This window comes from Mesorhizobium sp. M00.F.Ca.ET.216.01.1.1 (assembly GCF_004010325.2).
Classification (GTDB): domain Bacteria; phylum Pseudomonadota; class Alphaproteobacteria; order Rhizobiales; family Rhizobiaceae; genus Mesorhizobium.
Genome location: NZ_SADR02000012.1, coordinates 1 through 56,833, shown reverse-complemented (window position 1 = coordinate 56,833; position 56,833 = coordinate 1). Strand labels below are relative to the sequence as shown.

Below are 56,833 nucleotides of genomic sequence, written 5' to 3'. Positions count from 1 at the left end.
ATGAACCTGACGCCAAGGGAAAAGGACAAGCTGCTCATCGCCATGGCGGCGATCGTGGCACGCAAGCGGCTCGAACGCGGCGTCAAGCTCAACCATCCGGAGGCGATCGCGCTGATCACCGATTTCGTCGTCGAAGGCGCCCGCGATGGCCGTCCGGTCGCCGAGCTGATGGAGGCCGGCGCCCATGTCGTTACCCGCGCGCAGGTGATGGAAGGTATCGCCGAGATGATCCACGACGTGCAGGTCGAAGCGACGTTTCCCGACGGCACCAAGCTGGTGACCGTGCACGAACCGATAAGGTGACACGAACGTAGGTGAGGAGAGGAAGATGCTGGAACTGCGCCCAAATTGCGAATGTTGCGACAAGGACCTGCCGCCGGAGGCGACGGATGCGATGATCTGCACCTTCGAGTGCACCTTCTGTGCCGATTGCGCGGAAAATGTGCTGGGCGGCGTCTGCCCCAATTGCGGCGGCAATTTTTCGACCCGTCCGATCCGCCCTGCAGCCAAGCTGAAGACATACCCCGCCTCGACAAAGCGCGTTCTCAAGGCCGAGGGCTGCGGCCCGGCCCGCAAGGTCGCGTAACCGGCATCAGCCCATAACGGAAGGCACATCGATGATCCCCGCTACGATGAAACGCACATCCCTCTCGGCGATCCTGCTGCTGGCTGCCGCGATGCCCGCCTATGCCCATGTCGGCACTGGCGCGACCTCATCTTTCACGGCAGGCTTCATGCACCCGCTTTCCGGCCTCGACCACGTGACGGCGATGATCGCGGTCGGGCTATGGGCGGCGCTCAAGGGCGGCAGGGCAGTTCTTGCGTGGCCGCTCGCCTTCGTCGGCGTCATGCTGGCCGGCGGCGGGCTCGGCATGTTGCACGTGCCTGTGCCCTTCGTCGAGCCAGCCATCCTGGCGTCCGTCGTGGCGCTCGGCCTGCTGGTTGCGCTCGCGGTCGATCTCCCTGTCTCGGCCGGTGTTGCCATCATCGGCCTGTTCGCGCTGTTCCATGGCCATGCCCATGGCGTCGAGGTGGTCGAAAATGCAGCTGGGCTTGGCTATATGGCCGGCTTTGCCTTCGCCACTGCGTTGCTCCATGCCGTCGGCATCACCGCCGGTCTTGGCCTTGGCATGCGGTTCCGCGGGTTTGCCCGCGCCGCCGGCGCTGCTTGTGCGGCGGTCGGTGTCGGCCTCGTCTTCGGCGTCTTGTGAGGTAAACAATGATCCCGGGCGAAATCATCACTGCGGACGGCGAGATCGAGCTGAACAAGGGCCTGCCGACGGTCACGATGAAGGTGGCCAACAGTGGCGACCGGCCGATCCAGGTCGGCAGCCACTACCACTTCTTCGAGACCAATGAGGGATTGAAGTTCGATCGCGACAAGGCGCGGGGCATGCGCCTCGACATCGCCGCCGGCACGGCCATGCGCTTCGAGCCGGGGCAGGAGCGCGACGTCACGCTGGTGCCGCTCGGCGGCAAGCGCGAGGTCTACGGATTTCAGCAGAAGATCATGGGCGCCTTGTGAGATCGCAGGCGTCGAATGCTGGATCAGCTGGGCGGCTTGGCAGCCGCATAGATGACGACTTTTCCCGGGGCGTCGAATTCGACCGCGAGAACGTCTTCAGTAAGGACGCGCCGCGAGTCGATAGCGTTGAACAACAATGCGTTCGCCTCGATCTCCTCGCGCAGTTCTGCAATATCGTCCTGATGTTGCTTGACCTTGGTCTCGATCGCCGGCGGCGGGCCGCCTTCCGTGCGCGCCGCATCGGCAAGGAACACGATGTCGACCTTGTCGAGCTTGGATGTCTTGCGGACGGCGGCGATGTTTTCGCGCGTCCGGTCGATCGCCGTGGTCACCTTGCGGGCTTCCGCAGCCGTGTTGGTCTTTTCCTGCCCGACCTCCGAGCCGACGATCCGGTTGATGGTATCCGGGCTTTCAAGGCTCTGCGCGTTGAGCGTCGCATGCGGAACGCTCGCCGCGACAAACGCCATCGCGGCGATCGCATGCAGCCATTTGGCGTCGGGGAAGGTGGTGATCGCCATCGCTCGCTCTCAGGACCCTTTTCGAGATTCGTTTCAGCACTAAAGAAGTCAAACGAATCCTGCCCGGCGAAGGTTCCCTCCCCGATGCGGCGGACAGGCCGGGTGCCGGCCCGCCATAGCCTGTGGTCAGCTGGCTTTCTTGGTGATCAGGGTCAGCGCGCCATTGTTGTCCAGGCTGGCGGCGATCACCTGTGCCGAGGTGAGCCCCTTGGCTTCGAGCGCGGACTTCACCTTTGGCGTCGAATCGATCGAGCCGCGCAGTTTCTGCAGGCCGGCCTCGCCACGCTGGGCGATCACCTGGTTGACCTGCGTCTGGGTGTCCTTGGGCAGCTCCGTAATGTCGACGATGTTGACGCTCTGTATGGTCGGCACGGCCGGCTGAGCATTGGGCGTCGCGGGAGCGGGAGCAGCCGGCGCCTGACCGGGCTGTTGCTGCGCGGGCTGTTGCTGGGCGCTGGCGGCGGTGGCGAGCATCACGGTGGCGGCGGCTGCGAGAAGTGTCGTTTTGCGCATGGATATTCCTTCCATCGATTTGGAAAACGGTCGATTTAGGGTGACTCCCCTACCTCAAACGGCAAATGGGATTGGAAAGTGTCGCTTAGCGGGTCATTGCGTGACGATAGGATGGCGGCAATGTGGAACAACGCCTCGTCCAGACTGGATTTCGGGAGCAATTGCTGATGGCTAGAATAACCCGCGCCGCCTATGCGCAGATGTACGGCCCGACGGTCGGCGACAAGGTGCGGCTTGCCGACACCGAACTGTTCATCGAGGTCGAAAACGATTTTACCATTCACGGCGAGGAGGTGATGTTCGGCGGCGGCAAGGTCATCCGCGACGGCATGGGTCAGAGCCAGGTGTCGCGCGCGCAAGGCGCGGTCGACACCGTCATCACCAATGCGCTGGTCGTCGACGCCACCGGCGGCATCTTCAAGGCCGATATCGGCCTCAAGGACGGCCGTATCGCCGCGATCGGCAAGGCCGGCAATCCGGATACGCAGGACGGCGTCACCATTATCATCGGCCCCGGCACCGAGATCATCGCCGGCGAAGGCAAGATCCTGACCGCCGGCGGTTTCGACGCGCATATCCATTTCATCTGCCCGCAGCAGATCGAGGAAGCGCTGATGAGCGGCATCACCACCATGCTCGGCGGCGGCACCGGACCGGCGCACGGCACGCTGGCCACCACCTGCACGCCGGGGCCGTGGCATATGGCGCGCATGATTCAGTCCTTCGACGCTTTTCCGATGAACATCGGCCTGTCCGGCAAGGGCAACGCGTCCCTGCCCGCCGCACTCGAGGAGATGGTGCTCGCCGGCGCCTGTTCGCTGAAGTTGCATGAGGACTGGGGCACGACGCCCGCGGCCATAGACTGCTGCCTGTCGGTCGCCGACGACTACGACGTGCAGGTGATGATCCACACCGACACGCTGAACGAGTCGGGCTTTGTCGAGAACACGGTCGCCGCCATCAAGGGCCGCACCATCCACGCCTTCCACACCGAGGGCGCCGGCGGCGGCCATGCGCCTGATATCATCAAGGTTTGCGGCCTGCCCAACGTCATCCCGTCCTCGACCAACCCGACGCGGCCCTACACGGTCAACACGCTGGCCGAGCACCTCGATATGCTGATGGTCTGCCATCATCTGTCGCCGTCGATACCCGAAGACATTGCCTTTGCCGAAAGCCGCATCCGCAAGGAGACCATCGCCGCCGAAGACATCCTGCACGACATCGGCGCCTTCTCGATCATCTCTTCGGACTCGCAGGCCATGGGCCGCGTCGGCGAAGTGGCGATCCGCTGCTGGCAGACGGCCGACAAGATGAAGCGCCAGCGTGGGTCGCTGCCGCAGGAGACCGGCGACAACGACAATTTCCGCGTCCGCCGCTATATCGCCAAATACACGATCAATCCGGCCATCGCCCACGGTCTGTCGCAGGAAATCGGCTCGGTGGCGGTCGGCAAGCGCGCCGACCTGGTGCTGTGGAATCCGGCCTTCTTCGGCGTCAAGCCGGAGATGGTGCTGGTTGGCGGCATGATCGCCGCCGCTCCGATGGGCGATCCCAACGCTTCGATCCCGACGCCGCAGCCGATGCACTACCGGCCGATGTTCGGCGCCTACGGCAAGGCATTGACCAATTCGTCGGTGACCTTCGTTTCAAGGGCCGCGCTCGATGCCGGCCTGCGCGACAGGCTTGGCGTCGACAAGCAGATGGTCGCGGTCGAGAACACCCGCGGCGGCATCGGCAAGCATTCGATGGTGCTCAACGACGCCACGCCGCACGTCGAAGTCGACCCCGAGACCTACGAGGTCCGCGCCGACGGCGAACTCCTGACCTGTGAGCCGGCGACCGTGCTGCCGATGGCGCAGCGGTACTTTCTGTTCTAACCCAGCGCAGTAGAGCCTCATCCAGACGGAAACAGGAGTGGGACTCCACCTCCTTTTTTTATCATGATCTCTTCCGAAGACCCGATTCCACTTTTCGGGATCATGGTCTAGAACGCCGATGCAGAACATGCCGCAATAGGCCGATGGAACAGCAGCTCGCCTCCGTCCACGACATCTTCCCGCATATCCGCATCGTCATGGGCATGGTGATCGGCCTCGGCGTCACCCGCCTGCTGTCGGGGCTCGCCCGCATCATCCAGCATCCAGGCCAGTATCGGCTCTACCTTGTGCATCTGGCCTGGGTCGGCTCTGTGCTTCTGATGCTGGTGCATTTCTGGTGGTGGGAGTTCGGCCTCTACGCCCTCCAGACCTGGACCTTCGGCAAATACTTGTTCATCATCTTCTACGCGGTCACGTTGTTCATGCTCTGCGCGCTGCTGTTCCCGGATTCGATGCTGGACTACACCAGCTACGAGGATTTCTTCTACTCGCGCCGCGTCTGGTTCTTCGGCCTGCTGGGTGCGACCTATCTGCTCGATGTGGTCGACACGATGCTGAAAGGGCCGGAGCATTTTGCCCGCTTCGGCGTCGAGTACCTGATCCGCACGCCGGTTTTCGCCACGCTTTGCATTGTCGCGATCCTGGTGCGCGACCGCCGCTTTCACATCGCCTTTGTCGCCGCCACGCTCATCTACCAGATATCGTTTATCCTGCGGCTCTTCGACACCATCGTCTGATTACAGCGCCGCGCGTCCTTTCGGACGCGCGAAGGACGCTGTAACACTCTGATTGGGCGCATGATCCCTTCCGAAATCGATTCTGATTTTCGGGGTCATGCGCTGGCATTGGGTCGATCTTGCGGATGGTCTAGGCTGCTGGCGACCGCGCCCGCACAGGCAATGGAGGATCTTTCAGATGAAGCTCGACATCCGCACCGACTTCACCAAATTCCCGCGTGCCGTCTCCGTGCTTGCCGCCGGTGAGGCGGGAACGACCGTGCCATACGACCGCGCCGTGCTTGCCCATGACGAGCGGCATCTGCGCCGCCGCGCCATCGAGACATCGAGCGGCGAAAAGGTGCTGGTCGACCTGCCCGAACCGGTCACCTTGAACGACCGCGATCGGCTGGTGCTGGAGGACGGCCGCCATATCGAGATCATCGCCGCCGAGGAGCCGCTCTACGACATCCGTGCCAGCAGCGCCGTGCATCTGGCCGAGCTCGCCTGGCATATCGGCAACCGTCACCTCGCGGCCGCCATCGAGGCGAACCGCATCCTCATCCTGCGTGACCATGTCATCAAGGCGATGCTGGAGGGGCTGGGCGCTACGGTGAGCGACGTTTCGGAGCCGTTCAAGCCGGTGCGCGGCGCTTATTCCGGGCACGGCGGGCACAGTCACGATCACGGTCAAGCGCATGCGGAGGCGCATTCGCACAGCCACGCTGAAGCGCATTCCCATACACACAGCGAATCGCATTCTCACTCGCACAGCCACTCTCACGACCATGATGGCCATGACCACAATCATGACTGACCAGCCATCGAATATCGCCTTGCTGCGGCTGATGGCATGGCTGTCGCCGTCCTTCCCGGTCGGCGGTTTTTCCTACAGTCACGGTCTCGAGCGCGCCGTGCATGACGGACTGGTTGCCGATAGCAAAGATCTCGCCGCATGGCTGGAGACGCTGGTCGAGATGGGTTCGGGCTGGAACGATGCGGTGCTGTTTGCCGAAAGCTGGCGCCGCGCCCGTGAAGGCGGCGATCTTTGCCAGGCCGCGGCACTCGCCGAGGCGCTGGCCGGCTCTCGCGAGCGCCATGCCGAAACCATGCTGCAGGGCGCGGCCTTCCTCAAGGCTGCGGCGGCCTGGAAACCGGTGCTCGGACCCTTGCCAGCCGAGTGCCCCTATTGCGTCGCCGTCGGCGCAATTGCCGGCGGCAACGCGATTGCCCTGCAGGACGCACTGTCGGCCTTCCTGCAAGCCTTCTTCTCCAATCTCGTCCAGGCAGCGATCAGGCTCGGCGTGGTCGGCCAAAGCGGAGCGACCGCGCTGCTCGCTGGCTTCGAGCCGCTGGCGCTCAGCGTTGCCGCCCGTGCTGCCGGCTCGACGCTTGACGATCTCGGCGGCTGCGCCTTCATCTCGGATATCATGGCGATGAAGCACGAAACCCAGTATTCGCGGTTGTTCCGCTCATGATCGTCCTGGCCTTCGCGCTCTCCTTCGTCCTGCTGCTGATCACCACGATGCATGTTTATTGGGGCATCGGTGGTATCTGGCCGGGCAGGGACGCCGCCTCTTGCGCCCGCGCAGTGGTCGGCGTTCGCGGCATCGACGAGATGCCGACGCCCTTCGCCTGCTTTGCCGTTGCCGCCTGTCTGGCCCTGGCAACGCTATGGCCGATGGCGCTCGAAGGCATCTTTGCCACGCCCTTTCCCAAGGCCGGGCTCGCCGCCACATCGCTGCTCATCGCGCTGGTCTTCCTGGCGCGCGGTATAGCCGGCTTCACGCCGTGGTGGCGCCGGCTAACGCCGGAGCAACCTTTCGCGCGGCTCGATCTGCGTTATTATTCGCCGCTCTGCCTGTTGATCGGGCTTGGCTTCGCCGTTCTTGCCATTACGGAGTTCCCCACATGACACAAGCCAACGGTCCTCTTCGCATCGGCATCGGCGGCCCCGTCGGCTCCGGCAAGACGACGCTCACCGAAAAGCTCTGCAAGGCACTGCGCGACGAGTTCTCGATCGCCGTCGTCACCAACGACATCTACACCAAGGAAGACGCCATGATGCTGGCCCGGCTGCAGGCGCTGCCCGAGGATCGCATCATGGGTGTTGAGACCGGCGGCTGCCCGCACACCGCCATCCGCGAGGACGCCTCGATCAACCTGCAGGCGATCGCCGAGATGACCAAAAAATTCCCGGATCTCGACATCGTCTTCATCGAATCGGGCGGCGACAACCTCGCTGCCACCTTCTCGCCCGACCTCGCCGACCTGACGCTCTATGTCATCTCCGTCTGCCAGGGCGAGGAAATCCCGCGCAAGGGTGGGCCGGCGATCACGCGGTCGGACTTCCTTGTCGTCAACAAGAGCGATCTTGCGCCCTATGTGAACGTCAATCTCGATGTCATGGAGCGCGACGCTGCCCGCATGCGCGGCAAGCGGCCATTCGGCTTCACCGATCTGTCGCGCGGCAAGGGGCTGCAGCAGGTGATCGATTTCATCATCGAGCATGGCGGGCTGCGCGCCGCACGATCTGCCGCCTGAACCCCTCGTTGGCGGCGCCTGTGGGACCTATTTGGCTCCCTGCACCAACCGAAACCGGTTGCGCGCATCTCAGGCTCGCGGCATCCTTGCGTCTTTCACGGAGTAGTGTCGATGAGCATCGCCCGCCTGCAAAAGGAACCGCTGACCAATTTGCCTTTCTACGAGGAACGCGTCGATCTCGCCGCTGCCTTCCGCTGGACGGCGCGGCTCAACATGCACGAGGCGGTAGCCAATCATTTCTCGCTGGCCGTCAACGATGACGGCACCAGATTCCTGATGAATCCCAACCAGGTGCATTTCTCCCGCATCAAGGCGAGCGACTTGCTGCTGATCGACGCCAACGATCCCGAAACGCTCTCCGGCCCGAATGCCCCCGATCCGACGGCGTGGGGCCTGCATGGCGCCATCCATCGCAATGTGCGTCATGCGCGCTGCGTCATGCATGTGCATTCGATCCACGCCACCGTGCTCGCCTCGCTCGCCGATTCCCGCCTGCCGCCGGTCGACCAGAACTCGGCGATGTTCTTCAACCGCCATGTCGTCGACGGCCACTATGGCGGGCTGGCCTTCGAGGAGGAAGGCGAACGCTGCTCGCAGCTTCTCGTCGATCCCAAGGTCAAGGTTATGGTCATGGGCAATCATGGCGTGCTGGTCATTGGCGACACCGTTGCCGACACCTTCAACCGCATGTTCTATTTCGAGCGCGCCGCCGAGACCTATATCAAGGCGCTGTGGACCGGCCGGCCGCTGCGCGTGCTTTCCGACGAAATCGCCGAGAAGGCCGCAAGCGAGATGGATGATTATCCCGGCCAGGCCGAGCGGCATCTATCCGAACTCAAGGCGATCCTAGACGAGCAGGAACCGGTCTACCGGAACTGATCGCCAATAGGAGACCTGCACCGACTCCATTGATGGATGTCAAACGGGCAGGCTCAAAGCCCGAGCTTTGCCCGCAACTCCTCGGCGCTGTTGATGACGGTCGCGCCGGGAGGCCCTTCCATCGGTGCCTCCGGCCAGAACATCGTCCTCATCCCCGCCGCCAGCCCGGCCGTGGCCCCAGTGACGCTGTCGTCGACCGCCACGGCATCGGCTGGATCGACGCCGGCCAGCCAGGCGGCGCGCAGGAAAGGCTCGGCATGCGGCTTGCCTTCGTGCACGTCATTGCGGCTGACCGTCTTCATGCCGGGATAGACGAGGCCGACCGCGCGCAGATTGGCGTCGACGATCAGCCGGTCGGAGTTGGAAACCACCGCTTGCGCCACGCCCCGTTCCCGCAGTTCGTTGAAGATCTCGATCGCGCCGGGGCGCGGCTTCAGCGTCTCGGCCAGCGGCAGATAGTGATCGTATTTGCGCACGATCCAGTCGTCGAACGGCAGGTCGAGGCCGAACTCGTCGCGCAGCATCTCGTAGACCGGCCATGCGGCGATGCCGAGCACCCGCTCATGCAGGTTGGCCGGCGCTGCGATACCGACACTATGCAGCGCCGCCACCAGCGCCGCCTCGTGCAGCGGCTCGCTGTCGACCAACGTACCGTCCATGTCCCAGAAAACTGCTTTCGGCGTCATGCGAGGCTCCTTTTGCGATCCCCTTAAAGCGTTTGTGTCCAGAGATAAACCGTCGAGCCCGCCGTCAGCGACGGTGGCAGGGGACCGAAACCACTCCCATCTTTCCGGAAATGACGGCAGCGGGACGATTGTTTCCATTGTAGATGCTTAAAGCAGCAAGCAATTGCTCCGGCGATAGACAATTGCGCGCACGCGCATTCCTTGCGACACTACGGCACTCGAATGCTCTGCGGGCTTTGGGAGGCAGGACTTGAATTTGCGGCAGGACGGCGGCAGCAACAACAGGTTGGACGAAGCGGCGCGCGCCGGCTGGCTCTATTATGTTGCCGGCAACACCCAGGACCAGATCGCCGCCACGCTCGGCATTTCGCGGCAGACGGCGCAGCGGCTGGTGTCGCTGGCGGTGTCGGAAGGGCTGATCAAGGTGCGCGTCGACCACCCGATCGCCAATTGCCTCGATCTCGCGGCGCGGCTGAAGTCGCGCTTCGCGCTCGATCTGGTTGAGGTGGTGCCGAGCGATCCTGGCTCCTCCTCCACCATCATCGGCGTCGCCGAGGCGGCCGCCGCCGAAATCGAGAGGCGATTGCGGTCGCCGACCCCCATCGTCATGGCCATCGGCACTGGGCGCACGCTGAAGGCGGCGATCGAGCAGCTGCCGCCGATGGAATGCCCGCAGCACAAGGTGGTGTCGCTGACTGGTAACATCTCGCCCGACGGCTCAGCCGCCTTCTACAACGTCATCTTCACCATGGCCGATAGGGTCAAGGCGCGCTCCTTCCCGATGCCGCTGCCGGTCATCGCCTCCTCGCCGGAGGAGCGCGAGATGCTGCTCAGCCAGCCGATGATCCAGCCGACCTTGGCGCTTGCGGCGGAGGCCGATGTCACCTTTGTCGGCATCGGCGACCTCGGCCCTAAGGCGCCGCTCTACGAGGACGGTTTCATTTCGGAGAGTGAATTGAAGGCGCTGCAGAAGGCCGGCGGCGTCGCCGAGATCGTCGGCTGGGTGTTCGACCGCGAAGGCCGCATGATCGAAGGCATCACCAACGACCGGGTTTCGTCGGCGGCGCTGCCGTCGCGCGAAAAGTCGCTGGTGATCGCCTTGGCGATGGGTGAGCGGAAACTCCCCGGCATCCTTGCTGCTGTGAACCGGCGGCTGGTCAACGGCCTCATTACCGACGAGCGGACTGCCGCCGCGCTGCTGGCGGCCGGGTGATTTCCGATAAGTTCGAGAGGTAGGTCCGGCAAGGCTATTGGCGCCGCCCGCAAGGATCGTTGCCGTCGAGGAAGCCCATGTCGCGCTGCAGATGCGGCGGCAACTCCCTGACATCGAGATAGGCTCGCTTCTTCGCCGCGTGCCGCACAAATCCACGCGCCAGCCGTGAAAACCAGCCGTGGACTGGAACTGGAAACAGTTTTTCTTGTACCGTGGTCATGATCGTCAGCCTTCGCTATGTCTAGACGAGATTGATCGTCGACCTGGAATATCGGCAGTATCGGCCCTTGCTGCCAATCAAACGTCGATCACGGCCCATAAGGAGGGCTTATGCCCGAACTGAAGGAACGTCAGGTCTCCCAGCTCCCGCCGCTTCAAGCGATCCGGGTGTTCGAGGCGGTGGCGCGGCATCTTTCCTTCACCAAGGCCGCCCAGGAACTCGGCATGACGCAGGCGGCGGCGAGCTATCAGATCAAGCTTCTGGAGGAGCGCGTCGGCGGGCCTCTGTTCATGCGTCGGCCAAAGCAGATCGTGCTGACCGAGGCGGGGCAGCGCCTGGCACCTGCGGCCAGCGAGGCGTTCGCTCTGTTGAGCGGAGCCTATGCCGCCGCGCGCACCGGTGCCGATAATCTGCTTTGTGTCTCGACGCTGCTGACCTTTGCCTCGAACTGGCTGGCGCAGCATCTCGGCTCGTTCCAGGTCGCACATCCGTCGCTGGCAGTGCGCGTCGATACGTCGAACAGGGTTGTCGATTTCGCCCGCGAGGATATCGACATCGCCATCCGCTCCGGCGGCGGCAACTGGCCGGGCGTGGAAACGCATATGCTTTTCAGGGCCGACTTCACGCCGATGCTGAGCCCGAAGCTAGCGGCGAGCATTGGCGGCGTGAAGGAGCCGGCCGATCTGCTGCGGCTGCCGATCCTCGATCCGGGCGACATCTGGTGGCGGGACTGGTTTGCCGCCGCCGGCTTGCCGGTCGACGAACTGGCCAAGCGACCCGGTACCAGCATGGGCGCACAGGCCTATGAGGCCAATGCAGCGATTGCCGGGCAAGGCGTGGCAATCGTGACCAGGGCGCTGTTCAAGGCCGAGCTTGCCGACGGCCGCTTGATTCAGCCCTTCGATCTGGTCGGCGACGACGGTCACGCCTATTGGCTGGTCTACCCGACGGCACGCCGCAACGTGCCGAAGATCCGCGCTTTTCGTGACTGGATTCTCGCCGAGATCGCCAACCAGTAGGCTGATACCCGGCCCCGGAATCCGGCATTTCGCGCCGGCAAGCCCGTCCGCACCTCTCTTTGAATTCCTCCGAAACGACTTGCGCCTGATGCGGCGCGACATCCGCTTGCTGCGCTGCAGCAACGAATCGGGCTTGACATAATTAACGCCAAGTGAGTAATTGCTCACAGCCAAGGCAAATGCTCAACTTGGTTTATGGGAGGAATTTGATGAAACTTCGCACACTCACCCTGGGCCTGTTGTCGGCCAGCGCCCTCGCGTTCGCCGCGCACGCCGAATCCATCACCATCGCCACCGTCAACAATGGCGATATGGTCCGCATGCAGAAGCTGACGGACGACTTCACCAAGAAGAACCCCGACATCCAGCTGCAGTGGGTCACGCTTGAAGAGAACGTGCTGCGCGAGCGCGTCACCACCGACATCGCCACCAAGGGTGGCCAGTACGACGTGATGACCATCGGCACCTACGAGGTTCCGATCTGGGCCAAGCAGAGCTGGCTCCTACCGCTCGACAAGCTCGGCGACGACTATGACGTCAAGGACATCATCCCGGCCATCGCCGGCGGTCTGTCGGTCGACGGCAAGCTCTACGCCGCACCCTTCTACGGCGAAAGCTCCTTCGTCATGTACCGCAAGGACCTGATGGAGAAGGCCGGATTGACCATGCCCGAGGCACCGACCTGGGATTTCATCAAGCAGGCCGCTGACAAGATGACGGACCGCGCCAATGGCGTGAACGGCGTCTGCCTGCGCGGCAAGGCCGGCTGGGGCGAGAACATGGCCTTCCTGACCGCCATGTCGAACTCGTTCGGCGCGCGCTGGTTCGATGAAAAGTGGAAGCCGCAGTTCGACCAGCCCGAATGGAAGAACACGCTGCAGTTCTATGTCGACCTGATGAAGGCCGATGGCCCCGAGGGCGCATCGTCCAACGGCTTCAACGAGAACCTGGCGCTGTTCCAGCAGGGCAAATGCGGCATGTGGATCGACGCCACTGTCGCGGCCTCCTTCGTCTCCGACCCGAAGAGCTCTAAGGTCGCCGACAAGGTTGGTTATGCGCTGGCGCCGGACAATGGCCTGGGCAAGCGCGGCAACTGGCTGTGGGCCTGGTCGCTGGCCATTCCCGCCGGCACCCAGAAGGCGGACGCCGCCGAGAAATTCGTCGCTTGGGCAACCAGCAAGGGCTACGCCGAACTCGTCGCTTCGAAGGAAGGCTGGGCCAATGCTCCGCCCGGAACGCGCTCCTCGCTCTACGCCAATCCGGAGTACCAGAAGGCAGCGCCGTTCGCCAAGATGACGCTGGACTCCATCAATGCCGCCGATCCGACGCATCCGACCGTCAAGCCGGTGCCCTATGTCGGCGTCCAGTTCGTCGCCATCCCCGAATTTCAGGGTCTTGGTACCACTGTCGGCCAGCTCTTCTCGGCGGCACTCGCCGGCCAGACGAGTGTCGACGATGCCCTGAAGCAGGCCCAGGACGCTGCCACCGCGGCGATGACCGAGGGTGGTTATATCCAGTAAGGCTCCTCCCGGTGTCGAACGCCGGTTGCCCATCATGACCGGCAACGGCCGCCCGGATCCCAGTTCGGGCGGCCGCCTCATTGAAAATCCTGGCTGACCTTTGAAGGGTGACCGTCATGGCTACTCAGCAGACCCGTTCGCTTGCCCGTTTCATGATGGCGCCATCCGTGGTGCTGCTGCTGGTTTGGATGATCGTCCCGCTAGTGTTCACACTGTGGTTCTCATTCCAGCAGTACAATCCGCTCAACCCGATCCGCGATGGCTTCGTCGGCTTCTCGAACTACGCCCTTTTCTATTCCAACCCGGCATTCCTGCAGTCGATCCTCAACACGCTCACCATTGTGGTCAGCGTGCTGTTGATCACCGTGATCGGCGGCATCCTGCTGGCGCTTCTGATCGATCAGCCGATGTGGGGACAGGGCATCGTCCGCATCCTCGTCATCTCGCCGTTCTTCGTCATGCCGCCGGTGGCAGCACTTGTCTGGAAGAACATGATCATGCATCCGCAATACGGCGTCTTTGCCGATATCGCGCGCTTCTTCGGCGGGCAGCCGATCGACTGGTTCGGGCAGCATCCGCTCACCGCGATCATCATCATCGTCGCCTGGCAGTGGCTGCCATTTGCGACGCTGATCCTCTTGACCTCGCTTCAGTCGCTTGACGGCGAGCAGAAGGAAGCCGCCGAGATGGATGGCGCCGGCTTCGTCAGCCGCTTCATCTATCTGACGCTGCCGCACATGTCGCGCGCCATCACCGTCGTCATCCTGATCCAGACGATCTTCCTGTTGTCGGTTTACGCCGAAATCCTGGTCACCACCAACGGTGGGCCGGGCTACGCCTCCACCAACCTGCCCTTCCTCGTCTACCAGAAGGCACTGCTGGAGTTCAAAATCGGCCAGGCATCCGCCGGCGGCGTCATCGCCGTCATTCTCGCCAACATCGTTGCCTTCTTCGCCATGCGCGCCGTCGGCAAGAACCTGGACAGATAAGGGAGGAAACCATGGCACGTGCAGTCACCACCCGGCACAAGACGATTGCGACGGCGGCCGCCTGGATCGTCGCCCTGCTGATCTTCTTCCCGATCCTCTATACGATCATCACCTCGTTCAAGTCGGAACAGGAGGCCATCCAGGGTTTCAACCTGTTGCCGTCGGGAACAATGGAAAGCTACACCGAGGTCGAGGCGCAGAACGGCTATTTCAAGTTCTTCCTCAATTCGGTGCTGCTGTCGGTCGGCTCGACCATTCTGGCGTTGCTTATCGCCGTGCCGGCGGCATGGTCGATGGCCTTCTCGCCGAGCAAGCGGACCAAGGACATCCTGATGTGGATGCTCTCGACCAAGATGATGCCGGCGGTTGCCGTGCTGTTCCCGATCTATCTGATCTTCCGCGATACCGGATTGCTCGACAGCCGCGTCGGCCTGATGGTCATGCTGATGCTGATCAACCTGCCGATCGTGGTCTGGATGCTCTACACCTACTTCCGCGAGATCCCGGGCGAGATCCTGGAAGCGGCGCGCATGGACGGCGCGTCGCTGTGGAATGAGATCATCTACGTGCTGACGCCGATGGCGGTGCCGGGCATCGCCTCGACCATGCTGCTCAACATCATCCTGGCCTGGAACGAGGCGTTCTGGACGATCCGGCTGACCACCACCGAAGCTGCGCCGCTCACCGCCTTCATCAGCTCCTTCTCAAGCCCTCAAGGGTTGTTCTGGGCCAAGCTTTCAGCGGCCTCGACGCTGGCGATCGCACCGATCCTGATCATGGGCTGGTTCAGCCAGAAGCAGCTGGTGCGCGGCCTGACATTTGGCGCCGTGAAATAACGCCACCGCGAGCAGCGCACGACGGACGATAACCCCTCGGGGAGGAAACCATGGGAAACATCACGCTCAAGAACGTCTCCAAATCCTTCGGGGCGACGTCGATCATCCCGAACATCGACCTGGTCATCGAGGATGGCGAGTTCGTCGTCTTCGTCGGTCCGTCGGGCTGCGGCAAGTCCACGCTGCTGCGCTTGATCGCCGGGCTGGAGGATACCAGCGGCGGCACCATTAACATCGATGGCCGCGACGTGACCGGTGAGGCGCCGGCCAAGCGCAAGCTGGCCATGGTGTTCCAGTCCTATGCGCTCTACCCGCACATGACGGTGGCGAAGAACATCGCCTTTCCGCTCAAGATGGCGGGGGATGATCAGGCGACCATCGACAGGAAGGTGAAGGACGCGGCGCGCGTGCTCAACCTCACCAATTATCTCGATCGCCGCCCTGGCCAGCTCTCCGGCGGCCAGCGCCAGCGCGTCGCCATCGGCCGCGCCATCGTGCGCCAGCCTTCGGCCTTCCTGTTCGACGAGCCCTTGTCCAACCTCGACGCCGCGCTGCGCGGCACCATGCGGCTCGAGATCAGCGAGCTGCACCACCAGCTCAAGACGACAATGATCTACGTCACCCACGACCAGGTCGAGGCGATGACCATGGCCGACAAGATCGTCGTGCTCAATGCCGGCAATGTCGAGCAGGTCGGCTCGCCGATGGAGCTCTACAAGACGCCGAAGAACCTGTTCGTCGCCGGCTTCATCGGCTCGCCGAAGATGAACCTGATCGAGGGGGCGCCGGCGGCCAAACATGGCGCCAAGACCATCGGCATCCGTCCTGAGCACATGAACATCTCGACCACATCAGGCGACTGGAAAGCCACGGTCGGCGTTGCCGAGCACCTCGGCTCCGACACGTTCCTGCACGTCCAGGCCGACGGCGTCGGGCCGTTGACGGTGCGCGCCGACGGCGAGCTGGCGGTCAGCCATGGCGACACGATCTATCTGACGCCCGACAAGGCCAAGCTGCATCGCTTCGGCGCCGACGGAAAGGCGATCATGCAATGAGGCTGGAAGGTAAATCGGCGCTGATCACCGGATCGGCACGCGGCATCGGCAAGGCCTTCGCCGAAGCCTATGTCCGCGAGGGCGCCACGGTTGCGATCGGCGATATCAACCTGGAGGCAGCCAAAAAGACGGCTTCGGAGATCGGGGCGGAAGCCTATGCGGTCAAGCTCGACGTCACCGACCTCGCTTCGATCGAGGCGGCGGTCAAGGCGGTCGAGGCAAGGACCGGCGGCCTCGACATTCTGATCAACAACGCTGCTCTGTTCGACCTGGCGCCGATCGTCGAGATCAGCAAGGCGAGCTACGACAGGCTGTTTTCCGTCAACGTCGCCGGCACGCTGTTCATGATGCAGGCTGTCGCCCGTTCGATGATCGCACGCGGCAAGGGCGGCAAGATCATCAACATGGCGAGCCAGGCCGGACGGCGCGGCGAGGCGCTGGTTGGCGTCTATTGCGCCAGCAAGGCGGCGGTCATTTCGCTCACCCAGTCGGCGGGACTCGACCTGATCAAGCACCGCATCAACGTCAATGCCATCGCGCCGGGCGTCGTCGACGGCGAGCATTGGGATCATGTCGATTCGCTGTTCGCCAAGTACGAGAACCGGCCGAAGGGCGAGAAGAAGAAGCTGGTCGGCGAAGCCGTGCCTTACGGCCGCATGGGCACCGCGGAAGATCTCACCGGCATGGCGGTATTCCTGGCCAGCGATGACGCCGAATACATCGTCGCCCAGACCTACAATGTCGATGGCGGTCAGTGGATGAGTTGAGGGGGGCGAAGGCGCTCTTCTCCCCGTCTCCTCCACGGGGAGAAGAGCCGTCCTGCCAAAGGGTAAAAGCAGATGACCGTGAAACTCTCTTCTTCCATCCTCGCCGAGCTGCCCCCTAAGGTCGCCGGCCCGCAATACGATCGCGCCGCGCTCAAGGCCGGCATCGTGCATTTCGGCGTCGGCAATTTCCATCGCTCGCACCAGGCCGTCTATCTCGACGACCTGTTCAATGCTGGCCTCGGTCACGACTGGGCGCTGGTCGGCGCCGGCGTGTTCGAGGGTGAGAAGGTCGGCCGCGGCAAGCTTGCCGAACAGGATTGGCTGACCACGGTGGTCGAGCAGGATTCCGGCCATATGAGCGCCCGCGTCACCGGCGTCATGATCGATTTTCTGGTGCCCGGCGATGCAAAGGCGATCGTCGAACGACTTGCCGATCCGGCGATCAGGATCGTTTCGCTGACCATCACCGAAGGCGGCTATTTCATCGATCCCGCCTCGGGCGTGTTCAACCCGGCCCATCCCGACATCGTCGCCGATGCGCAGCCGGGGGCGACGCCGAAGACCGTTTTCGGCCTGATCCTCGCCGGGCTGATCCACCGTCGCAACGACGGCACTGTGCCCTTCACCGTCATGTCCTGCGACAACATCCCTCACAACGGCCACGTCACCTCAGATGCTGTCATCGGCCTGGCGCGCCTGATCGACGAGGATCTGGCAAATTGGGTGAGCGACAACGTCGCCTTTCCGAACGGCATGGTCGACCGCATCACGCCGGCCACCACAGACCGCGAGCGCAGCATTCTTGCCAGCGAGTTCGGCCTCGAGGACAACTGGCCGGTGTTCTGCGAGCCGTTCAGGCAATGGGTTCTGGAGGACCATTTCACCGACGGCCGGCCGCCGCTGGAAAAGGTTGGCGTGCAGTTCGTCAGCGATGTCGCGCCCTACGAGCTGATGAAGATCCGCATCCTCAATGGCGGCCATGCTACGATCGCCTATCCGGCCGGGCTGATGGACATCCATTTCGTTCATGAGGCGATGCAGGAACCGCTGGTGCGCGGCTTTCTCGCCAAGCTCGAGCACGACGAGATCATCCCGACCGTGCCGCCAGTGCCGGACACCGAGCTGGAGGACTATTACCAGCTCATCGAGCACCGCTTCTCCAACCCAAAGATCGGCGACACCATCCGGCGGCTTTGCCTCGACGGCTCCAACCGCCAGCCAAAATTCATCATTCCGACCATCGCCGACCGGCTGAAGGCCGGCAAAAGCGTCGACGGCCTTGCGCTGGAATCGGCGCTCTGGTGCCGCTACTGTTTCGGCACCACAGATACCGGCGCCGTCATCGAAGCCAACGATCCGAACTGGGACCGGTTGCAGGCAACCGCCAGGGCGGCGAAGGGGTCGCCTGCCGCCTGGCTTGCCATGGAGGACATCTATGGCGATGTCGGCCGCTCGCCAGCGTTCGTCGAGCGTTTCGCCCATGCGCTCAACGTGCTGTGGGCGAATGGCGCGCGCCAGACGCTGACACGCTACCTCGCCGGCAATCTCTGAAGTTGATTCAACGCAATGACGCCTGAACTGGTCATCTTCGACTGTGACGGCGTGCTGGTCGACAGCGAGGCGCTGTCCGTCTCGGCGCTGCTCGGCATGATCGCACTCGCCGGCGGCAGCGTCAGCGAGGATGCCGCCTATGAGCATTTCCTCGGCAAGAGCATGAAAAGCGTCCGCGAGATCCTCGGCCGCGACTTCGGACTGGAGATCACCGACGCGCATCTGACCACGATGCGCGCCGAATTGATGCGCAAGTTTCGCCAGGAACTGCAACCGATGCCTGGCATCGCGCAAGTGCTGCCGAGGCTCCGCGTGCCGCGCTGCGTCGCCTCTTCCGGCACGCTCGATCGCATCCGCCATGCGCTCGATGTCACCGGCCTGCTCGGGCTGCTGGAGCCGCATCTGTTCAGCGCCGCCATGGTGGAGCGGGGCAAGCCGGCGCCGGACCTTTTTCTTCACGCGGCATCCAGAATGGGAGCAGTGCCGCAAAACTGCCTCGTCGTCGAGGACAGCCCGGCCGGCATCGAGGCGGCGCGGGCGGCGGGCATGCGCGTCTTTGCCTTCACCGGCGGCTCGCATGCCGGCAATCCGGCGCTCAAAGGGCGGCTTGCGTCGAGTGAGCCGGACTTTATATTCGCTGACATGCTGCAATTGCCCGATCTGATTGCAGGCCTGGGAGCGAGAGTTAGAGCATCTTGACGAACAGTTTCGTTTGCGCGGTCGATGTCGGCACCGGGAGCGCCCGTGCGGGCATTCTCGACACCAGGGGCACCTTGCTCGGCCGCGCCGAACATCCGATCGTCATGAACCGGCCGAAGGCCGATCACGCCGAGCATAATTCCGAAGATATCTGGTCGGCCGTGTGCGTTGCCGTGCGTGCCGCCCGCGAAAAGGCTGGGGTCGCGGCGGAAGATGTCGTCGGCGTCTCCTTCGACGCCACCTGTTCGCTGGTCGTGCGGGGCAGGGGTGGCGGTCAGCTCAGCGTCTCGGTAACCGGCGAAAGGCGTTGGGACACCATCGTCTGGCTCGATCACCGCGCCATTGCCGAGGCCGACGAATGCACAGAGAGCGGCCATGCCGTGCTCGACTATGTCGGCGGCGTCATGTCGCCGGAAATGGCGACGCCGAAGCTGATGTGGCTGAAGCGCAACCTGCCCGGGACGTGGAATGAAGCCGGCTATCTATTCGATCTCACTGACTTCCTCACCTGGAAGGCGACCGGTTCGCTAGCCCGCTCGCAATGCACGCTAACCGCCAAATGGACCTATCTGGCGCATGAGGAAACTGGTTGGCGGCGCGACTTCTTCGAAGCCATCGGGCTCGGCGATCTGTTCGAGCACGGCAACCTGCCGGACAAGGCCAGTCCGGTCGGCGCCGATATCGGCACGCTCAGCGCATCGGCGGCGGCTGAGCTTGGTCTCACGCGACAATGCCGGGTCGGCGCCGGCGTCATCGACGCCTATGCCGGCGCGCTCGGCGTGCTCGGCGGCTTTGCCGGCGACGAGAAGAACATCAGCCGGCATCTGGCGCTGATCGCCGGCACGTCGAGCTGCGTCATGGCGATGTCGCCCGATCCGCAGCCCTTCGCCGGCGTCTGGGGTCCTTATTATGGTGCAGCGCTGCCGAGACTGTGGCTGTCGGAAGGCGGCCAGTCCGCCACCGGTGCGCTGCTCGACCATATCATCCGCTGGCATGGCGCTGGCGGCGATCCCGACGCCGCTATGCATGCCAGGATCGCCCGGCGGGTCGCCGAACTGCGCGCCGCCGAGGGCGACGATCTCGCCGCAAGGCTGCACGTGCTCCCGGATTTCCACGGCAACCGCTCGCCGCTTGCCGATCCGCATGCCGTCGGCGTCGTCAGCGGGCTGACGCTTGACGCTTCCTTCGACAGCCTGTGCAAGCTCTATTGGCGCACCGCCGTCGGCATCGCGCTCGGCGTGCGCCACGTGCTGGAGGCGCTGAACGAGAACGGCTATCTGATCGACACGCTGCACGTCACCGGTGGCCACACCAAAAACCCGCTGCTGATGGAGCTTTACGCCGACGCCACCGGCTGCACGGTGATCGAGCCGTTGGCCGACGAGGCGGTGCTGCTCGGCACCGGCATGATCGCGGCCAGGGCGGCCGGGCTTTTCCCCAACCTGAACGCCGCCTGCGTCGCCATGCAGCAAGGCGGAAAAAAGCGGGCGTCAAACCCGGCCGCTGCTGGACGCTTCGACCGCGACTACCGGGTTTTCCTGGAGATGCACCGACAGCGCCAGGTGCTGGACGCGATCAGGTAGTTTATCCGCGCCGGGGGCGGGCATCGCCCTCTGGCTCAATCGCTAGCCGCTTCTCCTCCCTTGCCTTCATGTCGCATTTCGTTCATGAGACGGCGCAAACGCTGCGAAACCGAAGGTTTTGCCGTTTGAAGTGCGGCTTCCGGCTCGATCCCGACGCGCCGCAATCGGAAAGAGCGGAAAAAATGTCTGCGATCGAAGCCGGCGTTCGCGCGCCGGAAAATCTTTGGCGTCGGGAAATCAGGGCGATGCTGGCGCTCGCCTGGCCGATGGTGCTGACCAATCTCGGCCAGACCGCGATGACCGCCACCGACGTCATGATGATGGGGCGGCTGGGGCCGGATACGCTGGCCAGCGGCGCGCTTGGCTCCAACCTCTATTTCATGCCGCTGATCTTTGGGCTCGGCCTGATGCTGGCGACCTCGCCGATGATGGCGACCGAACTTGGCCGCCGCCGCCATTCGGTGCGCGATCTGCGCCGCACCGTGCGCCAGGGCTTGTGGCTGGCGATCCTCATCTGCATTCCGATCTGGATCTTTCTCTGGCACGGCGAAAGCGTGTTGCTGGCCATGGGCCAGGAGCCGGCGCTGGCATACCAGGCCGGCATCTATCTGCGCTGGCTGGAATGGGCCGTGCTGCCCTTCTACGGCTATATCGTCCTGCGTTCGTTCATCTCGGCGCTGGAGCGGCCGGGCTGGGCGCTGATCATCGTCTTCGTCGCCGTCGCCTGCAATGCCTTCTTCAACTGGGTATTCATGTTCGGCAACCTCGGCATCCCCTCGATGGGTATCGCCGGCTCGGGCGTCGCCACCTCGCTTTCCGCCACGCTGATGTTCGCCGGCATGGCGGGCGTGGTGATGCTGGAGAAGAAATTCCGCCGCTACCGTCTGTTCGGGCGCTTCTGGCGTTCCGACTGGCCGCGTTTCAAGGGGCTGTTGCGGCTTGGCCTTCCGATCGCCGGCATCCTCGCCTTCGAGGTGACGATCTTCAACGCCGCCGCTCTCCTCATGGGCCTGATCGATGCCGATTCGCTTGCGGCGCATGCGATTGCCATCCAGATCGCATCGATCACCTTCATGGTGCCGCTCGGCCTCAACCAGGCGGCGACGGTGCGCGTCGGGCTTGCCCATGGTGCCAGCAATCTGGAAGGGGTCAGCCGCGCCGGCTGGACCGCCTATGTCATCGGTGTCTCCTTCATGGCGCTGATGGGACTGGTGATGATCCTGTGGCCGCATACATTGATCAGCGCCTTTATCGACCTCGGCAATCCGGCCAATGCCAGGGTGATCGGCCTTGCCGTATCGTTCCTGGCCTTTGCCGCGCTGTTCCAGATTTTCGACGGCGCGCAGGCGGTTGCCGCCGGCATGCTGCGCGGCCTGCACGACACCAAGGTGCCGATGATCTATGCCGCGATCGGCTACTGGGGCGTCGGCTTGCCGCTTGGCGTGCTGCTTGCCTTCCGCTTCGGCTTCCACGGCGTCGGCATCTGGATAGGCCTGTCGTCGGGGCTTGCGGTGGTGGCAGTGCTGCTCCTGGCACGCTGGCTGCGGCGCGATCGCATCGCGCCGCCGCTCTCCTTTGCGCATTGAAGCGGGAATGGCTGACGGTTCGCCGTTCCTGTCTGCGCGGGCTTGGTCAGTTGCTGTCGGACGACATCGCGCCGAGCAGCCTGCGGATATCGCCGAACCTCGCGATCGCGCCGAAAACCAGCGCCGCCACCACGACGAAGAACACTGATACCGAGGCCATGGTCGGCGTATAGCCGTAGCGCAGCGCGTTGAAGATCTTGATCGGCAGCGTCTCGGTGGTAAAGCCGATCGTCATATAGGCGACGATGTATTCGTTGAGCGACAGCACGAAGGAGAAGGCGTAGCCCGAGACCAGGTAAGGCAGGATCAATGGCAGCACTACAGTCTTCAGCACGGTGCGGTCGTCGGCGCCCATGGTTGCGGCGGCCTCGACCAGCGCGCGGTCGATGGAGGCAAAGCCGAGCGACAACGTCACCAGCGGCAGCGTCACGAAGAAGATGGCGTGGCTGACGATGGCGGTGAAGAACTGGCCGAACAGTCCGACCGTGGCCCAGAAGCTGAGGAAGCCGAGCGCAGTGATCACCGGCGGCAGGATGAAGGGCGCGAGGCCGAGCACCTGAAAGATGTTCGCCCAAGGCGCGATGCGCCGCCACAGGAACCAGGCGAGTGGCAGGGCGATGGCGACGGCGATCGCCGCCGAACAGACAGCGAGCGTGACCGAGTGGATCAGTGCCAGCCGCCATTCCGGATCGCTGAAGATCTGACCGTACCAGGCGAACGAGAAGCCTTTCGGCGGGAAGGCCAGATCCTGTCTCTCGTTGACCGAGACGCCGGCAACGACGATAAGCGGTGCTGCCAGGAATAGCGCGACCAGACTGAAATAGAGGCGGCGAAGCAAGGTCTCGATCATAGCGCGTTCTCCCGCCGTCCGACGAGCAGCGTCATTCCGACAAGCGCCAGCGAGATCAGCACCAGGAACACCGCCATCGCCGCCGCGAAAGGCATGTTCGACTGGTAGATCGCCTGGTCGGTGATCAGCACCGACAACGTCCAGTGCTGCGGCCGCCCGAGGATCTGCGGCAACAGATAGGAGCCAAGCGCGAACACGAAGACCATGATCAGCGTCGCCACGATGGTGTTTCTGAGCGCCGGGGCGACGACATTGAAGAAGGCTTTGACAGGCGAGGCGCCAAGCGTGCGTGCAGCCTCCGTCAGCGTCGGGTCAAGGCGCACAAGCGCTGGGTAGAGCACCAGCACGGTATAGGGCAGCGCCTGGTAGACCATGCCGGTCAGCACCGCCCCGAAGGTCGGCAGCAGCGCCACCGGCTTGTCCATCAGCCCGATCGTCACCAACAGGTTGGTGATGCCGGCGGTGCGCGAAAACAGCGTCGACCAGGCAAAGCCGATGATGACTTCCGACAACGACAGCACCGACAGCAGGCCGACCAGCCAGAGCGTCTGCACGCGGCGCGATCGCCGGGTCAAAAGGTAGGTGAAGGGAAAGCCGATACAGACGCAGCCAATGGCGACCAGCACCGCCAGCATCAGCGAAAAGCCGAGCACGCCGCCGAAGAAGGCCGACAGGAAACGCGCATAATTGTCGATGACGAAATCCGGCGTGTAGAAACCGGACGGATTGCGTTTGAAGAAGCTGACCGCGATCATCGTCGAGAACGGCACGACGAAGAAGACGACGAGCATCAGGCCCGGAAAGAACAGCGGTGTGTAGTCGGCTAGCGACCTGGGCGCTTCGCGTCTCATGAGCCGAGCACCACGCAACTCTCCGGCGGCAGCGTGATGCCGACCTTGGCGCCGACCGACACATCGGGCCGCTCGCGCGGCGTGGCGACGGCGACAATGGTGGTGCCGGCCGCCTCGACGAAGGTCTCGATGGTGCCGCCGAGATCACGCACGAAGCTCACCGACCCGGTGATGGCGCTGCCGCCGGGCTTGCCGAGATGCACGTCTTCGGGTCGGATCGACACCGAGGCCCTGGTGAGACCTTCCGGCATGGCAAGACCCGGAATGGTGGTACCGAGGATCGTGGTGCGCCCGGCGCTGTCGACTTCCGCCGGCAAAAGGTTGGTGATGCCGATGAAGTCGGCGACGAAAGCATCGGCCGGCTTGCGGTATATCTCGATCGGTGGTGCCGCCTGCAGGATCCTGCCATGGCCCATGACAACGACCAGGTCGGCCATGGTCATCGCCTCGCGCTGGTCATGGGTGACGACGATGGTGGTGATGCCGAGCCGTTGCTGCAGCTGGCGCAGTTCAACCTGCATGGCCTCACGCAATTTGGCATCGAGCGCCGAGAGCGGCTCGTCGAGCAGGAACAGTTTCGGCGACAGCGCCAGGGCGCGCGCGATCGCCACGCGCTGGCGCTGGCCGCCGGAGAGTTGCGTCACCGGCCGGGCGGCAAAGCCGGGCAGATGGATCAGCGTCAGCAATTCGTCGACGCGCTTCTTCTGCTCTTCCTTCGAGGCGCCGCGGATGCGCAACGCGTAGGCGATGTTGTCGCCGACGGAGAGATGCGGAAACAGCGCCAGCGACTGGAACACCATGCCGAGATTGCGCTTGTGCGTCGGCAGCGGCGTGATGTCCTCGCCGTCCAGGACGACAGCGCCGCTGGTCGGCTCCTCCAGCCCGGCAATCATCCGCAAAAGCGTGGTCTTGCCGCAGCCCGATGGCCCGAGCAGGCAGACGAAGGTGCCGTGCGGCACGTTCAGCTGGACATTGTCGACCGCGGCGAAATTGCCGAATTTCTTGGTTACGGCGTTGATGTTGAGTCCGGACATGGCTCATCCCTCAGGCAGTGCGGCAAGGGCCGCCAGACAGTGTCCGGCGGCCAGCTAACGTCATGCAGGTATGGCGCCTCATCCAACGATGAGCTCGGTCCACTTCTGGTTGATCCAGTCGGCCTTCGACGTATAGAGGTCGTAGCGCGGGATGATCGGGTCGATATCCGACGATACAGCGGCGAACTCTTCCGGCTTGAGGTCGAGCACGTCCTTCTTCAGCGTCGGCGTGGTGCCGACCTTGCGCGACATGACGCCCTGCATCGAAGGCTGGCTCATATAGTCGATGAAGGTATGGGCCTCGTCGACCTTGGTCGAGGCGCGCGACAGGACCCAGTTGCCGGAATCCTGGATGCCGCCCTCCTTCGGGAAGGTCGAACGGACATGGAAGCCGTCTGCGGCCGCCAGACCGGTGACGTCGTGATAATACTGGCCCATCGGGATTTCGCCCGACTTCAGCGCCTGCTCGAACTGTGCTTCGTCGCGATACCAGAGGCGGACGTTCGGCTTGACCTCGGCGAGTTTCTCGAACGCCTTGTTCAGCCCGTCTTCGGTGTCGAGCGCGCTGGTGCCGCCCATGAATGTCTTGGCCGTCACTTCGAGCAGGAACGAGTTGGAGGCGAGTGCCAGCAGGCCGAGCTTATCCTCGTTCGCCTTGTCCCACAGCGCCGCCCAGGATGTCGGCGCCTCCTTGTAGACATCCGTGTTGGTGACCAGCGTGATCCACCAGGCAACAGCGCCGACGCCGGCGACGCGGCCGTCTGGGTACTTGTTGATGAAGCGGGGCAGCAATTCGTCGTAATGCTTGAACTTCGAGGTGTCGAGCGGCGTCCACAACTCGGTCGACTGGCCCTTCAGCGTCGAGGTCTGCGACATCATGGAAAGGTCGGCCGGCGCCTGGCCGGCCTTGGCCGCCTGTTCGAGCTGCACCAGCCATGCCTCGCCGGTCGGCTCGGCGACCGATTCCACCGCGATGCCGGTTGCCTTGGTAAACTCGGGAAAAATGTGCTCGTCGAACGATTTCTTGAAGTAGCCGCCATAGACGCCGACTTTCAGTGACTTGTCCTGCGCCCGAAGGATCGCCGGCATGGCGAGCACGCCTGCGGTTGCGAGACCGGCGCCAAGCAGGCTGCGCCGGGTAACGGGTGTTCCAATTAGTCTGTTCATCTCGTTTCTCCTCTGTTTGTGCCGGTGGTGTCCGGCCTCTGTTTCTGCCGGTTGTCCGGCCGGTTCCCTTCGTTCACTGTTTAGCGTCAGGCCCCCTTGCCCGATATCGTCGGGCTGAAGACCATCAGGCTCAATATTTCGAACAGCACCTGCGCGCCGGCATGCGCCGTGTTGGTGGTCGCGTCATACTGCGGCGCCACTTCGACGACGTCGCCGCCAACGATGTCGAGGCCCTTCAGGCCACGCAGAAGTTCAAGCACTTCCCGCGTCGTCAGCCCGCCGACTTCCGGCGTGCCGGTGCCCGGTGCGAAGGCCGGATCGACGCTGTCGATGTCGAAGGAGATATAGGTCGGGCCGTCGCCGACGATCTTGCGCGCCTTCTCGATGATGGCAGGAACGCCGAGGCCGGTCACCTCTTCGGCATGCACCACGGTCATGCCGGACTCGTAGGTGAACTCCCACAGATATTCGGCCGAGCCGCGAATGCCGATCTGGATGGTGCGGCTTGGGTCGAGAACGCCGTCCAGCACCGCGTTGCGGAACGGCCCGCCATGGTGGAACTTGGTCAAGTCGAACAGGCCGCCGGTATCGCAATGGGCGTCGATGTGGATCATGCCGACAGGTGCTTGTCTGCCGACAGCCTTCAGGATCGGATGGCTGATCGAGTGATCGCCGCCGACAGATAAGGGAAGAACGCCGGCGTCGACGATCTGGTTGATGCGGCGCTCGATGTCGTCATGGCTGGTCTCCAGCCGGTAGCGGCTCTGGAACGGCACGTCGCCGATATCGGCCACCTTCAGCTCATGCGTCGGTGCACATTCCAGCACGTGGTTGTAGGGGCCGATGCGCTCGATGGCGCGCAGCGCCCTTGGACCGAAGCGGGCGCCGGTCCGGTTTGTGACGCCGAGATCCATCGGCACACCGATCATCGCCACCTGCAGATCGCCGAAATCCGGATTGTCGGCGGAAATTTCACGATAGGGTGCAGCGAGGAAGGTCGGGATGCCAGAATAAGGCGCCAGCCGAGTGCCGGTCTTGGAAAAGATCTTGTCGGCGACACGCTGGAATTTCGGGTCGAACATTTCGCCGCCATGGCTCTCGCCATATTTGCGACGCAAGGCTTCGAGTTTGCCGCGATCGTAACCCATGTCCGGTCCTCCATGGCTGGTGCAGGGCGGCCCGCGGTGACGCTTGCGATGCTGACCGTTATCCGGCCGGGTCGCTGTCCCCGCTGGCTGCCTGCAGATTTCACGTCTTGATGCTGTTCCAGGCAAAGTGTCTGGCAGCTGCATTGAAAAATCAATTGATATTGTTAGGGTGTCGACTGTGAGAAAATCTCACAGGTTTGAGAAACAGGATGGCCAAGCGTCTGCCTCCCTTGAATCCATTGCGTGCCTTCGAGGCGACGGCGCGCCACGCCTCGCTGACCAAGGCTGCGGCTGAGCTGAACGTCACCCATGGCGCCATCAGCCACCAGATCAAGGCGCTCGAACAGTCGCTCGGCGTCAGGCTGTTCGAGCGCGCCGGCCAGCGGGTGAATCTCACGCCGCACGGCGCCGAGCTGCTGCCGGCAGTGTCGAGCGCCTTCGACGGCATCGCCGCCGCCACGCAGCGCATGACAAGGCCGGCGAGCGCCGGCACGCTGTCGGTATCGTGCGTACCGGCGCTGTTGCTGCTGTGGATGACACCGCGACTGGGTAGCTTCATGTCCCGATATCCAGACATCAGGCTGACGCTGATCCCGTCCAATGACGCCAAGGACATCCGCGCGCCGCATATTGATGTCTGCGTGCACTATGGCGACGGCAGCTGGACCGACTGCTGGATGCGCAAATGGTCGGGCCTCGAACTGTTCCCGGTGGTCAGCCCGACGTTGATCAACAACCGTCCGATCCGCACCGTTCGCGATCTCGCCGATCATGTCTTGCTGCATGGCGACGACGGCCGCGAGTGGCATACCTGGCTGGCAGCCGCAGACGCGCTGGACCTGGAGCGCGGCCGTCGCCACAATCTCGGCGACGCGCGCACGGCGATCGAGGCTGCGGTTCACGGCCATGGCGTGGCGCTTGGCGACTCCGTGACGGCAAGTACGCTGCTTGCCAGGGGATTGCTTGTTGCACCGTTCAGCCTGTCGGTACCGGCGGTCGATGATTTCTACGTCGTCTGCCGCAACGAGATGAGATCGACGCCGATCGTGCAGCTGTTCATCGATTGGCTGTTTGCCGAGAAGGAGCAGGCCGACGGCCGTGCCGATGCGCCGGTAGCAGGCCGCATCGGCATCCGCAGAAAACGCCCGGCGCTGCGAGTGATCGGCGCCAAGGCGTCCTGAGGCCGACACGCCGCAAGCGCTTCTTTTTGTCGGGCCAGCCCGCAAAGCGGGAGGCGCTTTCAAAAATTCAATGCTAAGAGGCATCTCGCAGGGAGCGAGCAGCGAAGGCGGCACTGAGACATGGCAGCAAGGACCGACATAGCGCGACGCGTTTACAACCACACCTGGAAGCTCGACCCAATCGTTCGCAGCTTGCTCGACACCGATTTCTACAAGCTGCTGATGCTGCAGATGATCTGGGGCATGTATCCCAAGGTCGACGCCACCTTCACGCTGATCAACCGTACCACTTCGGTTCGGCTTGCCGACGAGATCGACGAGGCGGAACTGCGCGAGCAGCTCGACCACGCCCGCACCTTGCGCTTCTCCAAGAAGGAGATGATCTGGCTCGGCGGCAACACCTTCTACGGCCGCAAGCAGATCTTCGAACCTGAGTTCCTCGCCTGGCTGGAAAATTTCCGGCTGCCCGAATACGAGCTTTCCAGGCATGACGGCCAGTACGAACTGAGCTTCGCCGGCCCATGGATGTACACGACGCTGTGGGAGATCCCGGCGCTCGCCATCATCAACGAACTGCGTTCGCGCGCCGCCTTGCGGTCGTTCGGACCTTTCGCGCTCGACGTGCTCTATGCCCGCGCCAAGGCCAAGATGTGGGCCAAGACAGAACGGCTCAAAGCACTTCCCGATATCCGCATCTCCGACTTCGGCACACGTCGCCGCCATTCCTTCCTGTGGCAGCGCTGGTGCGTCGAAGCACTGAAGGAAGGCATCGGCGAGGCCTTCACCGGCACCTCCAATGTGCTGCTCGCCATGGACAACGACCTCGAAGCGCTCGGCACCAATGCGCACGAACTGCCGATGGTGTTTGCCGCACTCGCCAATTCGGAAAAGGAATTGAAACAATCGCCCTACAAAGTGCTGCAGGACTGGCAGCGCTATTATGGCGGCAATCTGCTGATCGTGCTGCCGGACTCCTTCGGCACCGCGGCGTTCCTGCGCGACGCACCGGACTGGATTGCCGACTGGACCGGCTTCCGCCCCGACAGTGCGCCGCCGATCGAAGGCGGCGAGAAGATCATTTCCTGGTGGCGCGAGAAGGGCAAGGATCCAAAGCAGAAGCTGCTCATCTTCTCCGACGGGCTCGAGGTCGAGACCATCGAGGAGACCTACCGCCATTTCCACGGCAAGGTGCGCATGTCCTTCGGCTGGGGCACCAACCTGACCAATGATTTCGAGGGCTGCGCGCCGACAAAAAGCAACCGGCTCGACGCCATTTCGCTGGTCTGCAAGGTTACCGAAGCCAATGGCCGGCCGGCGGTCAAGCTCTCCGACAACCCAGCCAAGGCGACCGGCGACGAGAAAGAGATCAAGCGCTACCTGCGCATCTTCGGTGAAAAGGACCGCGTGGAGCAATTGGTCAAGGTGTGAGAGGGTGGGGAACTCCTGGATAATATGAGTTCCTTCGCGCCCCCTCTGTCCTGCCGGACATCTCCCCCACTTGGTCCCACTTGGGGGGAGATTGGACGTCACTTCGGCTTTCGCCAATCTCCGACGCAGCAAGAAAAGCGCCGACCGAGCGAGCTGCCAATCTCCCCCCAAGTGGGGGAGATGTCCGGCAGGACAGAGGGGGGCGCCGTAGAGCGCTATCGTTCGTCAGTCGAGGCCTTTCACTTTCTCGGCCTCGTCGCTTTGCTGGCCTGTTTTTCCTCCACCCCCGCCTTCGCCCATGCCTCCGATCGCGGCCACGTCCTGTTGCTGCCGACCGGCTACTACGTCGCCGGCGGTGCGCTCGCCGTTGCCGCCAGCTTCCTCGTTCTGGCGCTGCTGCCGCCGGATGCTCTCGACCGCTTCTGGCGCCGGCACTTGCCGCTTGTCGCATTCGGCGACGGAGCACGGACAATCGTCAGCCTGATATCCTTTGCCGGCTTTGCAATTCTGATTGCCGCCGGTCTGCTCGGCAGTCGCGATCCGCTTTCCAACCCGCTGCCCCTAGCCATATGGACGCTCCTTTGGGTTGGATTGGTCTTGCTGCACGGTCTCCTCGGCGATCTCTGGTCATGGCTGAATCCTTGGTATGGACCGTGGCGCATCGCGAGCCGCGTCTTCGGCAGAGGCGACGGGGAGAGGCAAGATCCGCGTCTGCCGCAATGGCTCGGCTATTGGCCGGCTTTCCTGCTGTTCTTCGCCTTCGCCTGGTTCGAGCTGATCGATCCGGCACCCGACGATCCGGCGCGGCTGGCCTGGGCCGCCGGGCTCTATTGGCTGCTGAGCTTCATTGCCATGCTGGTCTTCGGCTACCGCGACTGGAGCCGGCATGGCGAATTCCTGACCGTCTTCTTCGCGATGGTGGCGCGCTTCGCTGTCGTCGAGCGCAATGAAGAGGGGCGGCTCAATCTCTGCCTGCCGGGCACCAAGCTGCTCAGTGCGACGCCGTTGCCGCTCAGCGGCATCGCTTTCCTGCTACTTACCCTTTCGTCGGTATCCTTCGACGGCCTGTCGAAGACCTTCTTCTGGCTCGGCCTGTTCGGCATCAATCCGCTGGAATTCCCCGGACGCACGGCAATGATCAGCATCGGCAGCTTCGGCCTCGTGCTGATGTTTGTCCTGCTTGCAGCCGTTTTCGCGCTTGCTGTTATCTTCGGCCAGCGCCTTGCCGGCGGCAAGCATTCCCTCAGCAACGCCGCCGGGCTGCTGGTCTGGTCGATCGTACCGATCGCGCTCGCCTACCATTTCGCGCATTATCTGACTGCGCTGCTCGTCGATGGCCAATACGCGCTTGCCGCCCTTTCCGACCCATTCGCGCTCGGCTGGAACCTGTTCGGAACAGCCGACATGCCGATCGAAGCCGGCGTGGCCGCTGGTGCCGGCTCGGCATGGCGGCTGTGGAATTTGCAAGCCGGCATCATCATTGCCGGCCATATGTTTGCCGTGCTTCTCGCCCACGGCTTCGCCTGGCGGCTGCACCAGCTTCCGGCCCGCGCCGCGCTCAGCCAGTTTCCACTCACCGTGCTGATGATCGCCTACACCGTCTTCGGCCTCTGGCTGCTTGTCACGCCCACTGCCGGATGAGACAAGGTCGCTACCTCAGGGGAAGCCCGCTTGCCACATCAGGGCTTTGGTGATTTAGTTTGTATACATGCAATTTTCGCCATCCTGCCGGGGTGGTCCGCTTCGCTACAGCCATTGGTTAAAACTCAAAAACAAGGGGAACTGCCGTGACTGACAAGAATGGGTTTTTCGATCTCTCCAAGACCAGCTTCACCCGCCGCACGGCACTGAAGGGCCTGGCCGCCGGCGCCGGTCTTGCCGTCGCGCCGGGCTTCGTGCGCTACAGCCAGGCGCAGAGCTCGGCACCGATAAAGATTGGCTTCCAGTCGCACCGCACCGGCATTGGCGCTGCCTATGGCCGCTGGTACGAGAAGACCACCGCCGCCGCGGTCAAGGCGATCAACGATGCCGGCGGCATCAACGGCCGGCCGGTCGAGGTGATCATCGAGGATGACGGCACAGACCCGGGCCGTGGCGCCGAAGTGGTCGGCAAGTTCGCCACCCAACACAAGACCGACATCGTCTACGGCACGCTGTTTTCGCATGTCGTCATCGGCTCGGCGCCGGCAGCCGGCGAAGCCAAGATCCCCTATTTCGTCGTCAGCGAAGGCCACCATGTCGCCTCGACCAAGTTGAACCGCTATGTCTTCCAGCCCGGCATCACCGACGTGAAGAGCCAGATCCAGTCGATGGCGCCGTGGATCGCCGCCAACGCCGGCAAGAAGGTGACGCAGATCTTTCCCGATTTCGCCTTCGGCTACGACCATCGTGACTACCTGCCGCCGGCGCTGAAGGCGCAGGGCGCCGAAGTCATCGCCCAGATCGCCATCCCGCCGACGGAATCGTCGTTCACCAAATACTTCCCGCAGATCCCGGCCGAGACCGAGGTGATCTACCACGTCATGGTCGGCCCGGCGGTGCTCACCTTCGTCAAGGAGCTGGGCGAATTCTACGGCTCCAACCGGCCGCAGCTGTTCGGCTTCATCGATTCGTTGGAAGCCACCGACATCAACAGCCCCGGCCTCGAATTCCTCGATGGCAGCCATTTCTGGGAAGGCTCGCCGCGCTATGCGCAGCCGGATGATTCCCCTGCTCAGAAGGCCTATCGCGCCGCCGTCGGTATCGACGACAATGGTGCCGCCGTCGGCGACCCGAAGGACGTCTCCACCGCTGCGCACATGTTCGGCTGCTGGGAAACGCTCTACGTCGTCAAGAAGGCGATGGAGGATGCCGGCTACAAGGGGCCGGAGGACCGCACCAAGCTGGTCGAGGCGACCGAGGCCTTGACCGAGTTCGCCGAAGGACCTGAGCATCCGCAGGGACCAAAGACCTTCAACGGCAAGATCCACCAGTGCTTCGGTATCCAGAACATCTCCAAGGTCGAAGGCGGCAGACTTAATGTCGTCCACAAGACCAAGATCGAGGACGGCCTCTACGAGCCGGAAGGGGATTATACGACGCAAGCGCTGTAGGCTTGGCCACTCAAGCGTGAGCGCCAAGCCACCCCCCTCTGTCCTGCCGGACATCTCCCCCTCAAGGGGAGAGATCGGCGGTTCCTGTGAAGGCGGCCGCCTGCCGACCTTGGCGATTGGCGAAAGCGGTGGTGACAGCCAATCTCCCCCCTTGAGGGGGAGATGCCAAGTTTTGGCAAAGAGGGCAGGGCAGAGGGGGGTGCGTCTCGCACCGGGCGTGTAATCGATGCACTTCGGACCTCACCTCCTCCTCGCCGCCCTCGAGGGCCTTGTCACCTCAGCCGTGCTGGCGCTGACGGCGCTCGGCCTGTCGCTGGTGTTCGGCGTCATGCGCGTCGTCAATGTCGCCCATGGTGAGTTCTTCATGCTGGGCGCGGTGCTCGCCTGGGCGATCTCAACGGCGATATCGGACCATCCGGCGCTCGGCTTCCTGGCCGCGCTGGTGCTGGCGCCGCTGATCGTCGGCCTGATCGCTCTGGTCGCCGAACGGCTGGTGCTGCGCCGGCTGAACTACAATCCCGAAGCCACCATCGTCGCCACCATCGGCATGCTCTACATCATCCAGCAACTGGCACTGACCTTCTACGGCCCAGAGGCGCGCCCGGTGGAGGCGCCATTCAGCTACCGCATCCTTTTGCCGTGGTTCGGCTATTCCGGCTACAAGCTATCGATCATCGCCGCGTCCGCATTTCTGCTTATCGCGACCTGGCTGGTGCTGACGCGCACGAAAATCGGCCTCGTCATGCGCGCCACCCAGTATGATCGCGAGACCGCACAAGCCTTCGGCATTCCGGTGGAGCGCGTCTATGCCGGCGTCTTCGCGTTCGGCGCCATGCTGGCGGCGGTGGCCGCGGTGCTGATCGTGCCGATCAGCCAGGCGCATTACCTGATGGGGCAGGACCCGCTGCTCCTGTCCTTCATCGTCGTCATCATCGGCGGCCTCGGCTCGCTGCGCGGCACCGTGGTCGCCGCGGTGCTGATCGGCTTGTCGGATGGCATCATCTCGGTGTTCTTTTCGCCGACGCTGGCCAAGATCATCGCCACCCTTCTCGTCGCCATGGTGCTGGTGTTTCGGCCGCAAGGCCTGTTCGGGACGTCATCGCGATGAGCGAAGCTTCGCCGGCAAAAGCCTACGCCCTGCATCTTGGCGTCATTGCGCTGCTTTTCGCCTTGAGCTTCGTCCTGCCGGCGTATCATCACGGCCTGCTCGCCCGCATCATGGTGCTGGCGGTCTTCGCCATGGGCTACAACATGCTGTTCGGCTATGTCGGACTGCTCAGTCTCGGCCACGCCATGTTCTTTTCAGCCGGGCTCTATGGCGCCGGCCTCACCGTCTACCATTTCGGCTGGAGCGTGCCGGCCGCCTTCGCCGCAGGCCTTGCCTGCGGCGCGCTTCTCGCGCTGGCGATCGGCTTGTTGGCGCTGCGCACTTCCGGCGTCGCCTTCATGATCGTCACCATGATGTTCGCGCAGGTGTTTTATCTCGTCATCCTCTATTTCGCCGCTTGGACCGGCGGCGATCAGGGCCTCGTCGTGCCGCAGCCGGCGCGCATTCTTGTTCTCGGCAGCGCGTCGCTCGACCTCACCAACCCGACCGTGCGCTACATGAGCGCTCTGGCGCTGTTTTCGATCGTGCTGCTGGTGACCCTCGCCATCGTCCGCTCCAGATATGGCCGTGTGCTGGTCGCCATCCGCGAGAACGAGGGACGCACGAAAATGCTCGGCTACGACACGTTCTCCAACAAGCTCGCCGCAGTCGTCGTCTCCGGCGCCATCTGCGCGGCTTCGGGCGCCGCCTATGCCTTGCTGTTCGGCTATGTCGGCTCGAGCTTCGCCTCGGTGCAATATTCCATCTTGCCGCTGCTCTGGGTGTTGCTCGGCGGTATCGCCACCACGCTCGGTCCGCTGATCGGCACGCTGTTCATGTACTATGTCGTCGACGTCACCAGCGGCTATACCTCGGCCTATCTGTTGATCGTCGGCATCGCGCTTATCCTGCTGGTGCTCTTCTTCCCCAAGGGTATTCTTGGCACCATCCGTCAACGCTGGCTTGGATGGCTGCCATGATGCCGCTGCTGACGACGAAAGGCCTGTCCCGCAATTTCGGCGGCCTGCGCGCCGTCGATGGCGTCGACTTCGCGCTCATGCCGGGCGAGATCCGCGCTGTCATCGGCCCCAATGGCGCCGGCAAGACCACCTTCGTCAGCCTGGTCAGCGGCCGCATCCAGCCGTCGTCGGGCATGATCGTTTTCGACGGCGCCGACATCACCAGTCTGCCTGCTTACGCCAGGGTTCGCCTCGGCGTCGCCTACACCTTCCAGATCACCAGCGTCTTCGCCAATCTCACCGCCTACGACAACGTCGCGCTGCCGGTGCAGCGCACGCTGACCGACGGCCGCTCGAAGGGCGCCGTGCATGCCGGCGTCATGGCGGCGCTCGAGCGCACCGGCCTTGCCGATCGCGCCCACATGCAGGCCGGGCACCTGTCCTATGGCCATCAGCGCCTGCTGGAGGTGGCAATGGGGCTGGCGCTGAAACCCCGCCTGCTGATCCTCGATGAGCCGACGCAGGGGCTGGCCGACAGCGAAATCGACAACTTCATCGGGCTGGTGCGCGAGATCGCCAACAGCGCCACGGTGCTTCTGATCGAGCACAACATGCCGGTGGTCATGCAGCTCGCCGACCGCATCACCGTCTTCAATGCCGGCAGGATTCTGGCCGAAGGCACGCCCGAGCAGATCCGCGCCAACGCCGAGGTGCAGGATGCTTATCTCGGAGCAACCCATGGCTGAGGTACGGTCCAAGGCGCTGACCATCTCCGGGCTCGACTGTTTCTACGGCGAGGTCCAGGTGCTCTACGGCCTCGATCTCGTGCTGGAGAAAGGCGAGGTGCTGTGCCTGTTCGGCCGCAACGGCGCCGGCAAGACGACGACGCTGAAGGCGATCATGGGGTTGGTTCCGCCGAGCGCCGGCTCGATCAGACTCGACGGCAAGGAACTGACCGACCTGCCGGCGCATGACGTGCCGAAGGCCGGCGTAGCTTATGTGCCGCAGGGCAGGCGGCTGTTTGCCGAGATGACGGTGGCGGAAAATATCGAGATCGGGCTGATGGCGCGCGGCAAGGGCAAGACGACGCGCGAAAACGTGCTCGATCTCTTCCCGCTGCTGCGCCAGCGGCTCAGGCAGCGCTCGGGCACGCTGTCCGGCGGCGAGCAGCAGATGCTGGCGATGGCGCGGGCGCTGTGCCTCGAACCGCAGGTGCTGCTGCTCGACGAGCCGACCGAAGGGCTGATGCCGCAGATGATTGCGAAAATCCGCGACACGGTATCGAAGCTACGCGAATTGAACGTCTCCACCATCCTGGTCGAGCAGCGGGTCGATGCGGTGCTGTCCGTCGCGGACCGCGTTTGCTTCATCGAGAACGGCCGCAACCGCGAGACGGTCGATGTCGAGGAACTGCGCGCCGATCCCTCAGCGGTTCGCCGCTATGTCGGTGTGGGGTGATCAGCCGAAGAACAGGAAACCGGAGATCAAGAATGCCGGGATCAACACCAGGCCGGACCACGCCATGTAGCCGAAGAAGCCCGGCATCTTCACGCCGCGATGTTTGGCGATGGCGTAGACCATGAAGTTCGGCGCGTTGCCGACATAGGTGTTGGCACCCATGAACACCGCACCGGCCGAGATCGCCGCCAGCGTCGAGGCGAATTCCGTCATCAGATGCTGCGGGTCGCCGCCGGCGAGCTCAAAGAACACCAGATAGGTCGGCGCATTGTCGAGGAAGGATGACAGCGCCCCGGTCAGCCAGAAATAGGCAAGGTCGTTGGGCTCGCCCGAAGGCGCGGTGACGAGCGCAACCAGCGGCGCCAGCGCACCGTCCAGGCCGGCCCTGAGGATGGCAATGACCGGCACGATGCAGATGAATATGCCGGCGAACAGTTTCGCCACCTCGGCAATTGGCGCCCAGTTGAAGCCGTTCGCCTTCCGGTACTCCTGGCGCGAGACAGCAAGCGAAAGGAAGGCAAGCGCCAGGATGATGGCGTCGCGCACCAGGTTCTGCAGTTCGAGACTGATGCCGAGGACGGAATAGCTTACGCCCGGCTTCCATGAGGCGGAAAGCAGGATCGCGCCGATCACCCCGGCCAGCAGCGGAATATTGGGCAGGCCGCGAATGCGCACTTTGCTGTCAGGCGTCGGATCCTTGATCTTCGGGGCGCCAGCTTCGCGGCGATGCATGATGATGTCTATCACCAGGAAAACGGCTAGCACGAGGCCGCCGACGAAAAGTGTCTCCCGATAGAGGTTCGCAGTCGTCCAGAAGAAGTCGACGCCACGCAGGAAGCCGACGAATAGCGGCGGGTCGCCCAAGGGTGTCAGCGAGCCGCCGATGTTGGCGACCAGGAAAATGAAGAAGATGATGACATGGGCGTTGAACGGCCGGTTGTCGTTGGCGCGGATGATCGGCCGGATCATGATCATCGAGGCACCGGTTGTTCCGATGACGGAGGCAAGCAGCGCGCCGACCAGCAGCAGCCCGGCATTCACCAGCGGCGTGCCATGGATGTTGCCGGCGACAAGGACGCCGCCCGAAATGGTGAACAGCGCGAACAAAAGGATGATGAACGACATGTATTCGGTGAGCAGCGTATGCAGCACTGCCTGCGTGGCCGAAGAACCGCCAAAGGCGACTACCAGCGGCACAACCACCAGTGCTGCCCAGAAGATGGTGATCTTGCCGTAATGGTGTTCCCAGACATGGTGGAACAGCAAAGGCCCGGTGGCGATCGACAGCAGCAGGCCGACAAAGGGCAGCGCCCACCACAGCGACATCGCTTCGCCCGCCAACTCGTGCCCTTGCGCCGCCATAGCTGCGCCCGGGAACAGCATTGCGGCAGCCATTGCAGCACCCGCCGTCAACGCCGCCGCAAACCGCATGGAGCCCCCTCTGAAATCCTGTCGGATGCGATTGGCGATGTTCAACTTAATATCCCGATTCTGAAAATTCGCATGAGTTCGATATCAGGGGCAATTTCAGAATCGAGGGGCACTAGCAAGTTGTTGATTTCTAGTACCGTTTTGATGTCGAGGTTCACTCGGAGCCCGATATCAAAAATTAAACGAACTCCGAAATCACGACACCAGCGTCACGCCGGCATCGCGCATCTGGTTCAGCATCGTCTCGAGCGAGCCGTTGAGATCGATGCCGCGGCAGGCATCGAGCCGCACACTTGTCCTGAAGCCGTGCTTTATCGAATCGAGCGCCGAAAAGGCGACGCAGAAGTCGGTCGCCAGGCCGACCAGGGTCAGCGTGTCGATGCCGCGCTCCCTCAGATAGCCGGCAAGGCCGGTCGGCGTCGTCCGGTCGTTCTCGAAGAACGCCGAATAGCTGTCGATCGCCGGGCGAAACCCCTTGCGGACCACCAGTTCGGCCTTGGTCCAGGCGAGGCCTGAGTGGAAATCCGAACCCAGGCTGCCCTGGATGCAATGGTCCGGCCACAGCGTCTGCTGGCCATAAGGCATCTCGATCGTTTCGAAGGGCTGCTTTCCGGGATGGCTGGAGGCAAAGCTCGAATGGCCGGCAGGGTGCCAGTCCTGCGTCAGCACAACATGCTCCGTCCGCCGGATCAGGTCGTTGACCAGCGGCACGATCTCGTCGCCGCCGGCCACCGCCAGCGCGCCGCCCGGGCAGAAGTCGTTCTGCAGGTCGATGACAACAAGCGCTTCGTCGGCCATGGGGTCTCCTTCTCTCCTCAACCTCCGGCGCCGACTCCAGTAAAAAACGCTGATGCGACCGGATGCAGAAACTTGACCAGATGGCCGGCTGCGTCAACCTCCAACGGCATAACAAATGCGTGCCGGCCTCGCTTGGGTGGATAGCGGCGCAAAACTCTGGCTTTGACAATTTCAGCCGGCTTGATATCATTTGCATACGAATGAATTTGATCGGTCCGGATACCGGGTCCGGATGCCGGGAAGGCCCATTTTCTGGGAAGGCCCCATTTTCTGGGAAGGCAAAGCGTGATCCGTTACGCGAAACCCACCGAGGTAGACGAGGCGCTCGCTTTGCTTGACGAGGCTCCGTGGCGCATCCTTGCCGGCGGCACCGATTTCTATCCGGCGCAGGGCAGCAAGCCTTTCCGCGAAAATATCCTCGACATCAACGGCCTGGCGGTCTTGCGCGGGATCGCTGAGACGGAGAGCCATTGGGTCATCGGCGCGCGCACGACCTGGACCGATCTTGTCCGTCATCCGCTGCCGGTGGCCTTCGATGCGCTGAAACAGGCGGCACGGGAGGTTGGCTCGGTGCAGATCCAGAATGCTGCCTCCATCGCCGGCAACCTCTGCAATGCCTCTCCGGCGGCCGACGGCGTGCCGGCGCTGCTCATCCTCGACGCCGAGGTCGAACTGCGTTCGGCGGCGGCGACCCGCTATCTGCCGCTGGGGGAATTCATCCTAGGCAATCGCCGGACGGCCTTGCAGCAGCGCGAAATGGTCACGGCCATCCGTGTCCCGAAGCATGCGGCCGCCGGAACCTCTGCTTTCGTCAAGCTCGGCGCGCGGCACTATCTCGTCATCTCCATCGCCATGACGGCAGCACGCCTGGTCATCGAGAATGGCATCGTCAGCGACGCGGCAATCGCCGTCGGCTCCTGTTCGGTGGTTGCCAAACGTCTTGCGGGTGTCGAGGCAGCCTTGCGCGGCCAGCCTGCCAGCCACGCGCTAGCCGATGCGATACAGTCCGCGCCGATGGACGAGCTATCGCCGATCGGCGATGTGCGCGGCAGTGCCGAATATCGGCTCGACGCGGCGCGCGAGATCGTCGCTCGTGCCGTTCTCGCTGCCGCCGGTCATGCGCCTGTGGAAAAGGTGGCGGCATGAGCAAAGCTCAGCCTGGCATGAGCATGGAGCGCGCCGACATCGCTTTCGAGGTCAACGGCGCCGCCGTCAGGGTTTCGGTACCGCCGGTGCGCCGGCTGTCCGCGGTGCTGCGCGACGAACTGCGCCTGACCGGCACCAAGGTCGGCTGCGATGCCGGCGACTGCGGCGCCTGCACGGTGCTTGTCGACGGCAATCCGGTCTGCGCCTGTCTGGTGCCGGTGGCATCCGCGACCGGCACCAAGCTGACCACGGTCGAAGGCCTCGCCAATGGCAGACTGTCGGCGCTGCAAGCCTCGTTTCTCGACCACGGCGCGGCGCAATGCGGCATCTGCACGCCCGGCCTGCTGGTCGCGGCAACGGCGCTTCTGGACAGGATACCCTGCCCGACCGAGACCGAAACGCAGGATGCGCTGGGCGGCATCCTCTGCCGCTGTACCGGCTACCGGAAGATCGTCGCCGCGGTGATGGATGCGTCGCGCCATACCGGCGGCCTCGACCATCGCATGCCGCAATCCGGCCATGCGGTCGGCGCCTCGCCGATCCGCCTCGATGGCCTGCCAAAGGTCACCGGCGGCGAAAAATTCGGTGGCGACAGCTTTCCTGCCGATGCGCTTGCCGTGCTGGTAGTCCGCTCGCCGCATTATCATGCACGCTTCTCCTTTGGTGATCTCGACGTCTGGGCAAGAGCCCGTCCCGGCATCGCCGGCATCTTCACGGCAGCCGACATTCCGGGAACGAATTGTTTCGGCGTCATCGGGCCGTTTGCCGACCAGCCGGCATTGGCTGAAGGCAGCGCGCGCTTTCGCGGCGAGGCGGTGGCGCTGGTTGCTGGCGAGCGCGAAGCGATCCTCGATCTCGACCTTTCGGATTTTCCGGTTAACTGGACCGAACTGCCGCATGTCCTGCAGCCTTGCAAGGCGCGGGCCGGCGGCGCCGAATTGATCCACGGCAACCGTCCAGCGAACCTGCTCACGTCAGGCTTTGTCGAGCGCGGCGACCCCGAAGCAGCACTTGCCGGTGCTGCTTTCACTGTCTCCGGCAGCATTGATACGTCCTATGTCGAGCACGCCTATATCGAGCCGGAAGCCGGCTATGCCTACATGGACGGCGACACGCTGGTCGTCGTTGCCTGTACGCAGGCGCCCTACATGGACCGCGACGACACCGCGAAGGTGCTCGACCTTGCGCCGGAAAAGGTGCGCATCGTGCCTACCGCAACCGGCGGCGGTTTCGGCTCCAAGCTCGACGTTTCGCTGCAGCCGCTGATCGGCCTGGTGGCGATGAAGACAGGCAGGCCGGCGGCGCTCGCCTACACCCGTAATGAATCGATGATCTCGACCACCAAGCGCCATCCCGCCGAGATGGAGGCAACCATCGGCGCCGATGGCGATGGCTGCGTCACCTGCATGGTTTTCTCGGGCGATTTCAACACCGGCGCCTATGCCAGCTGGGGGCCGACGGTCGCCAACCGCGTGCCGGTTCACGCCTCCGGCCCCTATGTCACGCCGAACTACCGCGCCGAAGGGCGCGCCATCCACACAAACGGCCCGATCTCAGGCGCCTTCCGTGGCTTTGGCGTGCCGCAGGCGACGATTATGCAAGAGACCCTCTATGACGAGCTGGCTGAGAAGCTCGGCATGGACAGACTCGATTTCCGTCTGAAAAACTGCCTTCGTAACGGTTCCGAAACGGTTACTGGACAGCGACTGGAATCGGGTGTCGGTATCGCCGACTGCCTGGAGGCGCTGCGGCCGCACTGGGAGCGCGCGCTCGCCGATGCCGAGCTGTTCAACGCCGGCAGCAGCACAAGGAAACGCGGCGTCGGCGTCGCGTCGTGCTGGTATGGCTGCGGCAATACCTCGCTGCCCAACCCGTCGACCATCAGGGTCGGCATCTCGGCCTCGGGTGAGGTCATCCTGCATCAGGGTGCTGTCGATATCGGGCAAGGTTCGAACACGGTCATCGCCCAGATCTGCGCCGACGCGCTCGGCCTGCCGCTCGAAAAATTCCGGCTGAAGAGCGCCGACACCGCGATCACGCCCGATGCCGGCAAGACATCGGCCTCGCGCCAGACATTCGTGACCGGCAAGGCCGTCGAAAAGGCCGGCCGTGCCTTGCGCGACGAGATCCTGCGCTTTGCCAATGTCTCGGATAAGGCGGGGATCGCCCTCGATGGCGCGAGCCTGGTCATCCGCGAGGGCGAAGCGATACGGCATCTCGATCTGTCGGTGCTGAAGGCCGATGCCGACGGCTTGGTCTTTTGCGCCGAGGAAAGCTACGACCCGCCGACGCTGCCGCTCGACTCCAAGGGCCAAGGCAAACCCTATGCTGTCTACGGCTATGGCGCGCAGATCGCCGAACTGGAGGTCGACCTCAAGCTCGGCACGGTGAAGCTTGTCAAGATCACCGCCGCGCATGATGTCGGCAAGGCGATCAATCCGCTACTCGCCGAAGGCCAGATCGAGGGCGGCATCGCGCAAGGCATCGGTATGGCGTTGATGGAGGAATACATCCCCGGCCGCACTGAAAATCTGCACGACTATTTGATCCCGACGATTGGCGACGTGCCGCCGATTGAGACCATCCTGATCGAAGTTCCGGACCCGGAGGGACCCTTTGGCGCCAAGGGGTTGGGCGAGCATGTGCTGATCCCGACAGCACCGGCGATCCTCAATGCCATCCGCCACGCCACCGGCGTGCTGGTCACCAAGGTTCCGGCGACGCCGACCCGCATCCGGGCCGCGATCCGCGACAAGGTGATCCACGACAGGGAGGCACACCAATGAGCGAGCTTGCCGAACGCTTCGAAACCCACGATCCCAGCGAGAAGCAGGTGATGGAAAAGATCCGCTGCGATGCCTGTCCGGTCATGTGCTACATCGCCGACGGCCGCACCGGCGCCTGCGACCGCTACGGCAATGTCGGCGGCAGGATCGTGCGCATGGATCCGCTGACCATCCTCGACCACGCGGCCGAAACCGGCGGCGCTGTCGTGCCCTTCGTTGCCGAAGGCGAGGCCTGGGACGGCGAACTGGTCAACACCGGTCGCCGCTTCGTCACTGCGATCGGTGCCGGCACCACCTATCCCGACTATAAGCCAGCCCCTTTCATTGTCAGCCAAGAGGTCGAAGGCGTCGATCTCGTCACCGTCGTCACCGAGGGCATCTTCTCGTACTGCGGCGTCAAGGTGAAGATCGACACCGATCGTCATATCGGCCCCGAAACGGCGACGGTGCGCGCGGCAGGCGAGGCGATCGGCCATGTCACGACGGGCGAGTACGGTTCGCAGATGCTGTCGCTGGGCGGCGTGCATCATTTGACCGGCGGCTCCAAGGCCGAAGGCCGCGCCACCTGCGATGCGTTGCTCAATCTGTGCAACCGCAAGCCGGTCGAACTTGCCATCGACGGCGGTGCCACGGTCATCGTCGAAGCCGGCAAGCCGCCGGTCATCGACGGCAAGCTCGAGCAGCGCATGCGCGTCGGCTGCGGCTCGGCCACCATCGGTATGTTTGCCACCCAATGGCGCGGCCTGGTCGACGAGGTGGTGGTGGTCGACGACCACATCACCGGCGTCGTCTCCGAGCATCAGGCAGGCAAGGTACTGGGCTGGCAGGATACCGGCATCAAGATCATCGGCCGCCGCTCGACGCCGGGCCGCTATTTCAAGGTGTCCGAGCCCGGCCTTGGCTGGGGCGGCACCAGCATTTCCGATCCGCTGTCGATCCTCGGCGAATGGAACGCGAAGAAGGGCGCGCGCCCCGGCCTGTCGTTGCTGATGGTCTCGACCACCGGCGAGCAGTTCGCCTATTACGAACTCGACGACGAATTGAAGCCGGTGCAGAAACCGTTCCCGGAGCGGCTGCAGAAATCGGTCGGGCTGATCGAGGACAATTGCGAACCGGCGCTGTGCACTGTGCTGTTCATCGGGGGAGCCGGCGGCTCGCTACGCGCCGGCGTCACCGAGAATCCGGTCAACCTCACCCGCTCGGTGCAGGGCCTGACGACGTATGTCACCGTAGGCGGCGCGCCGGTCTATGTCTGGCCGGGCGGCGGCATCACGCTGATGGTCGATGTCACCCGCGTGCCGGAAGGTGCCTTTGGCTATGTACCGACCCCGGCGCTGGTGGCGCCGATCGAGTTCACGCTACGCCGCGACGACTATGTCAGGCTCGGAGGCTACGAAGCGGAGATCCGCAGCGTCGAGGATATCCTTGCCAAGGGCGGCGAATATCTCAATCCGCGCCATGGCACCGGTGCGCCGGCCGACAATCCGTGGCCGCCGCTGGCGCAACTGCGGCGCGCAGCGGCGAACGGAGCCAAGTGATGAACGGCCCGCAAGCGCATTGGCTGCAGGACGGCCGTCGGCTGCATCTCAACCATGGCCCGATCGACCTGGTCATCGAGGCATTCGGCGATGCGGGCGAATGCCGCGCCGCCTACGGCCAAGCGGTGGCACGGTTCCAGACCATCCTGCCGGAACTGGTCGCGGAGCTGCCCGAACTGCGCCGTCCGTCCTCGTCGCGGCCGCGTGCTTTCGCTGGCCCGACGGCGCGCCGCATGGAGGCGGCAGTCGCGCCGTTGGCGCAAAGCTTCATCACGCCGATGGCCGCCGTCGCCGGTTCAGTAGCCGACGAGATGCTGGAAGCCTTGCTTGCCGGGCGGCGGCTTGACCGCGCCTATGTCAACAATGGCGGCGACAGTGCCATCCATCTCGGCATCGGCCAATCCATGACGCTGGCCATCGCCGGAACTGGACATGGTCTTTCCGATCGCGTCGTCCTCCGTGCGGAGGATGGAATTCGCGGTGTCGCGACCAGCGGCTGGCGCGGCCGCTCCTTTTCGCTCGGCATCGCCGACGCCGTCACCGTGCTGGCGCAAACCGGTGCCGAAGCCGATGCCGCTGCGACATTGATTGCCAACGCCGTCGACCTGCCCGGTCATCCCGCCGTCGAGCGGGTGCCGGCACGCGACCTGGCGCCGGACAGCGACCTCGGCGACCGTTTGGTCACCCAAGGCGTCGGCCCGCTTTCATCAGGCGAAATCGCCGTCGCGCTGGACAGCGGGGTTGCCGTCGCCGAAGATTTCCGGCGGCGCGGCCTGATTGCCGCGTCGGCGCTGTTCCTTGCCGGCCAGACACGCATCAGTGGTTCCGTGGCGCTCGCCGCGCCCAACAAAAGTCCAGGGAAGGAAGTTGCCCATGCCTGAGTTTCCGATCCGCAAGATTGCGGTTCTGACCGAGGAGATCTTTCACGACGGCGGACCGGTGGCGAAGGTACCGCGCCGCCGCGCTGCAGCCATGGCAGTGGTGGGGAACCCGTTCGCCGGACGCTACGTGGAAGAACTGCAAGGCGCCATGGACGACCTGAAGCCGCTCGGCCTGATGCTCGCTGACCGGCTCATTGCCGCCTTGGGTGGCGACGCCAAGCAGATCGACGGTTACGGCAAGGGCGCCATCGTCGGCTCGGCGGGCGAGCTGGAGCATGGCGCGCTGTGGCATGTACCGGGTGGCTATGCGATGCGCGAGCGGCTCGGCGACGCCAAGGCGATCGTGCCGTCGGCAAAGAAGGTCGGCGCTTTCGGCTCGCGGCTCGACGTGCCGCTCGGCCACATCAACGCCGCCTATGTGCGCAGCCATTTCGACGCCATGGAAGTCGGCATCAGCGACGGCCCTCGTCCCGACGAGATCCTTTTCTGTCTCGCTATGACCTGCGGCCCGCGCGTCCACGATCGCATGGGTGGCCTCGCGGCAAAAGACATCAAGGCATGGGACGGGCTGCGGTGAGCGGCGGCGAGGAGAATCTGCTCAAGCTGGTCGAGGCCGACGAGCCGGAGGAGAACGACTACCATCTGCAGGAGCAGGTCGGCTTCATCCTGCGCAAGGCTCACCAGCGCCATGTCGCGATCTTTGCCGCGCACATCGCCGACCTGACGCCGCCGCAATTCGCCGCCTTGGCCAAGCTGCGCGACATCGGCGAGACCTCGCAAAACCAGCTCGGCAGCCTGATCGCCATGGACGCAGCGACAGTGAAAGGGGTCATCGACCGGCTGAAAGCGCGTGGCTTTGTCGAACTCAGCAAACACGAGGTCGACAAGAGGCGCCTGCTGGTCAATCTGACCGCCGAGGGCCGCGACGCGATCGAGCGCCTGATCCCGGTCGCCCGCGAGATCACCGAAGAGACACTGGCGCCGCTCTCGGCCAAGGAAGCCGCCACATTCATGAGGCTACTGGCCAAGCTGGCCTAGGGCTCAGCCAGCGCGCCTCTTTTCCGTCGCTGCCCGGTTGATCGCCAGCCCGTCCGCCGACAGGGCGACGCCGAACTTTTCCCCGGCCTCCTCGGGCGTGTAATAGCCTAGGGCGACATCCCTCAGCACCAGATTGGCGTCGCGCTGGAACGGATCGCCATAGCCGCCGCCACCCGGCGTGCCGACCCGCACGCGGTCGCCGGCCTTCAGCGCGATGTCCTGCTCCTTGGAAAGATGCGGCGGCACATGCGCTTCGCCGCCGCGGAACACGGTCACCGTATTGACCGCGCCGTCCTTGCCGCCCAGCGCGCCCTGCGGGCCGAAGCGGCCATGGTCCATGACGAAGGAGGCACGGGCATCGCCGCGCAGAACCTCTACCTCATAGGCGAGCCCAAAACCGCCACGATGCTTGCCGGCACCGCCCGAGCCTTCGCGCAAGGCATAATGGCGATAGAGCACCGGAAAAGCCTGCTCCATGATCTCGACCGGCGGCGACTTGGAAATACCGATGGTCGAACAGCCATTGGTCAGGCCGTCGTGGGCGGCATTGCCGCCATAGCCGCCGCCGGAAATCTGGTACATGACATAGTCGCGGCCGCGCGCGGGATCATTGCCGCCGAGCGCGAAATTGCCGCTGGAGCCGGCTGGAGCTGCCGTCACCTTGTCCGGCAGCGCCTGCACCATCGCCGCGAATACCGCCTCGGCGATGCGCTGCGAAACCTCGGCTGCGCAGCCCGACACCGGGCGCGGATATTTTGCGTCGAGGAAGGTGCCTTCCGGCCGCTTGACGATCAGCGGCTCGAAGGCGCCGGCGCTGATTGGCACGTCCGGGAAGATGTGCCGCATGGCGAGATAGACCGAGGACAAGGTCGTTGCCAGCACGCTGTTCATCGGCCCGGCGCAGGGTTTCGACGAGCCTGCGAAATCGAAGCTGAGCGTGTCGCCCTTTTTCTCGATGACAAGGGCGATGGTCAGCGGCTCGTTCACCACCCCGTCGGAATCGACGAAAGCGTTGGAACGGTACACGCCGTCGGGAATGGCGGCGATGTTGGCGCGCATCTGTTCGGCCGCGCGGCGACGCAGTTCGGCGATCGCCTCGACAGTTGTTTCGTCTCCGTAACGATCCAGGATTCCGATAAGCCGGTCTTGACCGATCAGCAGCGCTGCCGCCTGTGCTCGGATGTCACCGATGCGCTGGTCGGCGACGCGGATGTTGGAGCAGATGATGGCGTATATCTCCGGATCAAGCACGCCCTTCTTGAACAATTTCACCGGCGGCAGCCGGAGCCCTTCTTGCTCGACCGCCGTTGCCGAGGCGGAAAAGCCGCCCGGCACCGAGCCGCCGATATCAGGCCAATGGCCGGTGTTCGACAGCCAGCAGAAGATCTTGCCGTTCCTGTAGACCGGCATGGCGAAGCGCACGTCCATCAGATGGGTGCCGCCGAGATAGGGGTCGTTGACGATGTAGATATCGCCCGGCTCCGGCGGCAGGCAGCGCCCGGCGGCGATCATCTCGATCACCGTCTTGGTCGAATATTGCATGACGCCGACGAACACCGGCAGGCCTTGGCTGCCTTGCGCGATCAGCGAACCATCGACGGCCGAATAGATGCCGTCAGAGCGGTCGTTGGCCTCCGCGATCACGGGCGAGAACGCAGCGCGGGAAAAGGTCAGGTCCATCTCGTCGCAGACCTGCTGCAGCGCCGCCTGGAGGACCGAAAGCGTAATGGCGTCGAGTTTTGCCATGTCAGGCCTCGCCGATGTCGATGATTATGTTGCCGTCAGCGTCCGATCGCGCCCGGTCGCCGGGTTCGAGCACGGTGGTGGCGTCCATCTGTTCGAGGATTGCCGGCCCTTCGATGACGGCGTCTGGCGGCAGCTTTTCCCTGCTATAGACCGGGGTGTCGTGCCAGCGTCCGCCATACCAGACCGGCCGGATCTCGTGCCGTGCCTCATCAAGCGTTGTCGCGCGCCCCGCCGGGTCGATCAACCGTGAAAGGTCGATCGCCGGCCGCACGCCGGTTACCGAAGTGTTGAGGTTGACCAGATTGGCGCGGATCTCCGGCAACTCGACCTTGAAGCGGGCAAAATAGGCTCTTTCGAACAATTGCTGCAATGTTTCACGTGTCACCGAGGATGACGGCAGCGACACGTTGATGATGTGGGTCTGGCCGACGAACTGCATATCGGCGGAATGCGTGACGCGGATCGTCTCCGGCCTCACGGCTTCCTTGCCGATCAGTTCTTCGCCTTCATTTCGGTGCCGTTCCAATATCCCGTGAAGGTGGGTTTCGTCGAGGCCGGTCACCGGCTGGTTGACCGTGTTGACGAAATCGTGGCGCAGGTCGGCGACGACGCAGCCGAGCGCATTGGTGATGCCCGGCCGCGCCGGCACCAGCACTTTAGGCAGGCCGAGTTCGCGCGCCAGCGCGGTCGCATGCAGCGGTCCGGCGCCGCCAAAGGCGAACAGCGCGAAATCGCGCGGGTCATGGCCGCGTGATACCGACACCATGCGGATGGCGCCGGCCATCTTCATGTTGCCCAGCCGCAGCACCGCGCCCGCCGCCTCGACGCCGGACAGGCCGGTGGCGCGGCCGATCCTGTCTTCGAATATGCCGGTGACGTGTTCGACGGTCACCGGATTTTCAACCGCCAGCAGCTTCTTCGGCGCCAGCCGGCCGAGCACCAGGTTGGCGTCGGTGATCGTCGGCTCGCTGCCGCCGCGTCCGTAGCAGATCGGGCCGGGATTGGCGCCTGCACTTTCCGGGCCGATCTGGATCAGGCCCGCCGCGTCGACGCGGGCGATCGAACCGCCGCCGGCGCCGACGGTATGCACCGCCACCATCGGCACGTGGATCGGCATCGCATATTCGATCTCGATCTCGTTCGACACAGCCGGCTCTGCATTGCGGATCAGCGCTACGTCGGTCGAGGTGCCGCCCATATCGTAGGTGACAAGGTTTTCGAAACCGGCGCGCTTGCCGGTATAGGCGGCTGCGATGACGCCGGACGCCGGCCCCGACATCACGGTCTTCGCCGATTCGCGTGTAACGAAGCGGGCCGAGATCATGCCGCCATTGCCGTTCATGATCAGGAAGTCGCGGGCATAGCCCTTGGCTGCCAGTTCCTTGCGCAACCGTTCGACATAGCGCTCGAGGATCGGCTGCACTGAAGCGTTGACCGAAGCGGTGACGCCGCGCTCGAATTCGCGCGCTTCCGACAACAGCGCATGGCCTGATGTGATGTGGCCGTTTGGCCAAAGCTCGGCGGCGATCTCGGCCGCGCGCCGCTCATGCGCCGGATTGGCATAGGAATGCAGGAAGTGGATGACGAGCGATTCGCAGCCAGCCTCGATCAGCTTTTTGACCGCATCCCGCATCTCGTTCTCATCGAGCGGCATGCGCACCGCTCCGGAGGCCTCAACACGCTCTGACACTTCGAGCCGCAGATTGCGCGGGATGACCGGCACGAAGCTGCCCGTCATGCCATAGGGCTGCGGCCGCGTCCGCCGGCCAAGCTCGATGACGTCGCGAAAGCCGCGCGTGGTGATCATGCCGGTTTTCGCCAGCCGGCGCTCCAGCACGGCATTGGTGGTGGTCGTCGTGCCGTGCACGATGAGGTCGATGCCGTCGACCGGAAAGCCGGTGGCGCCAAGCGCCGAAACGACGCCGAAAGCCTGGTTGTCGACGGTGGTAGGTGTTTTGGCGATATGCACCCGGCCACTGTCACGGCCGTCGATCAGAAGCAGGTCGGTAAAGGTTCCTCCGACATCGATGCCGGCGACGACATTGCCAGGCAACGCCGAAAAATTCTCTTTCATTGTCGAAACCCGAAATGCCCGGACTACGGATATGACTCAGTTTGGAAAGGTGTTTTACGCTGGTGTCTTGACGCTAATATCATTTGTATACTAATAAATTCCGGACACAAGAGCTTAGCATCTCGGAGTGTGCAAACGGCACGCCGGAACCTGATCGTTCGGGCGCGCAGGAGAAGGTTCGGCGTCAGCGCCTCGGGGTTGGGCCAGAAGGTTAGGTTTGATGAACATCACATCCGCGCTCAACATCGCCGGCGCCCGGCCGCTGCAGTTCCCGATTCCGGCCAATGTCTATGCCGAAACCGTCACCTCAGTGAAGCACTATACCGACCGGCTGTTTTCGTTCCGCATCACCCGGCCGCAGTCGTTGCGCTTCCGTTCCGGCGAGTTCGTCATGATCGGCCTGCCCAATGCCGAGAAGCCGGTGTTCCGCGCCTATTCGATCGCCAGCCCGTCCTGGGACGACGAGCTGGAATTCTTCTCGATCAAGGTGCCGGACGGCCCGCTGACCTCGGAGCTGCAGAAGATCCAGGTCGGCGATACAATCATCATGCGCCAGAAGTCGACCGGCACGCTGGTGCTCGACGCGCTCACCCCGGCCAAGCGCCTGTTCATGATCTCGACCGGCACCGGCATCGCACCGTTCGCCAGCCTGCTGCGTGATCCCGACACTTATGAGAAGTTCGAGCAGGTCATCCTGACCCACACCTGCCGCGACAAGGCCGAATTGATGTATGGCCAGGAATTGGTGGCGGCGCTCGAGAACGATCCGCTGATCGGCGAACTGACCGGCGGCCGCGTCACCCTCTATAATTCCACCACGCGCGAGATCTCCGAGCGCATGGGCCGCATCACCGCTCTGATCGGCTCGGGAAAATTCTATGCCGACCTCGGCATCGAAAAGCTCAATCCGGAGACCGATCGCATCATGATCTGCGGCTCGATGCACATGCTGAAGGACGTCAAGGAACTCGCCGAAAGCCTTGGCTTCCAGGAAGGCTCGCTGTCTCATCCGGCCAGTTTCGTCGTCGAGCGCGCCTTCGTCGGCTGAGACGCCGGCCGCTTCGTCCCGCCTCCAAACACTCCAGCCACATGTTTTGACCATGCGGTCAAAAACCTACTGCTTTGATAGCCTTTTTCCGATATGACCGCCTGAAGGACTCGTGAAGCGCTGCTTCACGGGCTATCCTTGGTGCCTGTCGCCCAAAAGTGCTGAGCGGTTTTGGGGCAACGACACGCACAACGACGTGAAGCGTCGTCGCTGAACGAAGGGGCAGGAGATGAGCAGCACAATCCGCGAAGCCGATCCCAATGCCGGCAGCCTTGGCGCGTCCAAGATCACGCCGCTGCCGGCGCGCACCGCCGCTAACACGCCGGCGCTGCAAACTCACGGCTTTGCCCGCAATCCCGGCATGAAGCTCGACCTCGGCTTCATGGAGTCGATGCGCAGCGTCAATCGCTCGGCGCTGGAACGCCGCGTCGCCAGCCTGACAAAGCGGCGCTCGATCAAGGCCGACAATCAGGCGGCCTGGCTGCTGCGCGCCGTGGCCTGCATGGACCTGACGACGCTGAATTCGAACGACACCGACGAGCGCGTGCGCCGGCTTTGCGCCAAGGCAGTCAATCCGTTCCGCCGCGACATCGTCGAAGGCCTCGGCATAGCAGGCGAGAAGATTCGCCCGGCGGCGGTTTGCGTCTACCATCCCTTCGTTGCCACCGCCGTCGACGCGCTGCGCGGCACCGGCATCCACGTCGCCGCTGTTTCGACGGCTTTCCCGCATGGCCTTGCCCCGCTTTCGACGCGCCTGCAGGAGATCGAGGCTTCGGTGCGGGACGGCGCCGACGAGATCGACGTCGTCATTCCGCGCGGACTGGTATTCGCCGCGAAATGGCAGGAACTCTATAACGAGATTGTTTCGATGCGTGCCGCCTGCGGTGAGGCGCATCTGAAGGTCATCCTCGGCACCGGCGATCTTGCCACGCTGCGCAATGTCATGCTCGCCTCGATGGTGGCGATGATGGCGGGCGCCGATTTCATCAAGACCTCGACCGGCAAGGAAAGCGTCAACGCGACGCTGCCGGTCGGCTTGGCCATGGTGCGTGCCATCCGCGCCTATTTTGAGGAAACCGGCTATCTCATCGGCTTCAAGCCGGCCGGCGGCATTTCCACGGCAAAGGCCTCGCTCGACTGGCTGGTGCTGATGAAGGAAGAGCTTGGCCGGCCGTGGCTGGAGCCAGAACTGTTCCGCTTCGGTGCATCGAGCCTTCTGACCGACATCGAGCGCCAGCTCGAGCATCATCTCACCGGTCATTACTCGGCCAACCATCGTCACGCGATGGCTTAGCGCCCGATCAGAGCAATGCACGTAGAGTTCCTTCGCCAGCCTCACTGAAAATCTCCTCGCAAAGGAGCGCGCCATGAACATTCTCGAACGCTATCACGCCATGGATTACGGCCCGGCGCCGGAGGCCCGCAACGAGGCCGATGCCTGGCTTGCCGCGCGCGAGTTTTCCAAAGCCCTGTTCATCGGCGGCGACTGGAAAGCGGCCAGCGGCGGCAAGACCTTCTACACCAGCGAACCGTCTTCGGGAAAGCTGCTGGCCAAGGTCTCGGATGCCGGCTCTGCCGATATTGACGCTGCGGTTTTGGCCGCCGCCAAGGCACTGCCGAAGTGGTCCGCGTCCTCCGGTTATCAGCGCGCAAAGATGCTCTATGCCATCGGCCGCGCCATGCAGCGACACCAGCGCCTGTTTGCGGTGCTGGAGACGATCGACAACGGCAAGCCGATCCGCGAAAGCCGCGACATCGACGTGCCGCTGGCGATCCGCCATTTCATCCACCATGCCGGCTGGGCGCAGGCGCTGGACAAGGATTTTCCCGGCCACAAGGGCGTCGGCGTCGTCGGCCAGATCATCCCGTGGAACTTCCCGCTGCTGATGCTGGCCTGGAAGATCGCGCCGGCGCTCGCCGCCGGCTGCACCGTGGTGCTGAAGCCGGCCGAGTTCACCCCGCTCACCGCCATCCTGTTCGCCGAGATCTGCGAGCGTGCCGGCGTGCCGAAGGGCGTCGTCAATATCGTCCAGGGCGGGCCGGAGGCGGGTGCGGCCATCGTCAATCATCCGGGCATCCAGAAGATTGCCTTCACCGGCTCGTCCGAGGTCGGCAAGATCATCAGGAAAGCCACCGCGGGTTCGGGCAAGAAAATATCGCTGGAGCTCGGCGGCAAGTCGGCCTTCGTCGTCTTCGAGGACGCCGATCTCGACAGCGCCGTCGAGGGGCTGGTCGATGGCATCTGGTTCAACCAGGGCCAGGTCTGTTGCGCCGGGTCGCGCCTTCTGGTGCAGGAAGGCATCGCCGACGCCTTCATCGCCAAGGTCAAGACGCGGATGAGCCGGCTGCGCGTCGGCAGCCCGCTCGACAAGAACACCGATATCGGCCCGCTGGTCGACAGCACCCAATTGGAGCGCGTCAAGGGACTGGTCGCCGAGGGCGCCAGGCAGGGCGCCGTCTGCTGGCAACCGGATGCGGCGCTGCCGTCTTCCGGCTACTATCATCTGCCGACGCTCGCCACCGGCGTTTCGCCGGCTAACATCCTGGCGCAGGAAGAGGTGTTTGGGCCGGTGCTGGCGACCATGACGTTCCGCAACACCGAGGAGGCGGTCGAGCTCGCCAACAACACGCGCTATGGGCTGGCCGCTTCGGTGTGGAGCGAAAACGTCAACCTCGCACTCCACGTCGCGCCGCAATTGAAGGCCGGCGTCGTCTGGGTCAACGGCACCAACATGTTCGACGCCGCCTGCGGCTTCGGCGGCTACCGCGAGAGCGGCTTCGGCCGCGAAGGCGGGCGCGAGGGCATGTTCGAATACCTCTCTGCGAAACTGCCGCTCGGCCCGGTCGTCAAGCCGGCAGCAGTTTCGGCCCTGCCCGTCGAGCAGCCCGACGGTGACGCTATCGACCGCACGGCAAAGCTGTTCATCGGCGGCAAGCAGGTGCGGCCCGACGGCAACCATTCGATGGCCGTCGCCACCGCCAAGGGCAAGCTCGCCGGCGAAGTCGGTCTTGGCAATCGCAAGGATATCCGTGACGCCGTCGCGGCCGCGCGTGCTTGCAAAAGCTGGCCGGAGGCGACCGCCTACAACCGCAGCCAGGTGCTTTACTATCTGGCCGAAAACCTGTCCGGCCGTGCCGACGAATTTGCCGCGCGCCTCACCCACCTCACCGGCGCCACCGCCAAGGCCGCCCGCGAAGAGGTCGAGCTGTCGATCGAGCGGCTGTTCCTCTATGCCGGCCTTGCCGACAAGTTCGAGGGTCGCGTCCACCAGCCGCCGGCGCGCGCCGTCACGCTGGCGCTGCAAGAGCCGGTCGGTGTCGTCGGCATCGTCGCGCCGGACAATGCGCCCCTGCTTGGCCTGATCTCGCTGGTGGCGCCGGCGCTCGCCATGGGCAACACCGTGGTCGCGGTGCCTTCCGAAAGACATCCGCTGCTCGCCACCGACCTCTACCAGGTCATCGAGTATTCCGACGCTCCAGCCGGCGCCATCAACATCGTCACCGGCCGCAGCGCCGAGCTCGCCAGCGTCTTGGCCAAGCACGACGATGTCGATGGCTTGTGGGTCTTCGCCGATGCCGAGACCTGCGCCAAGGCCGAAGCCGATTCGATCGGCAACCTGAAGCGCGTCTGGACCGGCAACGGCCGCAGCCTCGACTGGGCGTCGGGCGAAGCCGCAGGAGACGCCTTTCTGCGCCGTGCCGTCGAGGTCAAGAACGTCTGGGTGCCCTACGGCGACTGAGCTTCCGCCGGACGCTCGAAGAGAACGTCCGGGCTTGACGGGCCAAAAGATGTTCTTTACCGAGAAAAAACATTTGGCCTAGGCGGACAGCAACAGGCGGCACGATAGTGCATATCTGGCACATTGCGCCTTGGCCGAGCGCCGGCAAAAACCGGCTTGGCTACTGACAGGCGAGGAGAGAAAGAAATGGCGGATCTGACAGGCAAGGTCGTTGTCGTCACGGCGGCGGCACAAGGCATCGGCCGGGCGAGCGCGCTGGCCTTCGCCAAGGCGGGCGCCGTCGTCCACGCCACTGACATCAACGAGGTGCTGCTCGCCGAACTCGGCAAGACGCCTGGCATCAACACCCGCAAGCTCGACGTGCTGAACGACGAAGCGGTGAAGGCAGGCTTTGCCGCGATCGGCGTCGTCGATGTGCTTTTCAACTGCGCCGGCTTCGTCCACTCGGGCTCGATCCTGGACATGAAGGATGCCGACCTCGACTTCGCCTACGACCTCAATGTTCGTTCGATGATCCGCACCATCCGCGCAGTGCTGCCTGGCATGCTGGAGCGCGGCGACGGTTCGATCATCAACATGTCCTCGCTGGCGAGCTCCACCAAGGGCGTGCCGAACCGCTTCGTCTATGGGCTAACCAAGGCCGCCGTCATCGGCTTGACCAAGTCGATTGCCGCCGACTATGTCGGCAAGGGCATACGCTGCAACGCCATCTGCCCCGGCACCGTCGAAAGCCCATCGCTGGAGGGCCGCATGCATGCGCAAGGCGACTACGAGGCGGCCCGCGCCGCCTTCATCGCCCGCCAGCCGATGGGCCGTCTCGGCACTCCCGAGGAAATCGCCGATCTCGCCGTCTATCTCGCCGGCGCCACCTATACGTCTGGGCAGGCTTATAATATCGACGGTGGCTGGTCGATCTGAGCTCAACTGAACCAAGGAGAGGAATTGCATGAAACTGCTGCGCTATGGCGAGGCGGGGAGCGAACGCCCCGGCCTGCTCGATGCGGATGGGACGATCCGCGACCTCTCCGCTCATGTTGCCGACATTGCCGGCAAGGCGCTTGATCCGGCATCGCTGCAGGCTTTGTCGAAGCTCGATCCGAAATCGCTGCCGGCGGTCTCCGGCAGGCCGCGCATCGGCGCCTGCGTCGCCGGCACCGGCAAGTTCATCTGCATCGGTCTGAACTATTCCGACCACGCCGCCGAGACCGGCGCCACCGTGCCGCCGGAGCCGATCATCTTCATGAAGGCTAGCTCGGCCATTGTCGGGCCGGACGACGACGTGCTGATCCCGCGCAACTCGGTGAAGACCGACTGGGAGGTCGAGCTTGGCGTCGTCATCGGCAAGACTGCCAAATATGTCAGCGAGGCCGAGGCGCTGGATTATGTCGCCGGCTACTGCGTCGCGCATGACGTTTCCGAGCGCGCCTTCCAGGCCGAGCGGCAGGGCCAGTGGACCAAGGGCAAGTCCTGCGACACCTTTGGGCCGATCGGCCCGTGGCTGGTGACCAAGGACGAGGTGAAGGACCCGCAGAACATCCCGATGTGGCTGAAGGTCAACGGCAAGACGATGCAGAACGGCTCGACCAAGACGATGGTCTTTGGCGTCGCCTACTTGGTCTCCTATCTCAGCCAGTTCATGTCGCTGCATCCGGGCGACATCATCTCGACCGGCACGCCGCCCGGCGTCGGCCTCGGCATGAAGCCGCCGGTGTTCCTGAAGCCCGGCGACGTCGTCGAGCTCGGCATCGAAGGGCTCGGGCAGCAGAAGCAGACCTTCAAGGCGGACGCGTAGCGGCAGCTCTCTCCCTTCTCCCACAACAAGGGCAGGGCTATCGCATATGAGTGATCGCATTGATGAGATAGTCGTCATTCCAGGCGCATTTCTTGATGCGATGGCTGATGGGAACTTTGGCGGTATCGGCGGCTTGGAGGATGTTTCTGGCGAGGCGATTGAGAAGGGCTGTGTTGGCGGGAGCATTGTCCTTGCGGGCACGGCTGAGGTCCTCATCGAGATGGACATCGAGCATCCAATGCAGGCCGTTCTCGATCTGCC

General features: G+C 63.8%; 54 protein-coding genes and 1 pseudogene. 41 read left to right on the top strand and 14 right to left on the bottom strand.

Annotated elements, in window-relative coordinates; translation table 11 throughout:
* The 4 genes from EN859_RS16960 to EN859_RS16945 are packed head-to-tail and all read left to right on the top strand — an operon-like array spanning position 1 to position 1,525.
* Complete coding sequence (locus EN859_RS16960; RefSeq protein ID WP_023693076.1) at positions 1-303, top strand: urease subunit gamma; 303 nt, start codon at positions 1-3, stop codon at positions 301-303.
* A 25-nt stretch (positions 304-328) separates the two neighbouring features.
* Positions 329-586, top strand: coding sequence for a DUF1272 domain-containing protein (locus tag EN859_RS16955; RefSeq protein ID WP_127854046.1), 258 nt, complete (start codon positions 329-331; stop codon positions 584-586).
* A gap of 31 nt (positions 587-617) precedes the next feature.
* Positions 618-1,211, top strand: a complete 594-nt coding sequence (locus tag EN859_RS16950; RefSeq protein ID WP_127854045.1) for a HupE/UreJ family protein — start codon at positions 618-620, stop codon at positions 1,209-1,211.
* An 8-nt stretch (positions 1,212-1,219) separates the two neighbouring features.
* Entirely contained in the window at positions 1,220-1,525 is a 306-nt protein-coding gene (locus EN859_RS16945) for an urease subunit beta (protein ID WP_127854044.1), read from the top strand.
* Positions 1,526-1,548: 23 nt separating this feature from the next.
* Here EN859_RS16945 and EN859_RS16940 read toward each other — a convergent pair whose 3' ends face one another.
* Together EN859_RS16940 and EN859_RS16935 are read right to left on the bottom strand one after the other, a co-directional pair.
* Positions 1,549-2,043 carry a hypothetical protein gene (locus EN859_RS16940; protein WP_127854043.1) on the bottom strand — a complete coding sequence of 165 codons (495 nt, stop codon included), beginning with the start codon at positions 2,041-2,043 and terminating at the stop codon, positions 1,549-1,551.
* A 126-nt stretch (positions 2,044-2,169) separates the two neighbouring features.
* Complete coding sequence (locus EN859_RS16935; protein ID WP_127854042.1) at positions 2,170-2,556, bottom strand: hypothetical protein; 387 nt, start codon at positions 2,554-2,556, stop codon at positions 2,170-2,172.
* 164 nt (positions 2,557-2,720) lie between these two features.
* On the opposite strand from EN859_RS16935, the gene ureC reads away from it, so the two are divergent.
* The 7 genes from ureC to EN859_RS16900 all read left to right on the top strand — a co-directional run bounded on the left by ureC (position 2,721) and on the right by EN859_RS16900 (position 8,575).
* Complete coding sequence (gene ureC, locus EN859_RS16930) at positions 2,721-4,436, top strand: urease subunit alpha (RefSeq protein ID WP_189502046.1); 1,716 nt, start codon at positions 2,721-2,723, stop codon at positions 4,434-4,436.
* A 143-nt stretch (positions 4,437-4,579) separates the two neighbouring features.
* The gene (locus EN859_RS16925; protein ID WP_127854040.1) at positions 4,580-5,173 is read left to right on the top strand and encodes a hypothetical protein; all 594 of its coding nucleotides are present in this window, start codon (positions 4,580-4,582) and stop codon (positions 5,171-5,173) included.
* Between the two features lie 178 nt (positions 5,174-5,351).
* Positions 5,352-5,969, top strand: a complete 618-nt coding sequence (locus EN859_RS16920; protein ID WP_127854039.1) for an urease accessory protein UreE — start codon at positions 5,352-5,354, stop codon at positions 5,967-5,969.
* Positions 5,962-6,630 carry an urease accessory protein UreF gene (locus EN859_RS16915; protein ID WP_127854038.1) on the top strand — a complete coding sequence of 223 codons (669 nt, stop codon included), beginning with the start codon at positions 5,962-5,964 and terminating at the stop codon, positions 6,628-6,630. Before EN859_RS16920 ends, EN859_RS16915 begins: the two co-directional genes overlap by 8 nt.
* Positions 6,627-7,067, top strand: a complete 441-nt coding sequence (locus EN859_RS16910; RefSeq protein WP_127854037.1) for a DUF3995 domain-containing protein — start codon at positions 6,627-6,629, stop codon at positions 7,065-7,067. The genes EN859_RS16915 and EN859_RS16910 overlap by 4 nt, the downstream gene beginning before the upstream one ends.
* Positions 7,064-7,696 (top strand): urease accessory protein UreG, encoded by a 633-nt coding sequence (gene ureG, locus EN859_RS16905; RefSeq protein ID WP_127854036.1) that lies wholly within the window; start codon positions 7,064-7,066, stop codon positions 7,694-7,696. Before EN859_RS16910 ends, ureG begins: the two co-directional genes overlap by 4 nt.
* 111 nt (positions 7,697-7,807) lie before the next feature.
* A complete protein-coding gene (locus EN859_RS16900; protein ID WP_127854035.1) occupies positions 7,808-8,575 on the top strand; it encodes a class II aldolase and adducin N-terminal domain-containing protein in 768 nt (255 codons plus the stop codon).
* A gap of 53 nt (positions 8,576-8,628) precedes the next feature.
* Here EN859_RS16900 and EN859_RS16895 read toward each other — a convergent pair whose 3' ends face one another.
* Positions 8,629-9,261, bottom strand: a complete 633-nt coding sequence (locus tag EN859_RS16895; RefSeq protein WP_127854034.1) for an HAD family phosphatase — start codon at positions 9,259-9,261, stop codon at positions 8,629-8,631.
* A gap of 250 nt (positions 9,262-9,511) precedes the next feature.
* On the opposite strand from EN859_RS16895, the gene EN859_RS16890 reads away from it, so the two are divergent.
* Positions 9,512-10,474 carry a sugar-binding transcriptional regulator gene (locus EN859_RS16890; protein ID WP_127854033.1) on the top strand — a complete coding sequence of 321 codons (963 nt, stop codon included), beginning with the start codon at positions 9,512-9,514 and terminating at the stop codon, positions 10,472-10,474.
* 34 nt (positions 10,475-10,508) lie between these two features.
* Here EN859_RS16890 and EN859_RS16885 read toward each other — a convergent pair whose 3' ends face one another.
* Complete coding sequence (locus tag EN859_RS16885; RefSeq protein ID WP_127854032.1) at positions 10,509-10,694, bottom strand: hypothetical protein; 186 nt, start codon at positions 10,692-10,694, stop codon at positions 10,509-10,511.
* Positions 10,695-10,804: 110 nt separating this feature from the next.
* On the opposite strand from EN859_RS16885, the gene gcvA (EN859_RS16880) reads away from it, so the two are divergent.
* The 10 genes from gcvA (EN859_RS16880) to EN859_RS16835 all read left to right on the top strand — a co-directional run bounded on the left by gcvA (EN859_RS16880) (position 10,805) and on the right by EN859_RS16835 (position 22,299).
* A complete protein-coding gene (gcvA, locus tag EN859_RS16880; RefSeq protein WP_127854031.1) occupies positions 10,805-11,713 on the top strand; it encodes a transcriptional regulator GcvA in 909 nt (302 codons plus the stop codon).
* Between the two features lie 209 nt (positions 11,714-11,922).
* Positions 11,923-13,233, top strand: coding sequence for a sugar ABC transporter substrate-binding protein (locus EN859_RS16875; protein WP_127854030.1), 1,311 nt, complete (start codon positions 11,923-11,925; stop codon positions 13,231-13,233).
* A gap of 116 nt (positions 13,234-13,349) precedes the next feature.
* Entirely contained in the window at positions 13,350-14,222 is an 873-nt protein-coding gene (locus EN859_RS16870) for a sugar ABC transporter permease (protein ID WP_127854029.1), read from the top strand.
* Positions 14,223-14,233: 11 nt separating this feature from the next.
* Positions 14,234-15,058, top strand: a complete 825-nt coding sequence (locus EN859_RS16865; RefSeq protein WP_127854028.1) for a carbohydrate ABC transporter permease — start codon at positions 14,234-14,236, stop codon at positions 15,056-15,058.
* A 50-nt stretch (positions 15,059-15,108) separates the two neighbouring features.
* Positions 15,109-16,113, top strand: a complete 1,005-nt coding sequence (locus tag EN859_RS16860; protein ID WP_127854027.1) for an ABC transporter ATP-binding protein — start codon at positions 15,109-15,111, stop codon at positions 16,111-16,113.
* Positions 16,110-16,880, top strand: coding sequence for an L-iditol 2-dehydrogenase (locus EN859_RS16855; protein ID WP_127854026.1), 771 nt, complete (start codon positions 16,110-16,112; stop codon positions 16,878-16,880). Before EN859_RS16860 ends, EN859_RS16855 begins: the two co-directional genes overlap by 4 nt.
* Before the next feature lie 72 nt (positions 16,881-16,952).
* Entirely contained in the window at positions 16,953-18,431 is a 1,479-nt protein-coding gene (locus EN859_RS16850) for a mannitol dehydrogenase family protein (RefSeq protein WP_127854025.1), read from the top strand.
* Between the two features lie 15 nt (positions 18,432-18,446).
* Entirely contained in the window at positions 18,447-19,130 is a 684-nt protein-coding gene (locus EN859_RS16845; RefSeq protein WP_127854024.1) for an HAD family hydrolase, read from the top strand.
* Complete coding sequence (locus EN859_RS16840; protein WP_127854023.1) at positions 19,127-20,713, top strand: FGGY-family carbohydrate kinase; 1,587 nt, start codon at positions 19,127-19,129, stop codon at positions 20,711-20,713. Before EN859_RS16845 ends, EN859_RS16840 begins: the two co-directional genes overlap by 4 nt.
* Before the next feature lie 182 nt (positions 20,714-20,895).
* Positions 20,896-22,299 (top strand): MATE family efflux transporter, encoded by a 1,404-nt coding sequence (locus EN859_RS16835; protein ID WP_127854022.1) that lies wholly within the window; start codon positions 20,896-20,898, stop codon positions 22,297-22,299.
* Between the two features lie 46 nt (positions 22,300-22,345).
* On the opposite strand, the gene EN859_RS16830 is transcribed toward EN859_RS16835, so the two are convergent.
* From EN859_RS16830 to speB, 5 genes are all read right to left on the bottom strand, one after another.
* Positions 22,346-23,146, bottom strand: coding sequence for an ABC transporter permease (locus EN859_RS16830; RefSeq protein ID WP_127854177.1), 801 nt, complete (start codon positions 23,144-23,146; stop codon positions 22,346-22,348).
* The gene (locus EN859_RS16825; RefSeq protein ID WP_127854021.1) at positions 23,146-24,000 is read right to left on the bottom strand and encodes an ABC transporter permease; all 855 of its coding nucleotides are present in this window, start codon (positions 23,998-24,000) and stop codon (positions 23,146-23,148) included. Before EN859_RS16825 ends, EN859_RS16830 begins: the two co-directional genes overlap by 1 nt.
* Entirely contained in the window at positions 23,997-25,034 is a 1,038-nt protein-coding gene (locus EN859_RS16820; protein WP_127854020.1) for an ABC transporter ATP-binding protein, read from the bottom strand. The genes EN859_RS16825 and EN859_RS16820 overlap by 4 nt, the downstream gene beginning before the upstream one ends.
* 78 nt (positions 25,035-25,112) lie before the next feature.
* Entirely contained in the window at positions 25,113-26,201 is a 1,089-nt protein-coding gene (locus EN859_RS16815) for an extracellular solute-binding protein (protein WP_127854019.1), read from the bottom strand.
* A gap of 86 nt (positions 26,202-26,287) precedes the next feature.
* Complete coding sequence (gene speB, locus EN859_RS16810; RefSeq protein ID WP_127854018.1) at positions 26,288-27,349, bottom strand: agmatinase; 1,062 nt, start codon at positions 27,347-27,349, stop codon at positions 26,288-26,290.
* A 209-nt stretch (positions 27,350-27,558) separates the two neighbouring features.
* On the opposite strand from speB, the gene gcvA (EN859_RS16805) reads away from it, so the two are divergent.
* From gcvA (EN859_RS16805) to EN859_RS16765, 8 genes are all read left to right on the top strand, one after another.
* Positions 27,559-28,530 (top strand): transcriptional regulator GcvA, encoded by a 972-nt coding sequence (gene gcvA / locus EN859_RS16805; RefSeq protein ID WP_127854017.1) that lies wholly within the window; start codon positions 27,559-27,561, stop codon positions 28,528-28,530.
* A 120-nt stretch (positions 28,531-28,650) separates the two neighbouring features.
* Positions 28,651-29,958 (top strand): nicotinate phosphoribosyltransferase, encoded by a 1,308-nt coding sequence (pncB, locus tag EN859_RS16800; RefSeq protein ID WP_127854016.1) that lies wholly within the window; start codon positions 28,651-28,653, stop codon positions 29,956-29,958.
* A 180-nt stretch (positions 29,959-30,138) separates the two neighbouring features.
* Positions 30,139-31,599 carry a hypothetical protein gene (locus tag EN859_RS16795; RefSeq protein ID WP_127854015.1) on the top strand — a complete coding sequence of 487 codons (1,461 nt, stop codon included), beginning with the start codon at positions 30,139-30,141 and terminating at the stop codon, positions 31,597-31,599.
* A 146-nt stretch (positions 31,600-31,745) separates the two neighbouring features.
* Positions 31,746-33,050 (top strand): ABC transporter substrate-binding protein, encoded by a 1,305-nt coding sequence (locus tag EN859_RS16790; protein ID WP_127854014.1) that lies wholly within the window; start codon positions 31,746-31,748, stop codon positions 33,048-33,050.
* Positions 33,051-33,276: 226 nt separating this feature from the next.
* Positions 33,277-34,158 (top strand): branched-chain amino acid ABC transporter permease, encoded by an 882-nt coding sequence (locus EN859_RS16780; protein WP_127854013.1) that lies wholly within the window; start codon positions 33,277-33,279, stop codon positions 34,156-34,158.
* Positions 34,155-35,117, top strand: coding sequence for a branched-chain amino acid ABC transporter permease (locus EN859_RS16775; RefSeq protein WP_127854012.1), 963 nt, complete (start codon positions 34,155-34,157; stop codon positions 35,115-35,117). The genes EN859_RS16780 and EN859_RS16775 overlap by 4 nt, the downstream gene beginning before the upstream one ends.
* On the top strand, positions 35,114-35,842 hold the full coding sequence (locus EN859_RS16770; protein WP_127854011.1) for an ABC transporter ATP-binding protein: 729 nt from the start codon (positions 35,114-35,116) through the stop codon (positions 35,840-35,842). Before EN859_RS16775 ends, EN859_RS16770 begins: the two co-directional genes overlap by 4 nt.
* Positions 35,835-36,554: an ABC transporter ATP-binding protein gene (locus EN859_RS16765; RefSeq protein ID WP_189502020.1), complete on the top strand. Its 720-nt coding sequence runs from the start codon at positions 35,835-35,837 to the stop codon at positions 36,552-36,554. The genes EN859_RS16770 and EN859_RS16765 overlap by 8 nt, the downstream gene beginning before the upstream one ends.
* On the opposite strand, the gene EN859_RS16760 is transcribed toward EN859_RS16765, so the two are convergent.
* Together EN859_RS16760 and pncA are read right to left on the bottom strand one after the other, a co-directional pair.
* Positions 36,555-37,985 (bottom strand): sodium:proton antiporter, encoded by a 1,431-nt coding sequence (locus EN859_RS16760; protein WP_127854175.1) that lies wholly within the window; start codon positions 37,983-37,985, stop codon positions 36,555-36,557.
* 195 nt (positions 37,986-38,180) lie between these two features.
* Positions 38,181-38,783, bottom strand: a complete 603-nt coding sequence (gene pncA, locus EN859_RS16755) for a bifunctional nicotinamidase/pyrazinamidase (RefSeq protein ID WP_127854010.1) — start codon at positions 38,781-38,783, stop codon at positions 38,181-38,183.
* 285 nt (positions 38,784-39,068) lie between these two features.
* Between pncA and EN859_RS16750 the strand changes: the two genes are divergently transcribed.
* From EN859_RS16750 to EN859_RS16725, 6 genes are read left to right on the top strand one after another with little or no spacing between them, the layout of a single operon-like run.
* On the top strand, positions 39,069-39,929 hold the full coding sequence (locus tag EN859_RS16750) for a xanthine dehydrogenase family protein subunit M (protein WP_127854009.1): 861 nt from the start codon (positions 39,069-39,071) through the stop codon (positions 39,927-39,929).
* Positions 39,926-42,715, top strand: a complete 2,790-nt coding sequence (locus EN859_RS16745) for a molybdopterin-dependent oxidoreductase (protein WP_127854008.1) — start codon at positions 39,926-39,928, stop codon at positions 42,713-42,715. Before EN859_RS16750 ends, EN859_RS16745 begins: the two co-directional genes overlap by 4 nt.
* Positions 42,712-44,253: a 6-hydroxynicotinate reductase gene (locus EN859_RS16740; protein WP_127854007.1), complete on the top strand. Its 1,542-nt coding sequence runs from the start codon at positions 42,712-42,714 to the stop codon at positions 44,251-44,253. The genes EN859_RS16745 and EN859_RS16740 overlap by 4 nt, the downstream gene beginning before the upstream one ends.
* Positions 44,253-45,134 carry a UPF0280 family protein gene (locus EN859_RS16735; RefSeq protein WP_127854006.1) on the top strand — a complete coding sequence of 294 codons (882 nt, stop codon included), beginning with the start codon at positions 44,253-44,255 and terminating at the stop codon, positions 45,132-45,134. Before EN859_RS16740 ends, EN859_RS16735 begins: the two co-directional genes overlap by 1 nt.
* Positions 45,127-45,711: an amino acid synthesis family protein gene (locus EN859_RS16730; protein ID WP_127854005.1), complete on the top strand. Its 585-nt coding sequence runs from the start codon at positions 45,127-45,129 to the stop codon at positions 45,709-45,711. The genes EN859_RS16735 and EN859_RS16730 overlap by 8 nt, the downstream gene beginning before the upstream one ends.
* On the top strand, positions 45,693-46,172 hold the full coding sequence (locus EN859_RS16725; protein ID WP_127854004.1) for a MarR family transcriptional regulator: 480 nt from the start codon (positions 45,693-45,695) through the stop codon (positions 46,170-46,172). Before EN859_RS16730 ends, EN859_RS16725 begins: the two co-directional genes overlap by 19 nt.
* Positions 46,173-46,175: 3 nt before the next feature.
* Here the strand turns inward: EN859_RS16725 and EN859_RS16720 are convergent, their stop codons facing one another.
* Positions 46,176-47,918, bottom strand: coding sequence for a hydantoinase B/oxoprolinase family protein (locus EN859_RS16720; protein ID WP_127854003.1), 1,743 nt, complete (start codon positions 47,916-47,918; stop codon positions 46,176-46,178).
* A gap of 1 nt (position 47,919) precedes the next feature.
* A complete protein-coding gene (locus EN859_RS16715; protein ID WP_127854002.1) occupies positions 47,920-49,992 on the bottom strand; it encodes a hydantoinase/oxoprolinase family protein in 2,073 nt (690 codons plus the stop codon).
* Between the two features lie 220 nt (positions 49,993-50,212).
* Between EN859_RS16715 and EN859_RS16710 the strand changes: the two genes are divergently transcribed.
* From EN859_RS16710 to EN859_RS16690, 5 genes are all read left to right on the top strand, one after another.
* Entirely contained in the window at positions 50,213-51,040 is an 828-nt protein-coding gene (locus tag EN859_RS16710; protein ID WP_127854001.1) for a ferredoxin--NADP reductase, read from the top strand.
* A gap of 229 nt (positions 51,041-51,269) precedes the next feature.
* Positions 51,270-52,334, top strand: coding sequence for a deoxyribose-phosphate aldolase (gene deoC / locus EN859_RS16705; RefSeq protein ID WP_127854000.1), 1,065 nt, complete (start codon positions 51,270-51,272; stop codon positions 52,332-52,334).
* Positions 52,335-52,407: 73 nt separating this feature from the next.
* Positions 52,408-54,780, top strand: coding sequence for an aldehyde dehydrogenase family protein (locus EN859_RS16700; RefSeq protein ID WP_127853999.1), 2,373 nt, complete (start codon positions 52,408-52,410; stop codon positions 54,778-54,780).
* 186 nt (positions 54,781-54,966) lie between these two features.
* Positions 54,967-55,698, top strand: coding sequence for an SDR family oxidoreductase (locus tag EN859_RS16695; protein ID WP_127853998.1), 732 nt, complete (start codon positions 54,967-54,969; stop codon positions 55,696-55,698).
* Positions 55,699-55,726: 28 nt separating this feature from the next.
* Positions 55,727-56,572 (top strand): fumarylacetoacetate hydrolase family protein, encoded by an 846-nt coding sequence (locus EN859_RS16690; RefSeq protein WP_127853997.1) that lies wholly within the window; start codon positions 55,727-55,729, stop codon positions 56,570-56,572.
* Between the two features lie 37 nt (positions 56,573-56,609).
* Here the strand turns inward: EN859_RS16690 and EN859_RS39275 are convergent.
* A pseudogene (locus tag EN859_RS39275) lies at positions 56,610-56,833 on the bottom strand (ISAs1 family transposase); the annotation flags it as partial.

Coding starts and splice junctions, on each gene's coding strand:
- EN859_RS16900 (WP_127854035.1), top strand. CDS start 7,808: ATGAGCATCGCCCGCCTGCAAAAGGAACCGCTGACCAATTTGCCTTTC.
- EN859_RS16825 (WP_127854021.1), bottom strand. CDS start 24,000: ATGAGACGCGAAGCGCCCAGGTCGCTAGCCGACTACACACCGCTGTTC.
- EN859_RS16715 (WP_127854002.1), bottom strand. CDS start 49,992: ATGAAAGAGAATTTTTCGGCGTTGCCTGGCAATGTCGTCGCCGGCATC.
- EN859_RS16935 (WP_127854042.1), bottom strand. CDS start 2,556: ATGCGCAAAACGACACTTCTCGCAGCCGCCGCCACCGTGATGCTCGCC.
- EN859_RS16695 (WP_127853998.1), top strand. CDS start 54,967: ATGGCGGATCTGACAGGCAAGGTCGTTGTCGTCACGGCGGCGGCACAA.
- EN859_RS16915 (WP_127854038.1), top strand. CDS start 5,962: ATGACTGACCAGCCATCGAATATCGCCTTGCTGCGGCTGATGGCATGG.
- deoC (WP_127854000.1), top strand. CDS start 51,270: ATGAGCAGCACAATCCGCGAAGCCGATCCCAATGCCGGCAGCCTTGGC.
- EN859_RS16960 (WP_023693076.1), top strand. CDS start 1: ATGAACCTGACGCCAAGGGAAAAGGACAAGCTGCTCATCGCCATGGCG.
- EN859_RS16735 (WP_127854006.1), top strand. CDS start 44,253: ATGAACGGCCCGCAAGCGCATTGGCTGCAGGACGGCCGTCGGCTGCAT.
- EN859_RS16835 (WP_127854022.1), top strand. CDS start 20,896: ATGTCTGCGATCGAAGCCGGCGTTCGCGCGCCGGAAAATCTTTGGCGT.
- EN859_RS16820 (WP_127854020.1), bottom strand. CDS start 25,034: ATGTCCGGACTCAACATCAACGCCGTAACCAAGAAATTCGGCAATTTC.
- EN859_RS16690 (WP_127853997.1), top strand. CDS start 55,727: ATGAAACTGCTGCGCTATGGCGAGGCGGGGAGCGAACGCCCCGGCCTG.
- EN859_RS16765 (WP_189502020.1), top strand. CDS start 35,835: ATGGCTGAGGTACGGTCCAAGGCGCTGACCATCTCCGGGCTCGACTGT.
- EN859_RS16920 (WP_127854039.1), top strand. CDS start 5,352: ATGAAGCTCGACATCCGCACCGACTTCACCAAATTCCCGCGTGCCGTC.
- EN859_RS16955 (WP_127854046.1), top strand. CDS start 329: ATGCTGGAACTGCGCCCAAATTGCGAATGTTGCGACAAGGACCTGCCG.
- EN859_RS16720 (WP_127854003.1), bottom strand. CDS start 47,918: ATGGCAAAACTCGACGCCATTACGCTTTCGGTCCTCCAGGCGGCGCTG.
- EN859_RS16845 (WP_127854024.1), top strand. CDS start 18,447: ATGACGCCTGAACTGGTCATCTTCGACTGTGACGGCGTGCTGGTCGAC.
- EN859_RS16740 (WP_127854007.1), top strand. CDS start 42,712: ATGAGCGAGCTTGCCGAACGCTTCGAAACCCACGATCCCAGCGAGAAG.
- EN859_RS16725 (WP_127854004.1), top strand. CDS start 45,693: ATGGGACGGGCTGCGGTGAGCGGCGGCGAGGAGAATCTGCTCAAGCTG.
- EN859_RS16910 (WP_127854037.1), top strand. CDS start 6,627: ATGATCGTCCTGGCCTTCGCGCTCTCCTTCGTCCTGCTGCTGATCACC.
- EN859_RS16730 (WP_127854005.1), top strand. CDS start 45,127: ATGCCTGAGTTTCCGATCCGCAAGATTGCGGTTCTGACCGAGGAGATC.
- ureG (WP_127854036.1), top strand. CDS start 7,064: ATGACACAAGCCAACGGTCCTCTTCGCATCGGCATCGGCGGCCCCGTC.
- gcvA (WP_127854031.1), top strand. CDS start 10,805: ATGCCCGAACTGAAGGAACGTCAGGTCTCCCAGCTCCCGCCGCTTCAA.
- EN859_RS16945 (WP_127854044.1), top strand. CDS start 1,220: ATGATCCCGGGCGAAATCATCACTGCGGACGGCGAGATCGAGCTGAAC.
- EN859_RS16875 (WP_127854030.1), top strand. CDS start 11,923: ATGAAACTTCGCACACTCACCCTGGGCCTGTTGTCGGCCAGCGCCCTC.
- EN859_RS16760 (WP_127854175.1), bottom strand. CDS start 37,985: ATGCGGTTTGCGGCGGCGTTGACGGCGGGTGCTGCAATGGCTGCCGCA.
- pncA (WP_127854010.1), bottom strand. CDS start 38,783: ATGGCCGACGAAGCGCTTGTTGTCATCGACCTGCAGAACGACTTCTGC.
- EN859_RS16815 (WP_127854019.1), bottom strand. CDS start 26,201: ATGAACAGACTAATTGGAACACCCGTTACCCGGCGCAGCCTGCTTGGC.
- EN859_RS16775 (WP_127854012.1), top strand. CDS start 34,155: ATGAGCGAAGCTTCGCCGGCAAAAGCCTACGCCCTGCATCTTGGCGTC.
- EN859_RS16770 (WP_127854011.1), top strand. CDS start 35,114: ATGATGCCGCTGCTGACGACGAAAGGCCTGTCCCGCAATTTCGGCGGC.
- EN859_RS16895 (WP_127854034.1), bottom strand. CDS start 9,261: ATGACGCCGAAAGCAGTTTTCTGGGACATGGACGGTACGTTGGTCGAC.
- EN859_RS16745 (WP_127854008.1), top strand. CDS start 39,926: ATGAGCAAAGCTCAGCCTGGCATGAGCATGGAGCGCGCCGACATCGCT.
- EN859_RS16870 (WP_127854029.1), top strand. CDS start 13,350: ATGGCTACTCAGCAGACCCGTTCGCTTGCCCGTTTCATGATGGCGCCA.
- EN859_RS16855 (WP_127854026.1), top strand. CDS start 16,110: ATGAGGCTGGAAGGTAAATCGGCGCTGATCACCGGATCGGCACGCGGC.
- EN859_RS16795 (WP_127854015.1), top strand. CDS start 30,139: ATGTCCGGCAGGACAGAGGGGGGCGCCGTAGAGCGCTATCGTTCGTCA.
- EN859_RS16700 (WP_127853999.1), top strand. CDS start 52,408: ATGAACATTCTCGAACGCTATCACGCCATGGATTACGGCCCGGCGCCG.
- EN859_RS16850 (WP_127854025.1), top strand. CDS start 16,953: ATGACCGTGAAACTCTCTTCTTCCATCCTCGCCGAGCTGCCCCCTAAG.
- EN859_RS16780 (WP_127854013.1), top strand. CDS start 33,277: ATGCACTTCGGACCTCACCTCCTCCTCGCCGCCCTCGAGGGCCTTGTC.
- EN859_RS16865 (WP_127854028.1), top strand. CDS start 14,234: ATGGCACGTGCAGTCACCACCCGGCACAAGACGATTGCGACGGCGGCC.
- speB (WP_127854018.1), bottom strand. CDS start 27,349: ATGGGTTACGATCGCGGCAAACTCGAAGCCTTGCGTCGCAAATATGGC.
- gcvA (WP_127854017.1), top strand. CDS start 27,559: ATGGCCAAGCGTCTGCCTCCCTTGAATCCATTGCGTGCCTTCGAGGCG.
- EN859_RS16950 (WP_127854045.1), top strand. CDS start 618: ATGATCCCCGCTACGATGAAACGCACATCCCTCTCGGCGATCCTGCTG.
- pncB (WP_127854016.1), top strand. CDS start 28,651: ATGGCAGCAAGGACCGACATAGCGCGACGCGTTTACAACCACACCTGG.
- EN859_RS16710 (WP_127854001.1), top strand. CDS start 50,213: ATGAACATCACATCCGCGCTCAACATCGCCGGCGCCCGGCCGCTGCAG.
- EN859_RS16925 (WP_127854040.1), top strand. CDS start 4,580: ATGGAACAGCAGCTCGCCTCCGTCCACGACATCTTCCCGCATATCCGC.
- EN859_RS16860 (WP_127854027.1), top strand. CDS start 15,109: ATGGGAAACATCACGCTCAAGAACGTCTCCAAATCCTTCGGGGCGACG.
- EN859_RS16885 (WP_127854032.1), bottom strand. CDS start 10,694: ATGACCACGGTACAAGAAAAACTGTTTCCAGTTCCAGTCCACGGCTGG.
- EN859_RS16940 (WP_127854043.1), bottom strand. CDS start 2,043: ATGGCGATCACCACCTTCCCCGACGCCAAATGGCTGCATGCGATCGCC.